This is a genomic window from Paenibacillus sp. yr247 (genome assembly GCF_900103825.1).
Taxonomy (GTDB): domain Bacteria; phylum Bacillota; class Bacilli; order Paenibacillales; family NBRC-103111; genus Paenibacillus_E.
Map to the genome: position 1 here is coordinate 173,014 of NZ_FNIF01000006.1, position 40,465 is coordinate 213,478.

Below are 40,465 nucleotides of genomic sequence, written 5' to 3' on the forward strand. Positions count from 1 at the left end.
AATTGTAATTGATGGGCAGTTATACCGGGGCGTTAGGGAAGCTAGCGGGGAAATCGGTTATATGATCATTGGGCCTATTCGAAATCGAGCCCAAGGGGAGTATGGGGCGTTTGAAAACAATTACTCTGTAACAGCAATCCGAGAGAAAGCGAAATTGCTCCTTAAGTCGATGGATGAAGGTACTAGTGTTATTAAACAGCTCGTAACTCAAGCAAGTCAAGGGGATGTCGATGCGCAGTCGCTTCTCGATGACATCTATAAACATTGGGCCTATGGAATAGCCAATATAGCAAGTGTGATGGATCCTGGATTATTCGTTCTTAGTGGAGAAATGATACATATCGGTGCTGACGGAGTCCTTACGATTCATCAAATGCTAACCGATTTGGTTCCTTTAGTTCCCCAGCTAAAGATGGCCAGTTTAGGAGATCAAGCAGGGATCATTGGGGCAATTCACAGTGTATTGGAAGCGCTGCCATCCACGCTAAATCCAGAAGTGAAATTAAAAAGGAGGAGTTAAGATATGAAGAAATTATCAAAAAAGAGTTCAGCATGGTTGACAGGTTTGGTTCTTAGTACCGTGGCTTTGACAGTAACAGCTTGTGGCGGCTCGGTCCCCAGTAGCACTCAGAATCCTGCTTCGGTAAAGCCGGCAGTGGAATCTCAGAAACCTTCTGAGAAACCTGCGGAGAAACAAAAGCTCGTCATTTACACGGCAAGGGATAAGAATGTGGTAGATGAAATTATGCCTAAGTTTAAGGCGAAACACCCGGAGGTCGAAGCTGAGGTACTTACTATGGGAGCCCAACAAATTTTAGAGCGGGTGCGTGGTGAAAAAGCGAACGCTCAAGCCGACTTTTGGTGGGGAGGTACGCAATCGGGACTTATGACGGCGGCCAATGAGGGTCTTTTAGAAAGTGTAAAACCTAGCTTTGCCGATAAAGTGCCTGCCCTTTATAAAGATGCCCAGGACCGCTGGTATGGCGAAATGCTTCTGCCAGAAGTCATCATGTACAATTCGAAAGCGATGAAGAAAGAAGACGCACCTAAGGATTGGGACGATCTATTGGATCCCAAATATAAAGGGAAAATTATTATCCGAGGTGTATTAGCTTCTGGTACGATGAGAACGATCTATTCCTCGATGATATTCCGTCAAGACCCTGCTGATCCCAAGAAGGGCTATGAATGGTTGAAAAAGCTAGATGCTAATACGAAGGAATATGCACAGGATCCAACTAACTTGTATCTGAAATTAGCACGTGAAGAAGGTACGCTGTCGCTTTGGAATTTACAGGACATCATGATTCAAAAGGAATTGCAGAAACAACCATTTGACTTTATTTATCCAACTAGTGGCGCTCCTATTCTGGTAGACGGCGTGGGTGTTGTCAAAGGCGCTAAAAACATGGATGCTGCTAAGAAATTCTATGAATTCCTCTTTGAGAGCAACCTGCGTACAGAATTGGCGGAGAAATTGTTCCAAATTCCTACCCGTACGGATATAACTACACTTCCCGCTTGGTTAAAGGGATTAGAGTTAAAGCCTATGCAAATTGATTGGAAGGTAATGGCGGATAAAGAGAAAGAATGGATGCAGTATTGGGATGAAAGCATCAAAGGGAAAGGCTCCAAATAATTAACATCCTGGCGGAGGGACCCCTCCGCCGGGTCATTCATGAAAGGGGGAAGCGTGCTTGATTGATGTAACATTGGATAATGTTAGTAAACAGTTTGGAAATGTTAAGGGAGTGTCAGACGTTCATATTCAGATTAAACCTGGCGAATTTTTTACGTTTTTGGGGCCCAGCGGCTGTGGAAAGACGACAACACTTCGTATGATAGCTGGATTTTATTTTCCTAGTGCTGGACGTATTCTTTTTGGCAATAAGGATGTAACAAATTTGCCCCCCAATAAGCGTAATACCGGAATGGTGTTTCAGAACTATGCATTATTTCCCCATCTGACTGTATTCGAAAACATTGCATTTGGTCTTCAGGTGAGAAAAGTTTCAAAGCCGGAAATGATTGAAAGGGTTGAGCGCGCGCAAAAACAAGTGCGCTTAGAAGGATTTGGTAATCGTAGGATCGATCAGTTATCAGGCGGCCAGCAGCAGCGAGTTGCATTGGCTAGGGCTCTTGTTATTGAGCCGCAAATTCTACTGCTAGATGAACCATTATCGAATTTAGATGCTAAGTTAAGAGAAGAAACGAGATTGGAAATTAAGAGACTTCAACTGGAACTTGGAATAACAACGATCTATGTAACCCACGATCAGTCTGAGGCGATGTCGATGTCTGACCGAATCATGGTTATGCAGGGCGGAGTTGTCCAACAAATAGGAAGTCCAGAACAAATATATAATAAACCGGTGAATAGTTTTGTCGCATCGTTTATTGGTGAATCCAATTTATGGGATGGAATAGTGGAACGAATCGAGGGTCACGAAGTACTTGTGCGTTTTGCGCCAGAATTGTTATTACGTGGTCGGATCGACCATGCATCACCTACATGTACAATAGAAGAAGGTGCGCGCATCACCACCTCTATTCGCCCGGAATCGGTCGTTGAAGTACATTCCGAAGAACTAAATCAGCAAAATGTAGTGAAGGGGAAAGTGGCGATTTCTGAATTTACAGGAGTAAGTGTAAATTACATAACTCAAATTGGACCTGTTCAACTGAAAGCCATGTTCGTTAATCAAGGGCATCAAGTTCGCCATGGCGGAGAAGAGATCTCCTTTTTTATTCCGAAAGAAAGCATCTATTTCATAGAATAGGTGGGAGGACGAGCGTGAAACCAATTGTGAAATCACCGTCAATCGAGCCTATTCATCGTTGGACTGCTATAACGAGATCACGACATTTCGTCTACGTTTTGGTAGCTCCTTTATTTCTGGTGCTTTTGGCTTATGTGGTTTATCCCTTATTCCAGACCTTTGTTCAAAGTATACAGGTGGAAGATCATTTCTCCTTGAAAAATTACGCTAGATTCTTTAGTTTGGAACACACATCCAACCTGGAAGCCCTGTGGACGAGTATTTATATATCTGTTCTAAGTGTAATTACATGTGCAATCGTAGGTGTCACGATGGCTTTCTTGCTGGAACGCTATGAGTTTCCGGGACGTAAGGTGCTTACCGTTCTAGCTATGGTGCCCATGGCGCTTCCGCCTTTGGTTGGCGTGCTATCCTTTACCTTTCTGTATGGGGAGAGTGGAATTATTCCCCGGTCCTTAAAGCTGTTGTTAGATCTGGAACATGTTCCTTTTTCCCTAAAGGGTATTTGGGGCGTTCTCATGGTCCATACCTTCACGATGTACACTTATTTCTATATGACAGCTTCGTCAGCCATCAAAGGACTTGACCCTTCGTTAGAGGAAGCCGCTGCAAGTCTTGGGGCTGGCCGGTTGTATGTCTGGCGGCGAGTTATTCTGCCGATGCTGACACCTGCTATGGTTGCTTCATCCTTGCTCGTATTTATGGTCTCAATGGCATCTTATACCGCCCCGCTTATTTTTGGAATTGAGCGTACGATGACGATGCAAATTTACTTATCTAGAACGAATGGAAATTTAGACATGGCTGCTTCGCAATCGACTATTTTGTCGGTGGTCTCCATCGTGTTTTTGATGGTTATGCGCTGGTATCAAGCGTTGCGCAATTATCAGAACTTGAGTAAAGGGATAAGTGTTCACCGAACTGAAGTGAAAAGCGCGTTAGGAAAATATGCTGCAATGGTTCTCTCTTTCCTTGGTGTTGTTATTCTGCTTCTGCCTATTCTAGTTCTGGTGCTAATATCGTTCTCGACGGACGGAACCTGGACAACGCAGATTCTTCCTCCGGAATATACATTTAAGCACTATGTGGAGTTGTTTACCGACAGTAAGACCTGGCGTCCAATTGCCAACAGCTTTAAAATGAGCTCAATCGCAACGGTTGGAAATATTATCTTTGGCGTGGCTGCCGCTTACGCCATGGTGAGGATGAAATTTAAAGGCAAATCACTGCTTGATGTGTTGATTATGCTCCCGTGGGCTTTGCCGGGAACGGTGGTAGGCGTGAACTTGATCACGGCATTCAGTGAGCCCACAGTATTCACCTTTAACCAAGTATTAATAGGAAGTTTCTGGATGCTGCCGCTTGCCTATTTCGTTCGTCATTTGCCCTTAGTGTTTCGTTCCACGTCAGCCACTTTGATGCAAATGGATAACTCAGTGGAAGAAGCGGCTCGTAACTTGGGTGCTTCCTGGTGGTATAGCTTCCGCCGGATCGTGTTTCCGATGGCCTTAAGCGGAATACTAGCTGGGGCGTTGTTGGCCTTCGTTCAAGGCATTGGCGAATTTGTCGCCTCTATTCTCTTATTCACTAGGAAAACTACACCCATTTCGGTTGAAATATTTCAACGAATGTATTCCTTTGAGTTTGGCACAGCCTGTGCATATGGCGTATTGCAAATTACCCTCATCATCATTGTTCTCTTCATCTCCAGAAAAATCACGGGTGATAAAGCTGGTACAGCATTGTAAAATGTTGGTCATATCGTGGGAACATCCTAAGAGTTTTCCTAGGCAGCTTGCTTTATAAGTAAAAGCTAAGGAGTTCACATCCACGTCATGATATAGAGCGGGAAATGGCCATTTCCTGCAGATGAATAACATTAGATTGACTAGAGGAGGAGTTAGATGGAAACAAGGATATCGACCCCAAAATGGTTTAAGGTTGCCCTGAGTGTGGCAATGACAGGAACTCTAGTATTTCCTTTGGTAGCAGCTCAGCCTGTCTATGCGGATCGAGGAATTGCTGATTTGTGGAAGTCGATCAAACCGCTAACAACTATTGCAAGCGCCATGAATACGGGGGCCCACCCGGATGACGAACACAGTGCAACGCTGGCCTATCTTTCCTTAGGAAAAGGTGTCAATACCTTCAGCGTTATTGCTAATCGTGGGGAAGGCGGGCAAAATGAAATAGGCAGCGAATTGGGGAACGCCTTAGGGATGATCAGAACTCGCGAATTGCAAGAAGCCTCGAAAGTTACCAATGTTACTTTAGGCATGCTGAGTGAAGAAATCAATGATGCAATTTTTGACTTCGGATTTTCCAAAAGTCCGGATGAAACATTGGCAAAGTGGGGTGATTCCGTAGTATACGAAAGATTAATTCGTAAAATACGTGAAATGCGTCCCGACGTCATCATTCCTGCATTCTTAAACGAGGAATCTACGCACGGGCATCATAGAGCCATCAACGTCATAACCGTTCGTGCGTTTAAGGACGCCGCCGATCCGACAATATTTCCGGAACATCTCAAAAAGGGTCTTCAGCCTTGGCAAGTAAAGAAGCTTTATCTGCCGGCTGACAACAAAGATTACAACGTACTCGTTCCTACCGGCGATTACGATGAAATCTATGGGGCTTCTTACTTGCAGCTTGGGGAAGAATCCCGGTTTATGCATAAGAGCCAAGGTATGGGAAGGCTTTATGATGAAGGTCCCTCGGGAAGCTACTACAAGCTAGGAGCAACAGCGACTACTGCAAAATCAGCGGATAAAGAAAAGGATTTCTTTGATGGCATAGCTTATTCTTTCGAAGATTTGGCCAAAGAGGTCGAAACGAAGGGCAAGGATAACAAAGTTACCAAAGATTTAAGATCCCTTCAAAAAGATGCGGATGAAGTGATTGCAGCCTATCCTAATTTTGCTAAAGTGACACGTGAAGTGCATGAAATGAAAGCAGATCTGCAAGCAGCTTTGACGGATGTAACTGCATCTGATTTGCAAGAAGTAACAAAAGAGGACCTCTTATATCGACTTCATGTCAAAGAGGAGCAGTTGAATAAAGCCAGTATGGAAGCTGCCTCTGTAGTTGCTAAAGTTAAGCCTGCTACTGGCGAATTAGTAGCGGGTCAGACTACGAAGGTGGTTGTTACTGCCTATAGCGGCGGTTCAGTTGAATTAAACAAAATAAACATGAATCTGAATGTTCCTGAGGGCTGGACAGCGAAACCGACAGGTTCAGCAAGCTTTGATCAATTGAAGTACAATCAGACGGTTTCTACGACTTATGAGGTGACCATACCTAAAAATGCTGCAGAGTTTAAGCCTTATGATGCTTCGATTCTAAGTGCAAATGTAACCTACGAAGCTTTTGGTACGTCAACCAAGCTTAAAGTAGTCCCACAAACTGCGGTTGCCATTCTTCCTGCGTATTCGATGTCTTTAAGTCCGAGCGCAACCGTATTGAATACACTGAAAAGCGATGAACCCGTTCCGGTGAAGGTTACGGTTCGCAATTATACGCCGGGTGCATCTAAAGCGTCGATTTCATTGAATGTACCCGAAGGATGGTCGGTTGAACCAGCAGTAGAAGAGCTAAGCTTCGCATCTAAGGGCGAGACAAAGTCTGTGTCGTTCTCGGTAAAAGCTTCTTCGGAAGTAGCAGTAGGTAAATACACAGTATCGGCGGTCGCTAAGAACGGGGACATCGTAAGTACAGAAGGAGCTCAAGTTATTGAATATCCGCACATCGGAAAAACATACCTGATTCAACCTGCGGAGCTAAAAATCCAGGCTTTCAATCTTTCTGTTCCTAAAAACCTGAAAGTGGGTTATGTATCCAGTGGATTTGACAACATTGATCAGTATTTACGTCAATTGGGCATAGATGTTGTTAAGCTGGAAGCGAAGGATATCCAGTTTGGAGATTTATCACAATACAATACTATTGTTCTCGGTATACGCGCCTATGCGTTCCGTCCGGAGTTAATCCCAAGCAACCAAAGATTGCTCAGCTATGTTGAAAATGGCGGGAACCTTGTTGTTCAATATCATAAGCCGGAAGACAAGTGGACTCCGAATCTGGCTCCATTCCCTATCAAGATTGGAGAACCGCTGATTAAATGGCGTGTAACGGATGAAAGCTCCAAAGTTACCATGTTGGCGCCTGACAGTCCTATGTTCAATACCCCTAACAAGATTACGGCTGAAGATTGGGATGGCTGGATTCAAGACCGTTCCGCGTACAATCCAGACCAATGGGGCAGCGAGTATACGGAGCTTATTTCTAACGGAGATCCAGGTGAAAAAGAATTTACAGGTACCTTCTTAACAGCACCTTATGGCAAAGGAATTTATACCTACAGTTCGCTGGTTTGGTATCGCGAAATTCCAAATCTTGTGCCTGGTTCCATCCGGTTGTTCGTCAATATGATTAGTCAAAAGCAGTAACCAAGTCATTGGAGGACCCTCTAAGGGTCCTCTAACTTTACCAAGATGGGGGATCAAGGGTCATGAATATAATAAACGTTCACGGGCGAGATATCGATAGGTTTGTTGATGAGATTCAATTTGCGGTGGTTCCTTTAGGTTCTGTGGAATACCACGGCCCACACTCCCCATTGGGAACGGACATTATATTAGCAAATGGTTTTGCAGAACGGATTGATCCCGTACTCCGGCCTTTAGTATATCCTACGATTGCATACACGGCTTGTCCCGGAAAAACCAAAGACTATTCAGGTACGTTATCTGTCCGTCCATCTGTCTTTATTGACTATTTGTCAGACATCGTAGAGGGGATTTGTCAGTTGGGTATACGGAATATCGTTTTGTTAAATGCCCATGATGCTAATATGGGTCCCTCCCGAACGGTTGCAGAGGCGGTTACTGGCAAATATAGAGATGCAAGCTTTCTTTTAATCAACTGGTGGCAGATGGCAACGATTCAATTTTCGGAGCAAGTGGGTATTTTTCAAGGAACAACGGGGAGAGGGCACGGTGGTCCCTACGAAATGTCTGCCGTAAAAGTCTTTTGTCCGGAATTGGTTTCCGTACAGGAATCAGATTCGGAGTTAGATTCATGCCCTCCTTTATCTTCCTTGCCTTATGTATTGGTGGAAGGGACGCCGCAAAACTGGGATGGCTATACAGGGAGAATCCAGCAGACTTCTCTGGAGGCGGGTCAATTCATTGTGGAAGAAGCTGTGAAAAATATGAATCTTTTAATAAAAAATTGGCTTGAAATGAGAAAAGGGAAAAACGGAGAGGATGATAGTCAGCATGGGATATCGTGAAAATTTGATGAATACGGAAGGAACCTCCTTTCCTGGCAAAACCTATACAGAAGTTGTATTGGAGCCCGCATTCAATGAAGCGAAGGAACATTTATTAGGCCCTATGATGGCAATCAATAAGGCTCATTTAATCATGCTGGTGGAACAAGGCTTAATCACGGAAGAGGATGCCAAGCAAATAGCTAAAGCGATCCTAGGGATAAATCTGGAGGAATTGCGCAGCTCCAGCTATACAGGACAATTTGAGGACCTATTTTTTCAAGTGGAGCACCAAATGCTGGAACTTGCAGGTGATGTTGCCGGCAATCTGCATCTGGCAAGAAGCCGAAATGACATGGGGATTTCTATCTATCGGATGGTACTGAGAGAGAAGCTTTTAACTACTCTTTCGTCTGCCCTTTATTTAAAGGAGCACCTGCTTTTGTTTGCAGAGGATCATGTGGAGACGTTGATGATTGGATATACCCATACGCAACAAGCACAGCCTACGACAATGGCTCATTATATAATGGCAGTAGTAGACTCCTTAAATAGGGATATTCGACGTATGGTGGCGGCCTACAATAATTGTAATCGAAGCAGCATGGGCGCTGCGGCGCTGACGACATCGGGTTTTGCCGTTAGCCGTGAAAAAATGATGGAATTGTTGGCATTTGATGAGCTCATTGAGAACTCGTATGATGCGATAGGCGGAGCCGATTATCTGGGTGAAGTGGCTACGACGATTCAACTGGCTGCCATTAATTTAGGACGGGTTGTACAGGATTTTTTATTATGGTGTACGCAAGAATTTGCTGTATTAAAGGTAGCAGCCCCTTACGTTCAAATCAGCTCCATTATGCCTCAAAAAAGAAACCCTGTTTCATTAGAGCATATGCGTGCGTTATTATCTAGCTGCGTAGGAAATACTAACACTGTTTTGACGATGATTCATAATACACCATTTGGGGATATTGTAGATACCGAAGACGATATGCAGCCATACGCATGGAAAAGCATGGAAATTATGGATAAAATGTATCGTCTGTTAGCTGCGGTCATCGGAACGATGGAAGTAAACAAAGAAGCTCTCCTCGAGCGCACAAAGAAAAGCTTTGCAACTATCACGGAGCTTGCGGATACATTAGTAAGAACGGATGATTTATCTTTTAGAAAGGCACATCATATTGTCAGCGGGGTTGTTAAAAAGGCGATATCCGAAGGACTGGCTGCCAATGAGATTACCTTGCCTTTAGTTAATGAAATTGCTCAGCAAGTTATTAACCGGGATGTAACTTTACAGGAGGATATGCTTCGTAAGGCACTGGATCCTGTTCATTTTGTTACCATTCGTTCTTTACCAGGGGGGCCGAGTTCTAAAGAAATGAAGCGAATGATTGAAGACCGGAATAATCAGCGAGCGTCTCATCTTCAATGGCTGCAAAAAGCTTGTGAGAAGAATCAACATGCTCTTGCACAGCTAGATAAAGTGATTCTTGAGTGGGGCGATGTCTGATGGAAACTCTTAAAATTCCTTTACTTGCAATTGACGGGGGAGGCACCAAATGCTTTGCTGTATTCGTAGATTTAGAGGGCAATATGCTAGGGCAAGGAAAAGGTGGTTCTTGTAACTATCAAGGAATCGGCAGGGACACAGCTGTAAGGGAATTAATTCATGGAATTCAAGAGGCGATTGTGGATTTAGGGCGAGGTTCTGAAGATTTCACGAAGTATTCGAACATTGAAATTGAGTGCGCCGTGTTTGGTCTTGCCGGATTGGATACAGCTTATGATCGGCAAATTATTATGGGTTTGGTGAACGAGGTTCTAGAGTACTTGCATATTCAAGTGCAGCATTTAGTTGTGGATAATGACGGATTTGCAGCATTATTAGGGGCAACTGCTGGAGAGCCCGGTATACTCGTCATTGCCGGAACTGGGTCTATCGTGTTCGGCATCAATGGGCAGGGGGAAACAGCGAGATCTGGTGGATGGGGACATCGGGTCGGTGATGAGGGAAGCGGCTATTGGATAGGCAAGCAAGCGGTGATGGCTATTCTTAAGGCATATGACGGGAGAAGTGAAACCACAAGAATGGGGAAGTGGATATTTCCCCACTTGGGTATCAACAATGAGGAAGAATTATTCAATTGGATATATAGTTCTGATTATTCAGTGGGGAAATTAAGTGAACTCTCTCGTTTAGTGAGCTTGGCCGCACTGGAGGGAGATAACGTAGCAGAAACTATCCTTACTGCTGCCAGTAATGAATTATTTCTCTGTGTCCGTGCAGTAATAAAACAATTGAAGTTTGAAGATAAACCTTTTAAAATGATCTTACAGGGTGGTGTTTTGCAAAACGAAGACCTTGTTGGTAATACATTAGTCCAAAAACTCATCGAATTCACCCCGTTGGTTCAATTGGAAACAGCAAAGAAAGAACCTATTTACGGTGTCATGGCAATGGGAATATCCTATCTCAAATCGACAGTTTAGGCCTTCGGTAGATATTGAAGGAAAGGTGTTGAAGGTGATTGAAGAAGAAAATATTATTCGTATTTGCCCATCCTGACGATGAATCATTTGCGGCGGGTGGAACCATAGCTAAGCTTCATCACCTTGGACATGAGGTCTCTCTGGTTTGCGCTACATCGGGATGTAAGGGAAGATCTGGAGAGTTTCAATTTAACTCCCGAGAACAACTGATCATGCATCGTGAAGAAGAATTACGAGAAGCTAGTTCAATTCTGAGAATTTCTAATTTAATTTTATACCGTTTTGCTGATGGGACTTTAATTGAACAGGACATTGATTTGTTAGCGAATCAAATCAAAACGACGATTTTAGACCTAATGCCTGATGTGATCCTGACGTTCCCTCCAGATGGGGTAACTGGGCATCCTGATCATATTGCCATTTCACGGGCTACAGAAAAGGCTGTCATTTCCGCGGAAGATGAGTATCCTTCATCTCAACTTCCAACGTTCTTTTATACGTCCATTCCTCAATATTACGACCATTGCCAGGACTCGGGGCCCAATAATAGGTGTCTCATCACAGGTAAAGTAGATATAAGCGGCTACCGAATCCAAAAGGGGCAGGCTTTACGAGCACATAAGAGTCAGGTGTACTCTTTAAATCGGGCTTACCCTGGCGTCATGCACGCAGATTACACAGTAATCGGTAACTATGAATACTACACATTGGTCCGTGCCAATGGGCAAGCTATACAGCCGACAACAGCTCTTAATGAACTACCGACAATAGATTTAGTATAAAGGTTCTAGCATCTATAATAATATAAGGATAATCCTCTTTTTGAACTTACCCCAGTCAATTAGAAAATATTAGAATAAACCCATTAAAGAAGCCTGAGTCAAGTGTTCGACTGGATTTAGGTTGTTAGTTTTGCATAATATCAAACGTGGGAGTAGAACTTGTAAACTGCCTATTTCATCCTCAGATTGAAATGAATTATGTTTTTTTGTATGGGCGGAACTCCTTTTTCCTTTTATTCGGTAGGAGAAGCATGTGTCCCTTTTCCCGAGATCAGCTTGCGGCATTTGTGGGATCCGCACTGGCAATGAAAACTTCTGAACAGTTTATCTTCTGTAGATTCGTAATCCATCGTAATAAAATCACCGGGCTTAATATCTTTAATTGCCCAAAATACTTGCTCTTCCATATCGACAGAGGTGTTGGGGTCACAGCAATGTAATATTTTACCCATAAAGTAGGGGTCTTCAATATATACTCCCTGTTTTTGTTGTAAAGTATAGAGGGTTTGATAATCCAGTAAGGTACCTTGAAAACGGAAAATGAGTTCTCCTTTGCGAAAAAACGTTTTTGCAATCACGCCTTCGCCATACTTTGGATTATAGTTGATAGCAAATATATCTTTGGTAGGTTCGTTCGGATGCTGGTCGAAATGGTCCGGGTAAAACCTGCCCTTATTCTCTGAAGATTGTTTGGCATTCAACGCGCTCAGGTAAGAAAAATTTATTAATGCTATCAGTGACTTGATCCTCTGAAAAATCTTTGCAGCTAAATACATCCAAATAACCCTCCCGATGCAGATCGTTAGTGTGTATAGTGATGCTGCTTGTATAAATTAACTGAACGCCCGATAATCCAATTTCGTCGCCTTCACCGAAGCGAAAGCATTGACATCCGCCAAAAGCTACCATTTTGATTTCTTGCACCAACGCAGTAATAAATGTTTGAACCGCTTCTATGCTTAAAATATGTTCATTGCAGTTTACAAGGTGGAACATAGCATGCTTGCCGTAACAAAGTTTCCCGTCATGAAGAATTCTTTTGTACATAGTGGATGCTCCTTTTCCTTTTTCAAGTTGATTTATTATATTGCGGAGTGCCCGTATTCGTTATCAAGATTTACTAAATATCTGCATAGCCGCACATTTCCGCGATGATGTGTGGAGGAAGCCAAGCAAGTGACTGTAGGCATTGATCGCACAGTACCCGTTGTCCGAATATCTGATCCATTTACAATCTGGCAAAACAGATCCGTTGAGCCTGCCTGTTCAGATCACGGATGCGTTAAGCGGCATAAGCAATAGCACCGTTCAACTGGATAAGACAATCACGGACAATCCAATCAAAGCCGCTCCTGCAGCTTTAGCCATTGGAAACCATGGGATCGAAATAACCGGGACGGATTTGGCCGGCAATGTAACGGCCAGTACGTATAAGGTGCAGATCGATACCAATCTCCGACATCGATTACTTCATTCAAAATGCCAGTAAATAACCGTAAGAAAAAGGGACTGTCCTCAAGTAGATTTATCTACTTTGGGGACAGCCCTTTGTTTTTAATCATGCTTATGAACTAATACCGTGCAGCGGGATACGAATTTGCGCTTTTGTCCCGATGCCGAACTTACTATAAAGCGTAACACCGTATTCGTCACCAAATGCTAATTTGATCCGCTGGTCAACGTTGGTAATCCCATACCCCGAGACGTTGTCGGTTTTATTCAGTGCACGTTCCAGTGTTTCAGCTCGCATGCCCATTCCGTCGTCGATCACTTCCAGATAAATATCGCGATCATCCTTGTACACCCTGATGATGATATTAATTCCCACTTCATCGTCCCAAACGGCATGATTGATGGCGTTTTCGACAAATGGCTGTAACGCCAGCTTGACCGTCTGATAAACAAGTACGGAATCGTCAATCGCATAATGGAGTCGAAGCAGTCCCTCGAACCTATGTTGCTGGATGGCGATGTAATATTTGGTGAGTTTGATTTCTTCAATGATGGGCAATATCATTTTTCCTTTATTTAAGGAGATCCTGTAAAACTTAGCCAGATGTGAGACCATTTCACTAATTGTGTTATCACTGTGCTTAACGGCTAATGCTGATATGGAAGCCAACGTATTGTATAAAAAATGCGGATTGATTTGGGCTTGCAGCATATTCATTTCCGCTTCTTTCTTCGAAATCTCCTTCTTGTAGACCTCATTGATAAGTTCTTTCAGGCGACCTGTCATTTTTTTAAATGCAAATGATAACTGGCCAATCTCGTCATGCCCCATAAACTTCATGTTGACATTAAAATCTTCCCGTTCAACCCGTCGAATGACTTGAAGCAGGGATTCGATGCGTTTGGTAAAGAACCGTGCGGTTATATAAATCAAAACAACGGAGATAGCTATGCTGCACAAAGCAATGAATAGAATTCGCTTGGAGGCGATTTGAGCGTTTGTAATAAAGCTCTTATATGGAATAACGGAAATCGTCCTCCAGCCATTCTTGATCGTATTGTAAACGACGAGCGATTTCTCGCCATTGTACATGCTGTCGAAGCTTCCTGACTTGTTCTCGCCGAAAGTACCGGGGATCAGTGTGCCGATATTTTGATTCAAAAGCGCTTTGTTGCGGTTAGATAAGATATTGCCGCTCTCATTAACGATATAAATATCTTTTTGCTTATCTTCCTTTTCCATGAGCCGATAAATGTCGGCTTCGGCAATGTCGAATGTAAGAATACCGTAAGGAAAGTTAAGGCTGTTGTTATTGAGCAAACGCACCAGCTTGAATACGGGTTCAGTTTCAGTTGCTCTTGCGGAAACGCTGTAAGTCACATTACCGTAAGAATGGGCAATGGACTCGTACCAATTGGTTTTTTTTGCTGCATCATCAATTCGCTTAATATATACGCTGTCCGCAGGAAATGTCGTATTGTTCGTATAGATGGATACCGCCCGAATGTCGGGATTCGTGGCCAGTATATTATTAATCACATTATTGAAATAAATGTACGAATCCAAGTACTCTGTACTGTTTTCGGTGTAATCTTTGGTCAGCAGCAGGCGCAGCGTATTATCCAAATAAATGGATGCAGATATTCTCGAATAGGAATCTAGCTTCGTTTCCAAGTTTGTGTTAATTTGATCTGTTGTTGCAATCATATTGGTATAGATTTGCGTCGTTAACTCCCGTGTGGTCGTGTCATAGGAATATTTTACGAAAAATAACAATGGTAAAATCGAAACGATGCAAAAGACAGCGAACAATTTGCGGTGCAAACTGAGATTAAGAAACGTTTTGGCTAAAAACCGGAGTGGCATTGGCAATCGTCTTTGTATCATAAAAGTTTTTTCCGGTATTCGTTGGGGGTCGTTCCTTTGAACTTCTGAAACACTGAGCAAAAATAAGAGACGTTTTCGTATCCAACGGATGCAGCAATCTCATGGATTTTTTTGGATTTGTCTTTTAGCAGTTCAGCGGCATGATGAATCCGTACACGTGTCAAATATTCCAATATTGTTTCTCCTGTTTTTTCCTTAAATAAGGTTCGTACGTAATTGGGTGACAGATACACTTGTTTAGCGATATCCTCGATGGTTAGCTGTCTGCTGAAGCTGCGGTCAATGAGACTTGCAATTTGTTGAGTGATACGAAGATTTTTGTCCTTATCCTTATCCTTCAAAAGAGCGAGGATTGCATGGCTTACATCTAGGATGTGATCTTCGATTTCATTTATGGTTGAATAATTGGTTATGCGCTTCCAATCGTCGACATACATGGAATTGACAGAGCCATCTCCGAGTAAATTGGCAAAATGCTGCTCAATGGCCGTAATAAGACGCAATGAGCTTGAGCATACCAGATCCCGCTCTACCTTTGAGGTGCGCATTGCGTCGAAGAAGTCTTGAATCACGGTGATAGCTGCAGATTCCTGCAAGTGGGAAATGGCATGACAAAGCGATGCAATTGCCGATTCAGGGTTCACGTCTTTGTACACCGGCACAACAGCTTCATCGGCCTTTGTACACGATCCCAAGCCGAAATAAAATTTGCTTTCATTCGCTCGTTTGGCAGCTGCACATAAATCGTATAGGCTTTCCAAGCCCATACCAACGTCGGATACACCGATTGAAAGGATGGCGTCGTTTCTGTCGTTTACATTCCGAATCAGTTGCTCCGCTGCAAGGCAAAGTTCTATGGACGGAGTATCAGGCTTGTGACAGAGAAGGACGAATGTTCCTTCCTTGATTTGACAGAGAAAGGAACGGGGTATTTCAGCCTGCGCGAAATTGCGGATAAGTGTCACGACCTCCAAACCATACTTGCTGATAGGGTCAATCGTTATGTATAAAATTTGAAAAAAACCGCTAGAAGGCATCATGGATGGCAGCAGCAATAGTTTCTCAATCCATTGGGATCTAGCCATTAGATTGCCTTCCAAGATTATTTCCCTTAGGTAGGATTCCTTTAGTACTTCCGAGGTTTGGGAGGCAATCCGAAATTCCTCGCACTTCTGTTTGACTTTCTCCATTAAATGCTGGAGCTCTCCCATATCAAAGGGCTTTAATAAATAGCCGATCGCTTCCACGGACAGTGCCGCTTTAATATAGTGAAACTCATCGTGACCACTAAGAAATGCGATCTGGACATTGCGATTGATCTGTTTGGCCCGTCTGCTGAATTCCAGTCCGTCCATAATGGGCATACGGACATCTGTTAATATGATATCAGGACGAAGCTCTTCCATGCGCTGAAGCGCCTCTCTGCCGTTCTTCGCCGTACCAGCGACACGAATACCCATGTCCCCCCAACGAACGTAATCGGCCAGCATCTCGAGCTCCATTTTTTCATCGTCTACAAGCAGTATGCTGTACATTGAAAGCGCTCCCACCTTTCTAAACGCTTGATATTACCTATTTTATTGTAAAACGTATAACTCAAATAAACAATGACCTCGCAAAAGGATCGTTCATTTGGAATATGATTCTGAAGATGCTTGTATGGAATTGTTTTCTGCTCATTCCTATAATGAGAATATAATACAAAATAATTATGGTTGTTACTGAGCGGCACAAGCCGCCGCAGCCTGGAAAAGGCGGGTTATACATATGGAAGCGCGACTCAGAAGGATGAAAGGACAAAAATATTTATACTTAATGATCCTGCCCGCCTTCATCTCTACCATCTTATTTTCCTATGGTCCGATGTTCGGTTTGTACATGGCGTTCATCAACTACTCGCCCGGCGGAGGTTCCTTTTTCCACCAGTTTTTTACAAGTAAGTTTGTCGGCTTCGAGTGGTTTCGGTACTTCTTTACAAGCGGTGATTTTTATATCATCATGCGCAATACGATTGCGCAAAGCTTCTTATCTCTGTTAGTTGGATTTCCGGCCCCGATTTTGCTGGCCTTAATGATCAATGAGGTGAAGACCGGCTTATTCAAAAAAGTGGTACAAACGGTATCGTATTTGCCGCACTTTATATCTTGGGTCATAGCGGCAAACATCATCATAACGCTGCTATCCTCGCAGGGGCTGATCAACAAGTTGTTGATGCTCTTCCACCTCACGGAGCAACCGGTGCAATTTTTCCAAAACGGTCATTATTTTTGGGGGATCATAGCCGTATCCAATATGTGGAAAGATATGGGGTTTAACGCAATCATGTATTTGGCTGCAATTTCCGCTATTAATCCCGAACTATATGAAGCAGCAAGAGTTGACGGCGCCAGCCGCATGCGTCAAATGTTTCACGTCACACTTCCGTCTTTACGCCCAACGATCGTTATTCTGGCTATATTGTCAGTAGGAGGTATCTTGAACGCGGGGTTCGATCAGCAGTATTTGTTGCAAAACAACACCATCTTGAAATATTCGGACGTTATCGATACTTATACGTACCGATACGGACTTCAGAACGGCATGTTCTCTTATGGCGCTGCGGTTGGGCTGTTCAAATCGGTCATAGCCTTCATCCTGGTCGTCAGCGTCAATACACTCTCCAAGCGAATGAATCAGCAATCTTTGTTCTAATAAGAAAGATAGGAAAGGGTGGGTCTGAATGAGAACAAGATCTAGTGGCGATATCGTCTTCGCCTGGTTCGTTTATGTGTTCCTCTTTCTGGTGTTTATTGCAACGTTCTACCCCTTCTGGAACATTCTTGTGCTGTCGCTCAACAGTGCAGAGGATACGATCCGGGGCGGCGTTTATTTCTGGCCGAGGGTGTTTTCCTTAACAAGCTATGTGCAGATTTTAGGCGATCAGGAAATTATTAATGGGGTCAAAGTAACTCTAGCACGCACACTGATCGGCACGCCTCTCGCTGTTCTGGTCATCTGTCTGCTTTCTTATCCGCTAAGCAAGCGTGATTTGGTCGGTGGGAAGTTCATCACACTTTTCTTCATATTCACGATGTACTTCGGCGGCGGCTTAATCCCCTACTATATGATCTTAAAGAGCCTGCACCTTATTGATACCTTCTGGGTGTACATTGCGCCAGGTCTTATGAATGTGTTTTTTATGATATTGGTACGCACATTTATTCAGCAGCTTCCTGGGGAATTAGACGAGTCAGCGAAGATGGACGGTGCGAACGATCTGCAAATTTTCGTCATGATCATATTGCCTTTAACAACGCCGGTGCTTGCAACGATAGGGTTGTTTACGGCGATCGGTCATTGGAATTCTTGGTTCGATTCCTATGTATTCACCTATAAGCCTGAACTGAAGACATTACAGGCGGTTCTCGTCAAAATTTTGAATCAGTATCAGACGTCTTCCATGGTGTCGGATGCGCAGCAAATGGCAGATTCAGCCAAACGCCTCGCCGTATCATCAGATTCGATCCGCATGGCGGCAACGATCGTCGCAACACTGCCCATTGTTATTGTCTATCCGTTCTTGCAAAAGTATTTTGTCAAAGGCATGACCGTTGGAGCAATTAAAGCCTAGTCAAGCTTTCTCATCTTGAAAGGCGGTGGTTGGGAGCGTAATCCCCAGAGTGGACGATAGCACATTAAGCAATATAATCAGCTGTTTCCAATACAATTAGTCAAGGGGGAATTTATTCCATGTTCAAGACCAGGAAAACATTCAACGTGCTGCTTTCAACGGTTCTTATGGGTTCCGTCATCGCCGGTTGCTCTACAAAAGAAAATACGGCTTCGTCAAGTGATAAGCCAGCAGCCACAACCGAAAACAAAGCAAACGATCTGACACCGATTAAAATGACTTTCTTTGATAAAAATACAGGCGACGCCTTCACGAACGAGGTTGCCAAAGAAGTTACGAAACGGACGGGCGTTACGATCGAAATTCAGCAGCCAACGGGCAATCCTTCCGAAAAGCTGAATCTGATGCTCGCCAGCAGCGATCTGCCGGATCTTGTGCTAATGGACCGCGGAGGAGATATCGTTAGTAAGTACATCGCTGCAGGGGCGATTATTCCGCTGAATGATCTGATTGCGAAATATGGTCCCAACGTGCAGAAAATGTATGGGGACACTTTGAAAAAGACACGGTTTACCGACGGGAAAAACTACTATCTTTCTAACTGGTACGGCCCGGAGAATGAGCCTGTATTCGGCATAAATATGCGCAAGGATTGGCTTAAACAGATTGCTCCGGACAAAGCTGAAGGTGGAAAGCCGTTCACGGCAGATGAATTCGAGGCGCTGCTGAAGGATTTTAAAACAAAGCTTGGCAAAGTGGACGGCAAAGACGTATTCCCGATGAGCTTCAATGGTGAAAATATGGGCGCTGTGCTTGGAACGTTTAAAGGCATGTGGGGGATGAAGACATACTACGAAGATAATGGAACACTGAAGTACGATGTGAAGGATCCGAAATATAAGGATATGCTGATGTACTTGAATAAGCTGTACCGAGAGGGCTTAATTGATCCGGAATGGCCTGTCAACAAGAAGCAAACGTGGGAGCAAAAAATTTCTAACGGACTCGTATTTGCATCGCCAGGCGCTTATTGGGATTTCGGTACGCCTAACGGTGTGCTTAAGAAAGAAGGCGGACCTGAAAAGCAGCTTTATCCGTATAAGCTTGTGGGACCTGGCGTTGACCCGTCAAAAACGACCTTAGGGCCAAAAAGCTCGCTCGGTTGGGATGCGATTGCGATCACAAAGACGAATAAAAATCCAGAAAGAACGATGAAACTCATTGATTTCCTAGCTAGCGAAGAAGGCCAATATCTTCTCATGTGGGGGATAGAGGGTGTGCACTGGGATATGAAGGACGGCAAGCATACGCCGCGTCCGGAAGTTCTTCAAGGCTTTAAAGACGATTGGGATAACTTCGCAAAGAAAACAGGTATTCGCAAATGGACTTGGTTCGTGAAGAACGGTAAAGGCTCCGACGGTACACCGTTTGATTTGCCGGGCCGTTACCAGCGTGGCGAGATCGACCAGATGGCATTGAAGAACTTGTCCGATACGGCTTGGGAAACGTCGGCTTATGATAATCTCGGCCCTGCCGGCGGCACCCCGGATGCGCTTGTCAGCCAGAAGATTTCAGATATTATGAGCCAAACGATTACGAAAGTCATCATTTCCAAAACAGATACGGATGCAGCCGCTCTGTTCGATAAAATGCTTGCCGATATGAAGGCAGCAGGCGATGAGAAAGTGGAGAAAATCATAAACGACAACTACAAGAAACGCTTGGATCTTTGGAAATAAGAGTGGATGCAGATCAGGAAGCCGAGGCACTGTTCCGGCTTCCTTCTTCATTTAAATGTCTATAAGCATGAAGGAGCGGGTAATCATGATATCCAGTACAGTGATTTTTCAAGAGTTGAACGGGCAAGTGGTTGGAGAGAATGGGTTATGCCGAATTATCATTGATCTGGCAAGCGGATTAACCGATTATGAATGGGGTTCCGTAAACCGACTGGGCGGCGCTTACAGCGCAGCGCGGATCGGTGGCAAATACGTTGCTTCGACCGAATATTCGGAGCACAAACTGGCAGCTAGCGGCACTCAAATGATCCGTGATGATTTCGGCACTGGCTGTAAGCTTTCTGTGATTCATACAGCTGAGTCTCTTCCGGCCATGACGCAGACGTTTTGGATATATGAAAAAGTACCCTGCTTTTTCGTGCAGGTCGAGCTGGAGGGTGAAACGGAAGCATGGGAAACAAACTATATTTCTCCATTGACAGTGGATGCAGCTAAGGGATCCTCAGCGATTTCTTTGGAAATGGCGGCAGAGGAGCTGCGCGCTCTGTTGGTGCCTTTCGATAACGACAAGTGGGTACGTTACGAATCTATCGCCATGCCCAACCAACTGGAAAGCTACGAGGTTACGGCTATTTTCGAACCTGCATCGAGAAAAGGGCTAGTTCTTGGTTCTGTTACACATGATACATGGAAAACGGGTCTGAAAGTAGTCGGACATGAAGGAGCGGCTATACACCATCTGGAGGTATACGGTGGAGCAGCAGGAGAGTATACGCGCGATACGATTCCTCATGGTACGTTGATCGGCAAAACGATTGCTTCGCCGCGTATCTTTGTGGGCATGTATCCGGATTACAGAACCGGACTGGAGGAATACGGAAAAGCGAACGCTGTGGTAATCCCTCCTCTTCAATGGGAACACGGAGTTCCGTTCGGATGGAATAGCTGGTCGGCCGCAGGAGGGGAACTCGACTACGAGCTTTACATCCATACGTCGGACTTCTTAAAGAGCTTGCACGATGGCGGGTTTCATCATCAGGGGACGGTTTATATAAACTTTGATTCCTTCTGGACGAACTTAACACAGCAGCAGCTCGAAGACGCAGTGCGCCACGTTTGTGACAATGGACAAAAGCCCGGCATTTATTGGACACCTTTTGCCTTCTGGGGGAACGATTTCGATCGGGTTGTGGAAGGTACGGACGGCAAGTTTACGTACCGAGATCTCCTGCTGTGTGATGAACAGGGACATATTTTACCCGATTTAGACGGCGGACATGCGATTGATCCTACGCACCCTGGCAATCTGATGCGGACGGAGTGGCATCTTGAACGTTTTGTCAGATGGGGTTTCGAGTACATCAAGCTCGACTTCCTTGGACATGGCGCTTTGGAAGGGATGCACTTCGATAAGGAAGTGCGTACAGGGCTTCAAGCGTACAATCTTGGCATGGCGTTGATCAAGACTAGGCTTGATCCCAGGGTTGTCGGACGTCCATTCTTCATCAACTTGTCCATCGCGCCGATGTTTCCACATCAATACGCTCATAGCAGGCGCATTTCATGTGATGCTTTCGGTACTCTGAAAGATACGGAGTATATGTTGAATTCACTGACATATGGTTGGTGGATGAATGGGACCATATTTCCTTTCAATGATCCTGACCATACCGTACTATATAAGAGCTTCAACCAAGAATCTACGATGGTACAGGAAGGCAGGAGTCGTCTAAACGCTTCCCTTATTGCCGGAACGGTTCTTCTCATGGGGGACGATTTCCGTAATGAGGAAGCAAGAACCAGGGCAGAGGACTGGTTGACCCGGCCTGAGCTGCTAAAAATTGCAAGGGCAGGAAAAAGTTTCATTCCGCTTGAGGGAAATACCGATGCTGCTTCTGATCATGTTTTTTTCAAAATGGCAGATGACGACTGTTTTATAGCCGTGTTTAACTTTAATAAAGATGAAACGGTTGAGAAACGTATATCCTTTGAGCGTTTGGGTCTGCCCAAAAATACGACGTATTGGCTGCATGATCTTTGGGAGGAAACCGCCCTTCAGTCAACAGGAGACATAAGCGTTCGCTTGGAACCGGCAGAGTCGAAGATTTTTAAGTTGATTCTGTAGAGGATGGAGCTGCATCGGCAGCTCTTTTTTTTATTTAATTCATCAAACTTGTTAATCAGGCATTTCACGAGATGTCTTATGATGCGTTTACATGAAAAAAGGGGTTGGCTGTGACAAACCCTTGAATTGTATATTGAACATCTGGCCCAATCGTCGTAAACTGAAGGATAGTGTGTCTTGAACGGGAAGGAAAGGAACCTCCAGATGAAAATGAAATCGTATTTGTTGCTCTCTGTGTGTATTTTGTTCTGGGGCAGCAACTTTGTATTCGGGGCTATTTTAGTGAAGCAGTTTTCGCCCATGCTCCTTTCGGCTATCCGGCTTTCCTTTACATCCTTATTTTTTATAGGATACGCACTGCTTACGAGAAATTCCGTTCGCCTGCAGCTGTCGGATTGGAAGCTCTTAATTCCGCTAGGCCTGATAGGAACGCTTGCAAATCAAACCGCTTTTTTTACCGGAATAAAATCTGTGGATGGAACGACGGCCTCCCTAATCTTATCACTTGCACCTATTACAACCGCCATTCTAGCTTGGTTATTTCTTAGGGAGCCGCTGACCAAGCGGGTAGCCGGGGGTGCCGTCATTGCGGTGCTAGGGGTTTATTGCGTGGTGGGAGTTGGTAAGCCGTTCCAGATTACACCTGGGATGTGGCTGATCTTTATCGCTATGTTGACCTTTTCCGCTTCAATTATTATGATGCGCAAGCTGATTGAGCGTATCGATCCGTTTAGCGCAACCATGTACTCGACTCTCATCGGTTGTGCTATGCAAATCATAGCTGCTACGTTGGTGGAGCCGGTAAATGCCATATGGCAGGCACCGCTATGGGCGTGGTTTCTTGCCATTGCGACCGCACTGCTGATGCAAGGGTTGTGCGGACTTCTTTGGAATCGGCAAATCAAAGAGGTCGGTGCAGCCAAAGCGGCTATCTTTTTGAATTTGCAGCCCTTCGTTGCGATGCTTGTCGGGTTTGCTTTGCTCGGGACACCTGTGACTTGGTCACAGATTGGGGGCTCGGTGCTTATTATTTTTGGGGTTATGGTAGCAACAGAATTGCTGCCGAGGCGGGGTGCGCATTTTTTTGCAAAGCCCTCTAAGGAGGAGAAGATCTCTTCCTGATTGGAGAAATAATGTTCCAAGTTGTAAAGGGTACGTGTGCTCCAGAGAAAGACCCAAATATTTGGTACTCAATTCGATTGGGACGAAAATAATTTTTGTTGAAGGGAAACGAGAGTTCAATAACCAAAAGGCTGCCGCAGTTCAGAACGGCAGCCTTACTACTTAACGGGGAGAATTGCTCAACTAGAGGCTAGGACTGTGCGTGCAATCAAGCTCTTTAGGTCGTTCGCACGTTTAGCAGTATTGAGCGTGGAATTATTCAGCATATCACATAGGGCCACTAAGTCTTCTAGTTTGGATAGGAACTTCCAAGAAAATGCATCTTCCCAGTCGAGAACAGCTGAGACTTGTGAAACCCTTTGCTTTTTGCTGAACCAATATGTTTAGGTTGAGATGGTCTCTGACTCTAAGGTTTTCCCCGAAAAATCCCGAATCTGTAAATGTAAACGCATGTATGTTCGCAAGTACTTCGCCAGCTGATATGGCTGCTGAAGCGATATCCTGAAGGTTCCAGTTGGCGATCGGTACACGGCCGCCTACTAAACGTGCGATGTCAATCTCCTTGTCTGCAACCCCCTTATTACCCCTATATAAGCGAAAAACGAAAGGTTCCGAGGAGCCATCAAGTTGTACTAACAGGTACTATAGTTCAGTAAGAAACAAGGCTGCCGATAGAATGGCTCAATATCTATGATTGGTTATGACAAATTGGAAAGGTACCCCTGTTCAAGGCTATTTAATGGTAAAATAATCGTGTCGCAGAGGATTCGTGTTCCTGTCAGTTTGTCTTTTCTCTTGAGACAGATCGTATCAAAAACGTGAAGGTGATGCTATGAGGGAAAATAGTGTACTGGGGTTGAGGTTTCAAACTAAAATAATGCTCGTCTTTGTCGTTATTGTATTCGTCCCACTTACCGCGATCTTGGTCACAATTGGCTTCAAAGCAGTAAATGAAATTCAAGACAGCCACATCAGTTATATGAGACAACTGAATGAGCAAATCAACCGCTCTATGGATATTATTATCAAGGATGCCGAGCGGGCCTCTTTACTCCATATAAGTGATGTGAAATTGGCAGAAGTTCTAATGAAAGAATATAAGCAGCCTCCATTGGAATACGCGGAAGATGCAAGAACGATAACGCAAGCTATCATCCATGCATCTCAATTAAATCCGTATATTTTAAGTGTTTCTTTTCATGGTAAAAACGGGAATATATACAGCAGTGCGGGAAGCACGGAGGATTACAACATCTATAACCAGCATCAGACTATTGATTGGATGGAACGTTTGAAAAAGGTTAAGAACGGCAGGTTTGTTACGAATGTTTACCAAGGCAGCTATAAGCCCTTGATTTCGGAAGCAAAAATGCTTCTCTCGATGCCTTCCATGGAACCAATAGGATATGTGTGGATCAATCTCGATTTTTATTCGATTAAAGATGCCTTGCACGAAAAATTAAAAGCTAATAAACCAAACGGTTTTTTAATCGTTCAGGAAGGAACCGTTTTATATAACACGAATTATGAAGACATCTGGTTTGATAAAGCCATGGGTAAGATTCTCCAAAATCTTGAAGAAAAAAGGACAGGGACGAATGAAAATATCTTCAAGGTGAAGACAGGAGGGAAGGAACTGCTTTTTGTCGCAAGCCGTAATGACACGATGAATTGGGATATGGTGCAGTTTTTACCTGTTTCCGAAATTCAAAGTTCCTTTAATCAATATATCAATTTTTATACTGTTTCTACTGTCTTTTTACTATTGGCCGCACTTTTGTCGGGAGGGATTATGTCCTTACGAATGTTGAAGCCGATTAACCGGTTGATTGAGGGGATGAAGCAAGTTGCCAATGGACACCTGAATGTCATCAAATTCGAGGATGATAGAAGAGATGAGATGGGGTTGCTGATCAAAACCTTTAACCGTATGACCATTCGTTTAAAAGAGAGCATCGAAAGGGAATACGTTTCCCAAATGAACGCACGTAAGGTCGAGCTTAAGATGCTGCAGGCCCAAATTAACCCTCATTTTCTTTATAATACTTTGAATCTGATTAGTTCGATCGCCGACCTGGAGGGAGTGGAGAAAATCAGTACGATCTCAAACTCTCTATCTGATATGTTCCGCTACAATATTAAGGGCAAGGAAATCGTGCCAATCAAAGATGAAATCGAACAAATTAAAAATTACCTCGCCATACAGGAGCTGCGATTCCCTAATAAATTTTCCGTAGACTACGACATGGATCCAACCCTTTACAAATGCTGTATCCTAAAATTTTTGATGCAGCCAATTGTTGAGAACGCCGTCTATCACGGCATCGAACAATTGAAGGGCGAGGGTTGGATTCGTATTTCAGTGAAACAGGAAGGTAATGATCTTCTTATCACAATTCAAGATAATGGTAAGGGTATTACCCCTGTGCAGTTGACGAAGATCAAAGATAAAATCAAAGAAAAACGGGAAGACTCTAAACCGGTTGATCATGAAGGAAGTGTGGGAATCTTGAACGTCCATTGGAGAATTCAAGCCTGTTACGGACAAGATTTCGGGTTATCTATAGAAAGCGAAGATCAGAAAGGAACGACTGTCCACCTGGTGCTGCCAAGAATCATGGATGAGGAGAGAACAGTATGAAAGTGTTGATTGTGGAAGATGAGTATTACGCAAGAAAAAGACTGGTGAAAATGGTTCTTGACTGGGACAGCAGCATCATTATCACCGGAGACGTGGAAACCGGAAATGAGGCGATTACCAGTATATCCCAGGAAGAACCGGATCTTGTCTTGACGGATATCCGGATGCCGGAAATGGATGGTTTGGAGCTGAGCCGTTATGTAATGGATAACCATCCGTCCGTTTTTGTCGTTATCCTAAGTGGCTATGCTGATTTTGAGTTTGCGCAAAAGGCGATATGCTTTAATGTCAAACGATATATTTTGAAGCCTATAAAAAGAGAAGATCTACATGCATGTTTAAACGAATTAAAGGAGAAATGGGAAGAAAGAATTCGGGAAAGACAACAGTACGCCAAAATGCTGAATAGAATGGTCTCCTTCAGGCTGACGAGCGCGATTTATGAACTAAATCGTTTGGATGAAAGTCTTGCGGAATTGTTGAAGATTCGCAAAAAAACGAATGGGTACTGGGTTATTGTTTTCAAAAGTTACGGTCCACTGTCAGAGCAGGATGTTGAATCGCTGGAATTCCATCTTCAAGGTCTGCTTGTTAGTGAGTCAAATCGGGAAGGTTATGGTTTCCTTAATCCTGTCATTCATAATGAGTGGATTGGAATTTGCTTTTCCACGAAGTACGGGGAGCGTTATGAAGTGCCATCGATGAATACTGCGAATGTAGTAAGGGATTTACTGTCGAATCTGACGGAACGTTTTTCTTTAGGAGTTAGCCGGTTACATTCAGATGCCTCCTCCTTATCCATGGGTTATAGGGAAGCGAAGTATGCGTTGGCACAACATCTTTGTCACGGGACCAACCGCCTATATGAGCATGAAGATCTAGAAGAGTCAAAAGACTATGAGTGGAAGGAAGAACTAGAAAACAAACTTCATCAGGAACTAAAGGCAGGAAGAGCGGTAGTTGTGAAGAGGCTTATCCATTCCCTTTTTACTAATTTCTATGAAGAAAATCAAGTCTCAGTAAAGCAATTGGTTCAGCTTCATTCTAGAATTGATGCTATTCTTCGGAGCGAAATAAATATTCAAATGATTTCCGATATGCCGAAAAAGGAAATCGATGAGTTTGCTTCACTGGATCAATTGGTAGATGGGCTGACAAGTCTGGTGGATCGGTTATGTGAACGTTTGCCTGCCACGGAACATAAGGGAGGTGAAAACCAAGATTTGATTAATGATCTTATCGCTTATGTAAAAGAGAATTATGCATGCGAAATTTCATTGGATCTTCTTGCCAAGCATAGGTACTATCTCAATGCCTCCTATTTGAGCAGATTGTTCAAATCCAAAACAGGACAAGGATTTTCGGATTTTCTAACCAGCTGCAGAATGAAAAAAGCCAAGGAACTGATTGAGTCCAATTGGTTCAGTATATCAGAAATTGCGGGACTCGTTGGATATACCCAATCATCCCACTTTATTCAAATATTTAAGAAACATTATGGAGAAACTCCAGGAGAATACAAATCTACTTGTAAAGATGTCAAAAAAACGATATAAGCAAATGTCATAATCCCGCCATAGCAAAGGCGGTCATTTTGTTACAATCATTTTGTAAGCGCTTTAAGTGAGAGGGAACGAAAAAATAGTAGTGAGGGGGTGAATCGGTTGGAATTGCAACCATCCGTATTTATTGAAACAACAGTGGTGAAACACAAGAGAAACAGAATCATCAAAAATCTGACTCGGGATCGTTATCTGTATATCATGATTACGCCCGGCATTCTTTTCTTCCTCATTTTCTCCTACTTCCCACTGTATGGTTTGATTTTGGCTTTTAAGGATTTCAAATTTAATCTTGGCATATGGGGAAGTCCTTGGACGGGATTGGACCACTTTCAAATGTTGTTCGATGATGCGGATTTCTGGGTAGCTTTTAAGAATACGATTGTCATCAGCCTTGGGAAAATTATTTTCGGATTTCCAGTACCGATCATATTGGCATTGATGCTGAATGAACTGCGAGTAAAGTTTTTCAAAAATACGGTGCAAACTTTTTTGTACCTGCCGTATTTTCTATCATGGGTCATTATGGCAGGCATCATTTTTAACTTGCTTTCCGTGACCAGCGGCACTTTACCGAAGCTTCTTGAAACTTTGTTTGGCATTCATCTGCCAAAGATACTTGGAAGTCCCGAGTATTTTAAGTCATTGATCTTTATTTCTCATATATGGAAGACGATGGGGTGGGAGACGATTATCTATCTTGCCGCTATTGCGGGCATATCTCCACATCTGTATGAGGCGGCGATCATTGACGGAGCAAACCGGTTCCAGCGTGTGATTCACATTACTCTGCCATCGCTCACCTTCGTCATCGCGATTCTACTTGTTCTCAGCATAGGGGGAGTAATGAACGCGGGTTTTGATCAAATTTTCAACTTGTATGATCCGGGTGTCTATAAAGTAGGCGATATTCTGGATACCTTTGTCTACCGAGTCGGAATTGCCTCTGGGACCTCTCATATGGAGGATGGCGTCGTCATCGGTTTAGTCAAAGGTGTTCTCAACTTGGTTTTATTGGTAGGTGCAAACCAGGTAGTCAAGTTGCTTCGACAAGAAAGTATTTTTTGATGAGGGGAGGGTACGCAATGCGCTGGAAATTCAGGGCGGGGTCCATCTTTGATGTATGCAATATCCTGTTCTTCATCTTGTTGTCCATCATTATGATCTACCCGTTATGGAGCGTTCTCATGACCTCTTTGGTCAGCAATGCCGAATTTTTCTCCCGGCCAGTCATTCTATGGCCACGGCATTTTGTCTTCGAATCATATAAAGCGATTTTTCAAGATCAACTTCTTATACACTCCTTGTTTGTCACTATCATAATTACCATAGTCGGGACGCTTTACAGCATGCTGATGACGGTTATGTTGGCATACGGTTTATCCAAGGATAATCTGATGGGCGGGAAGTTTTTCAGAACGCTGGTGATCGTCACTATGTATTTTAATGGGGGGATCGTTCCTTACTACCTGCTAATCAAAAATTTGCATTTACGCGATACGATTTGGGTGATGATTCTTCCAATGGCGATTAATGCTTGGAATTATCTCGTGGTCCGTACTTTCTTCCGGCAGCTTCCCGAAAGCCTGGATGAAGCGGCGAAAATAGACGGGGCCAACGATTTGCATATCTTGTTCCGGATTATCCTGCCGCTGTCTGCGCCAGTCCTTGCTACGTTCTCCCTGTTTTACGGAATTGAATACTGGAATTCATGGTGGTTTGCCCTTCTGTTCATCAGCGATAACAGCTTGCACCCGCTGCAGTACGTATTGAGGGAGATGGTGATTTCTAATTCCAGCGTGCAAAGCACGACCATCATGATGGGAAGGAACTTGTTTGAAGAGGGGGTCAAAATGGCAACCGTCATCGTGGCCACTGTACCGATCATCTGCGTCTATCCGTTTCTGCAAAAGTATTTCACCAAAGGCGTCATTCTTGGAGCTATTAAAGAATGAACCTCATTATTGGAGGATGATTGTTATGAAACTAAAGCTATCCATCGTATTACCGGCTGCCGTATTAATCCTCTCTGCCTCATTAGCAGGGTGTTCAAGTAAGTCTGCCCAATCAACCACAGACTCGACCGGCGCATTAAAGGATGAGAAAAAAGCAGTTGAAACGTCTATTGCCTTTTGGGATCTCGCGGACCTAAACGGAGACGAGTATGGCAAGTTCATACAGGATAAGTTCAAGTTGAAGGTAAAGCCGGTGACGCTTAGCTGGGATAATTGGAAAAATCAGTTGAACACGTTCGCCGCCGCCGGTGATTTGCCGCACTTTTTTGCGAACTACGGCTTTGGATTTGAGTGGCAAGAGCAAGGATTGCTAAGAGATATTCCGGACAGTATCTTGAATAAATATCCCAAAATCAAAGGCGTAATCGATAATTCGCCTTTTGCCCAAGCGGTCAAACAAATGACTGGAAAAAATTACTTCATTCCGAGACCGGAAAGCCTTAAGAATTTATATAAGGCTCAACAAAATTACATTTATTACCGGAGTGACTGGATGCAAAATGTCGGCATTACCAAACCCCCGGAAACCATGGATGAATATTACCAAATGTTGAAGGCGTTCAAAGAAAAAGATCCGGATAAGAATGGGGCAAATGATACCATCGGTTTGGTGCTCAACGGGAAAAATTACAATTTGTTCCCGATGTTTGGAATCGATCCATCCAAATGGGTACAAGAAGAAGGAAAGTGGATTCCTGCTTACTTATCCCCCAAAAATATTGAAGCCTTGAAGTTTTATCAAAAGCTATATAAAGAAGGGATCCTGGACCCTGAATATTTGAAGCTCAGCCATAATGAAGCGATCGGCAAGCTTGCCCAAAATAAAGCAGGATCTTTGGTCCGAAATGCGGATACAATGTGGTACCACACTACGCTTAAAGCGTTCGGTGATGCGAATCCGGGTAAGGATCCGTTGAACTCAATCGCGATTCTGCCACCGCTAAAAAAGGATAGCAGCAGCAAACCTTCCGCTCAGATGACCATGTCAGACGGTGGAACGATGATCAGTGCACAGACGAGCGATCAGGAGTTAGACCGTGTTCTAGAAATGATGAATTGGATGATGACTCCGGAAGGTCTAGACTTTAGACATTATGGCATTGAAGGTAAAGACTACAAAAAAGAAGGCGATAAATTCGTTCCGATTACAACGGATCTCACCAAAAAATACAAATCATACATCGGATTGGTTTGGTTAGCGGATTGGGACTTCGATTCCTATGCGGATGTCAACTTGCATCAGGAGATTCCTGCGAAATATAAAGAACAAAACATGGCCGACAAAGACAAATATAATGCGGCAGTACTGAAGGAGAACGTAGCGATTACGATCCTGCCTACACCTGCGAAATTGAAACTTGCCATCAACTGGCAGGATTCATTCGCCCAGATCATCACAAGCAAAGAGGATGTTGAAGCATCTTTTGACAAGTTTATTGACGATAGCAAAAAGAAAGGAGTCGATAAAGCGATCGAGGAAGTTAACCAGAAGGCAGCACAAATGGGGCTCAAGTAAATGAATTCAACCATACTAGCAGTGATGAACGCTGCTAGTATGAGTATTCTGTGAGGTGGTTGACCTGCTCCAAATAACCGAATTTGAGGAAACCTTTCTCGAACATTCACTTCAGCCGTGCGGTCCCATACCGACAATCGGGGATCCGGAAGGCGTTTATCCTTATGTCAGTTATTGCGAGACTGCCAAACGGCCTTCGCTGCGTCGCTTTAAGATGGTTTCGATGGAGAATCGTCATTTGAAAGTGACGGTATGTCCCGATTTGGGGGGCAGGGTCCATTCGATCGTTGAGAAAGCAAGCGGCAAAGAGATCTTGTTTCAGGCAGAAACCGTTAGGCCGGCCCGAATATTGCCGCGAATGGCTTTCATTAGCGGGGGAATCGAAGTTAGTTTCCCTATCTCCCATACGCCGGTGCAGATAGAAACCGTACGGTACTTTGCCGAGCAAATTGATGATCGTGCCTACCTATGGTGCGGGGAGCGGGAAGTGCGTTGCGGCATGCAGTGGACGGTTGAATTTTCATTAGGGATAGATGACTGCTTCCTGACCCAGCGTACGTTGTTTCACAATCCAACGCAATTAGAGCATCCATGGATGTCGTGGTCAAATGCGGCTGTTGCGGCGCTGCCCGATACGGAAATACATTTTCCTAACGGAAGGGTGCTGCAGCATGGGGACGGACTCCGTGAAATCGACTGGGAAACACAGGAATACCACACAATAAGCGATTTCAATCGTATGCTCGGTTTCTTCTGGATGACTACAGATTGCAATGCATTCGGCGCCTATACGCCTAGTCTGGGTTGTGGCTTATACCACATCGCAAACGAAGTGGAGGTTCCGGGAATCAAATTATGGGTATACGGGATCGGACGGCATGAGCCATGGTCGCATGTATCAGGTCTTCGCAAGCAATCCTATTTGGAAATTCAGGCTGGGCCGATCAAAGAGCAGGCAATCAAGTATATTTTGGCCCCTGGTGAAACGCGGATGCATACAGAATTCTGGTTTCCAACGAAGGTGCCTATGAAGATCCGCGAATTGAATTTGCCGAAGCCGCGGTTGTTGCTGCAGAAAGACATTCCTCTATTCGAGTGGGTGGAGAGACCGGAAACCGAGCCTTGGATACGTTTGATGGACATTTATCGTAAACTTGACATCGATGAAATCGGAGCTCCTCCAGACCCGATCGGCCATGTTTGGCCTCCTTCAGGTATGGAAAACCTTGACGAAACGTTGAATTGGGTCATATCGAATTCCAACGGGGCGACTAGGGAAGTTTGGCAATATTACTTGGCCATGTGGCAGGCAGCTAAAGGGCAAATCGTTGAGGCAATCGAAGCCCTTACTGGGATGGATGCAGACTTTGCACATGCGCTGCGTGGTCGATTGTTAAGAGCATGTGTCGGCGATGTCCAGGGAGCTTGTGAAGCATTTCGTGATATAAAGACGCATGCGTGGAGCCTTCATCCGCAAATCGTCGTTGAGCGTGATCTTGCGTTATCCGCGCTTGGAAAGGAAACGTTAGTTGAACGAGCTATGTGGCTTGGACGGGTTGATTCTTTGGATGATGACTATTTACTTGAACGAAAGGCTTGCCTTTTGTTAGATTCGGGTCAACCTTCGGCAGCGCGTCAATTACTGCTTTCCACCTCATTTGAGCGGGTGCATCAAAGATATGACCGCTCGAAGTTATGGGGCATGATCGAATCTGCGCTGGGAAACAGTTCTATTGAACTTCCAGAAACGCTAGGTGAGGATGATCTGGCCGAATACGGTTTGTATCGGTCCAATGAGAATCCACGAAACGATTGATTAGAGAAAAGCTAAAGGAGATGGATATAAAATGACAACCATTTCATTTGAAACCAGATGTTTAAGCTCATTAGCGAAAGTGTTCGCTGATGGAGAGTTCACAGATTCAGCATTTATCCGAGGATCATCATTAAGAAATGAAGTTTATTCCTTTCAGGTGGCCTATCGGTCCGATCATCTGATGCATAATATCCGCCTTCACGTCCATTCTCCTCTGCGCGAATGGATTACAATCTCGACTGTGGGGTTGGCGCCGTCAGAGCTTCCAGCTTATGCTGATCATGATGAAGACATTTTGCGGTCGACGCCGGGTCTTTACCCCGACCCGCTATACCCCATCAACGAAGAGGAAGGGATCAGAACACTTCCGCGTCAATGGAGATCGTTATGGGTAATGATAGAGACAAACGGTCAAGCTGTGCCGGGTTTATATCCCGTCGAAGTGGCATTTGAAACAACGGATGGACATCGGTTGGGGGAAGCGCGTTTCGAACTGGAGATTATTGAGGGTATGTTGCCGGAGCAGCGCCTGATTCACACGGAATGGTTTTATGTAGACTGTTTGGCTACGCAATATCGGGTTGAAATGTTCGGTGAGGAGCACTGGCGAATCATCGAAAATTATGTGGAACTCGCGGTTCGCCGTGGCATCAATATGATTCTGACCCCCCTATTTACGCCGCCGCTGGAAACTTCTGTTGGCAAGGAGCGCCCTACCAATCAACTCGTAGACGTGGACAAATCAGGGGATCAATACCGGTTTGGATTTGATAAGCTGAAGAAATGGGTGGAGCTTTGCCAAGGAAAAGGTGTCCGCTATTTTGAGTTTAGCCACCTTTTCACCCAATGGGGGGCTAAGCACGCTCCGAAAATCATTGCGACGGAAAACGAGGAAACGAAACCTATATTCGGATGGGAAACGGACGCCGTAGGTGAGGAATATAAGAATTTTTTATCGCAGTTTTTACCTGAATTAGTCACTTTCATCAAGGAGCATGGACTCGAATCCAAGAGCTACTTTCATATTTCAGATGAACCGAATTCGAAACAATTAGAGGATTACCGGCAGGCTAAGGAGATCGTCATTACCTATTTGCAAGAGTTCCCAATCATTGATGCGCTGTCTGATTATGATTTTTACCGGCAGGGTGTCATAACGAATCCAGTCCCTTCGAACGATCACATCGCTCCTTTTTTGGAAAACGGGGTACCGGATTTATGGACCTATTACTGCTGTGGACAATACAAACGGGTCTCCAATAGGTTTTTCAATATGCCGTCCAGCCGCAATCGAATTACCGGCATTCAGCTCTATAAATTCGATATCGCCGGATTTCTGCACTGGGGTTACAACCACTGGTATTCCCGTCGATCCCTAAAACAGCTTAACCCCTATCAGGTAACAGATGCCGACTGTGGTTTTCCTTCCGGCGACGCCTTTCTTGTTTACCCGGGTGAAGACGGCCGTCCAATTAGCTCGATCCGATTTGAGGTGCTTCATGATGCCCTACAGGATATGCGGGCTTTCCAACTACTCGAAAGCTTCATCGGCAAAGCAAAGGTTATGGAGATGCTTGAGGAAGGACTTAAAGATCCAATTTCGTTCGATACGTATCCGAAAGAGCAAGCATGGCTTCTTGAAAAAAGGGAGCAGATAAACCAAAAGATTAAAGAGCTTTCCAAATGAAATATGAAATCATAAGCACCAACGAATGGATGTACCCCGACTGCCTTGTGAAGGGGAACGGCCAACAACGTATCGATTTGTCGGCTGCCAGAGGCAGTTATGCTTCTTGTCAGATTTTGATCAATTCCGTCCCCACACAGGTGACCATGTCAAGGGAATGTACAGTTGCTTACAATGGACGGGATGCCGGTTGGCAGATACCCGAGATGTATCAGTTAATCGATGTGTTTGTCGAGGAAAACACGGGACCCGTCGGCTTTGTCGTAAAAGACGGAGAATCAGCAGCTGGGTATACTTCACGACTGGCGCCATTTCGGGTATATGACGCCATGAAGCCATTAACGGAGAATTCCCTGACCCGGTCAGGTACGGAAGCATTATATTGCTGTTGGAAAATCCCGGCGGATTCCGTCCCCGGAATGTATACCGGTGAATTGACCATTAGCATAAATGAAGAGAAGATATTCATTCCCGTAAGTATTGAAGTTTTTGCAGCAACCGTTCCTGAGAAGGAGACACTCTCGGTCATAAACTGGTTTATTCTATCTCATATGGCGGGCAGGCACAATTTGGAACTGTGGTCTGAATCGCACTGGGCCATGATACGCCGTTATGGCGAACTCATGAGAAGATCGCGTCAAACCCACTTCTGGGTGACAATGGAAACGATAGATTTCGAGCAAACGGATGATGGGAAATACCATTTTTGTTTTGATAAAGCCGAGCGTCTGATTCGTCTGTTTTTGGAACTTGGCTTTACCCATATTGAAGGCGGTATGGTTGCTGTAAGGAAGCAATTTAACGATTCGGAATTTATCATTCGGAATCACGGGCGAACTATAAAGGCGATTTCTTCGGAAGGATTTGCATACATTTCGCAGTATCTAACAGCCTGGAGAAAATTTCTGGTGGAAAATGGGTGGCTGACTATTACCGTCCAGCATGTTGCCGACGAACCTACTGAAAAATGTGCACAGGAGTATCGGATCTTATCGGGAATCGTCAGAAAGTTTATGCCTGGCGTGCCACTGATTGAGGCTGTGGAAATTTTTGATTTGGAAGGTTCCGTTGATATTTGGATACCGAAAAGCCATTATTATGAGAAGCATCGGCACGAATTTGAAAAAGTAAGGGCTCTAGGTGACAAACTATGGTTTTATACGTGCTGTTTCCCGGGAGGCTATTACATGAACCGGTTATTAGATATGCCTTTACTCAGGACACGGTACTTGCACTGGGGAAACTATAAGTACAATCTGGAAGGTTATCTGCACTGGGGATTCAATTACTATTTGCGAGATCAAGATCCCTTTGAACAATCCTCCCCCGTATTGACCGATCTAAGCGCTTCGAGGCTTCCACCAGGGGATACTCATATCGCATACCCGGGAGAGGATGGACCATGGGGAAGCGTACGCTTGGAAGCCATGAGGGCAGGAATAGAAGATTATGAACTACTGATGCTTTTAGCTGAACAAGAAAAGTCTTTGGCAGACGATATTGTGGCTTCCTGCATGACTTCTTTTCATGAGTGTGATGAGAACCCAGTACATTTTGAAGATGCGCATCGCCGGCTGCTGCAAGCGGTATCCGAATATTACTTTGGTGACGGCATAAGGAAAAAGGCTTGATTTTTTGGAGTATCGCTGATTATTTGTTTTGAATAAGAAAGAAAACAAACAAAGGACCGTTTAAAGCCATTTCACAGGCAATAAACGGTCTTTTGCATCGGCCTTTACTGTATTATTTGCTCGGCATCATTGATATATATTTTTTAACTACTTCATAAACATATTCCTGACATGCTGTTGCTGTATCTGGGTTGTATTTTCCACCATTCACTTTATTATTAGATAATACTCTAATACCCAAAAATGCTACATCATAAGCTTTGGCAATTTGTGCTGCTGAGGCACCTTCCATTTCTTCTACAGATGTACCATACTTAGTATGGAACCATTTAATCCGATCAACTTCATTATTCCAAACGTCTGCAGAACCTATAGTACCCTCTACAATCTTACCCTTAGTGTATTTATCTTTAACTGCATTAGCAGCTGCGAGTAAATCCTTATTTCCCTCGAAGTAACGCGGTTTTTCAGCATTAGGATCTTCTCCTGCACTTCCTTCAGAAGCCATTAAGTCCATAGGTTTCCATATAGTTGGATCAATTCCTTGGTTTTCATCCTTATTTACTGTTTTTAATGAACCTAAGTTTGTTGTTCTTTGTCCTAACACAATATCAAAAACGTTTAAATTTGGATCATGTCCCCCTGATGTTCCTTGATTGATTATTGCTATAGGGTTATATCTTTCAATAACCACTGCTGTAGCGGCTGCTGTATTTTCCATTCCCTTACCTGTTTTTTCAACGATTACAGGATAATTGTCTAAAGTTCCTTTGTAAAATGTAAAATTTCCTGATTTTTCTTCTTTAACATCTTTTAACTTTTGTGCAAATTTTTCAGCTTCTATTGGCATTGGACCTTGAATTATAATAGGTTTTTGAGCATTTTTTTGTACAGTTGCATTTTTTGAAGTAGAATTACAACCTACTAATACCGATAATAACAGTACAGTAATAATTCCTAATAAAGCATATTTTTTTAACATTTTGTTTTTCATAAATAATCTCTCCTATATAAAATATTTTTCTGAAGGTGCGGTGACGGGAATAGAGCTTGAATGTATCCGTCTACCTCTCAAGTGTGTTACGACGCTTCTTGCTAATAAACTGAATCATTGCCCTTTTGGATTCATATCTCTGGCTGCTATTTCCTCCTTGTTGTTTGATATACTCGAAGATATGGTCCAAAGAAAAAGGTCTAGAAAAGGGTAGAATGAGTTCTACCTTCTAGACCTACGAAAGTCAAAGTATAGATAATTAAGCAAAAAATGAAGCTAATGCTAAATCATAAAATGGCAGCGGCTAAAAAAGCCGAACAGCCGAATACTTTAACTCGAAGTCCAGTTCTTTCATTGGGAACCAGGTAGAGACGCTCAGACCCTATTACCGAGCATATACGAGTGATGATATTTAAGATTAATATGTTGATAATATAGCAAATTTATAATATTTATTCAACAAAAAAGCGAATTTTAATTTAAAATAGCGATTTAATGTTCGTGTTTTGAAAGAAGAATAAAGGTTTCACAGTAGTATCATTCTTTTATCACCCTTTTTTCCGTTTCAAAAATTTCATTGAAGGTCGCGTAATTCGCGGCCTTTTTGTAGGCTGCAAGTAATAATCATCTTAATCGCCTTTTGTCCTCGGACTGTCAGACAAAGGATTACATTAATGTATATTTTATTGTAAAATGTGCACATTCACACTCACCTTTGTCCGTATCATAGAAACTTTCGGTTGAATCATATATGAATAGATTCTTAACTAAATCTGAGAGAAGGATGATATCTGTGAGCAAAGAACGATTACTCAAATGGTACGATTTTCATGAATCACCTAGCCCAATGGTCCCAAGCGGTATAGCTATAGCAACTCCCAGTCTTTTTGGTCAGGAAGTCCGTATTCCTGGATCTATAACTTTAAAACATATTAATTCTAATGATCGCATCGAACTCAAAGCGACAATCGTTTGGAATTTTTCCCTTACCTCCCTAGCAGGTCCACTAGTAATAGTAGCATCTCAAAAAATGCAATTTAGCATCTGGCGCGATGCACCTTTTACGGGCAAACGTCTTTGTACTGTATTGGATTCTGGAAGCCTTACTGAAATAATCTCAACTGTGAGTCTCCCCACCTTCTTTAGCAATACAATTACAACATCATTTGCATGCGCAGATATACATGTAAAAGGAGAAACTCATAAGTATTATTTGACTGCTGTATCAGGGGGCGCTTCTGGTTTTCAAGTATTTATTGGAGATGGAGGTGGCGCACCAGTACCGATTAACTCTTTCAATGCTCCAACCATTACCGAGGTTCATTTTAGCGGCTCCGTTATTGACGAGAACGAGACTTAATTCGTCTTTGTGCATTTCCAATAATATTCAAAAGGAGAATGAGCATGGGCAAAGAACGATTACTCAAGTGGTATGATTTTCATCAATCGTCTAACCCGATGGTTCCCGTTGGTTCAGTTATTGCTACTCTTGTTCTCCCGGTTCCGCCTAATTCAGTTGGTACGGAAGTCCAAGTAGGAAAATCTATAAAATTAAATAAAATCAATCAAGATGATCGTGAAGAGCTTAACGCGACAATCGTTTGGAATTATGGGCTTCAATCACCGACATTAGGTTTGCAAATCGTGGTAGCGACACAAAGAATGCAATTCAGTATTTGGCGTGATGCTCCTTTCACTGGCAAACGTCTCTGTACTGTTTTGGATTCCGGAACTCTTACAGAATTCACAACAATCACCTCGCTCCCATCTTTTAGCAATACCATTACGACAACTTTTAAATGTACGGATGATAATGTGAAAAAAGACAGCTCACACAAATACTATCTAACTGCTGCAGCAAGGAACGCTTCAGGAATAATGGTAACTGAAGCCAGTCAAGGTCAACCTGTACCTATCACCACATTCAGAAACCCCACCATAACAGAATTCCATTTTAACGGTTATGTCATTGACGAAAACGAGACTTAACTACTTGTTATGATAAAAATTACGATGAATGGTTTTTCTCCTTGAACTCCCATGAAAATTAATTCAGCGAAAAACCTTAAAAAGACAATAATAAATATCCGAATGATTACTGCGACTTATGCCCCAGAACATTTGGATTTTTGTAAGAATGGTGGATTTATTCCAGTTGTCAATTAATGAAATCGTACCTGGTAATTCCTCACCTCTTGTTATTCAAGTTAGTATGTTTTGAACCCACTTGTAGAAGTATTACGGATAATTGCATGAGGTCAATCATGCTGGTACCATCTCCGCTATGCTGAAAGTGCTGAAATAATTATACAAACCATTAAAACCGGGCAGAAAAGCGAAGTAATAAATCCCATTTGCAGAAAAGCATCCACATTTTATTACCTATTTCTTTACAAGCACAAATTTATGTACTTTTCCTGTCCATCCTCTATAATTATGGTAATACAATTTTCATTATGGAGGTAAACTTAATGGCGGCATTAAACGGTATTAAAGTCGTGAAATTAGAGATGAACGCAGGCGGGAATCCGTTCGTCGTTCATGCATCATTGCTGTTTGACGAGCACGAGGCGATCCTTGTGGATACGGGTATCCCGGGTCAGTTGGAGCTCATTCGCAATACGCTCGCGGAGGAATCCTTCCCTTTTGAAAAGCTGACGAAAATCATCATTACTCATCAGGATCAGGACCATATCGGCAGCTTGCCCGAGCTTGTCGCTGCATCGGAGGGACGGTTGGTGGTAATGGCGCACGAGCTGACGAAGCCTTACATCTTGGGAGAAGTGCCACTAGTCAAAAGCAAAGTCCTCGCCACGCCTTCCAAAGTCGATGTGACGCTTCAAGACGGCGACGTACTGCCTTATTGCGGCGGGATCCAGGTGATCTTTTCGCCGGGTCACACCGAGGATCATATTTGCCTGTATCACAAGCCTAGCAAAACGCTGATTTCCGGGGATGCTCTTATGTCACAAGACGGCGTACTCATGCCGCCGAACTCGAGCTTTACGCTGGACATGAATACTGCCCTTAAATCGGTTGCCAAGCTGCTCGAATTGGACATTGAGACGATCATCACTTATCATGGCGGTGTATGCACAGATCGGATCAAGGAACGACTCGCAGAAATAGTAGACGGGAAAAATACGATGAAATAATCCTCGTCGGCAACTGTAGTTTTGCTGCACTAAAGGAAAACGATAGCTCAATACTATAACAGGCTTCCGGCGTATTGAACTGCACCCCGTCAAGTAGACAATACAAATAATAAAAATCAGTTAAGCGGCCTTGGTCCTGAATTCTATCGGACTAAGGCCGTTTAGTTTTGCCTGCAAACGCT

The 40,465-nt window shown here is 43.7% G+C and carries 31 protein-coding genes and 1 riboswitch (1 of these 32 cut by a window edge); of the genes, 26 read left to right on the forward strand and 5 right to left on the reverse strand.

Going from position 1 to position 40,465, the window contains the following annotated elements; translation table 11 throughout:
- From BLT91_RS14510 to BLT91_RS14550, 9 genes are all read left to right on the forward strand, one after another.
- Nucleotides 1–520: the end of an ROK family transcriptional regulator gene (locus tag BLT91_RS14510; protein WP_090822049.1), read on the forward strand. The gene continues 677 nt to the left of window position 1, outside the view; the window shows 520 of its 1,197 coding nt (coding positions 678–1,197); its start codon lies off the left edge, out of view; it ends in the stop codon at nt 518–520.
- A 3-nt stretch (nt 521–523) separates the two neighbouring features.
- Nucleotides 524–1,639 (forward strand): extracellular solute-binding protein, encoded by a 1,116-nt coding sequence (locus BLT91_RS14515; protein ID WP_090822051.1) that lies wholly within the window; start codon nt 524–526, stop codon nt 1,637–1,639.
- Between the two features lie 58 nt (nt 1,640–1,697).
- Nucleotides 1,698–2,780 carry an ABC transporter ATP-binding protein gene (locus tag BLT91_RS14520; RefSeq protein ID WP_090822053.1) on the forward strand — a complete coding sequence of 361 codons (1,083 nt, stop codon included), beginning with the start codon at nt 1,698–1,700 and terminating at the stop codon, nt 2,778–2,780.
- Nucleotides 2,781–2,806: 26 nt separating this feature from the next.
- Entirely contained in the window at nt 2,807–4,528 is a 1,722-nt protein-coding gene (locus tag BLT91_RS14525) for an ABC transporter permease (RefSeq protein ID WP_090822134.1), read from the forward strand.
- Between the two features lie 210 nt (nt 4,529–4,738).
- A complete protein-coding gene (locus BLT91_RS14530) occupies nt 4,739–7,228 on the forward strand; it encodes an NEW3 domain-containing protein (RefSeq protein WP_254776958.1) in 2,490 nt (829 codons plus the stop codon).
- A 62-nt stretch (nt 7,229–7,290) separates the two neighbouring features.
- Nucleotides 7,291–8,073 (forward strand): creatininase family protein, encoded by a 783-nt coding sequence (locus tag BLT91_RS14535; protein ID WP_090822058.1) that lies wholly within the window; start codon nt 7,291–7,293, stop codon nt 8,071–8,073.
- Nucleotides 8,060–9,568, forward strand: coding sequence for an argininosuccinate lyase (argH, locus tag BLT91_RS14540; RefSeq protein ID WP_090822060.1), 1,509 nt, complete (start codon nt 8,060–8,062; stop codon nt 9,566–9,568). Before BLT91_RS14535 ends, argH begins: the two co-directional genes overlap by 14 nt.
- Nucleotides 9,568–10,548, forward strand: a complete 981-nt coding sequence (locus tag BLT91_RS14545; RefSeq protein ID WP_090822062.1) for an N-acetylglucosamine kinase — start codon at nt 9,568–9,570, stop codon at nt 10,546–10,548. Before argH ends, BLT91_RS14545 begins: the two co-directional genes overlap by 1 nt.
- Before the next feature lie 38 nt (nt 10,549–10,586).
- Complete coding sequence (locus BLT91_RS14550; RefSeq protein WP_090822064.1) at nt 10,587–11,330, forward strand: PIG-L deacetylase family protein; 744 nt, start codon at nt 10,587–10,589, stop codon at nt 11,328–11,330.
- Nucleotides 11,331–11,563: 233 nt separating this feature from the next.
- Here BLT91_RS14550 and BLT91_RS14555 read toward each other — a convergent pair whose 3' ends face one another.
- Both BLT91_RS14555 and BLT91_RS14560 read right to left on the reverse strand, forming a co-directional pair.
- The gene (locus BLT91_RS14555; protein ID WP_090822066.1) at nt 11,564–12,031 is read right to left on the reverse strand and encodes an SET domain-containing protein-lysine N-methyltransferase; all 468 of its coding nucleotides are present in this window, start codon (nt 12,029–12,031) and stop codon (nt 11,564–11,566) included.
- Nucleotides 12,003–12,377, reverse strand: coding sequence for an S-adenosylmethionine decarboxylase (locus BLT91_RS14560; RefSeq protein WP_090822068.1), 375 nt, complete (start codon nt 12,375–12,377; stop codon nt 12,003–12,005). The genes BLT91_RS14555 and BLT91_RS14560 overlap by 29 nt, the downstream gene beginning before the upstream one ends.
- A gap of 160 nt (nt 12,378–12,537) precedes the next feature.
- Between BLT91_RS14560 and BLT91_RS14565 the strand changes: the two genes are divergently transcribed.
- Nucleotides 12,538–12,819: an Ig-like domain-containing protein gene (locus tag BLT91_RS14565; RefSeq protein WP_217635227.1), complete on the forward strand. Its 282-nt coding sequence runs from the start codon at nt 12,538–12,540 to the stop codon at nt 12,817–12,819.
- 75 nt (nt 12,820–12,894) lie between these two features.
- Here the strand turns inward: BLT91_RS14565 and BLT91_RS14570 are convergent, their stop codons facing one another.
- On the reverse strand, nt 12,895–14,670 hold the full coding sequence (locus BLT91_RS14570) for a sensor histidine kinase (RefSeq protein ID WP_090822072.1): 1,776 nt from the start codon (nt 14,668–14,670) through the stop codon (nt 12,895–12,897).
- Complete coding sequence (locus BLT91_RS14575) at nt 14,667–16,205, reverse strand: response regulator transcription factor (RefSeq protein WP_090822074.1); 1,539 nt, start codon at nt 16,203–16,205, stop codon at nt 14,667–14,669. Before BLT91_RS14575 ends, BLT91_RS14570 begins: the two co-directional genes overlap by 4 nt.
- 253 nt (nt 16,206–16,458) lie before the next feature.
- Between BLT91_RS14575 and BLT91_RS14580 the strand changes: the two genes are divergently transcribed.
- The 13 genes from BLT91_RS14580 to BLT91_RS14640 all read left to right on the forward strand — a co-directional run bounded on the left by BLT91_RS14580 (nt 16,459) and on the right by BLT91_RS14640 (nt 36,134).
- Nucleotides 16,459–17,361 carry an ABC transporter permease gene (locus BLT91_RS14580; RefSeq protein WP_368086805.1) on the forward strand — a complete coding sequence of 301 codons (903 nt, stop codon included), beginning with the start codon at nt 16,459–16,461 and terminating at the stop codon, nt 17,359–17,361.
- Nucleotides 17,362–17,389: 28 nt separating this feature from the next.
- A complete protein-coding gene (locus BLT91_RS14585) occupies nt 17,390–18,280 on the forward strand; it encodes a carbohydrate ABC transporter permease (protein WP_090822078.1) in 891 nt (296 codons plus the stop codon).
- Between the two features lie 119 nt (nt 18,281–18,399).
- Nucleotides 18,400–20,019 (forward strand): extracellular solute-binding protein, encoded by a 1,620-nt coding sequence (locus BLT91_RS14590; protein WP_090822080.1) that lies wholly within the window; start codon nt 18,400–18,402, stop codon nt 20,017–20,019.
- 85 nt (nt 20,020–20,104) lie between these two features.
- Nucleotides 20,105–22,144: an alpha-galactosidase gene (locus tag BLT91_RS14595; RefSeq protein ID WP_254776954.1), complete on the forward strand. Its 2,040-nt coding sequence runs from the start codon at nt 20,105–20,107 to the stop codon at nt 22,142–22,144.
- Between the two features lie 204 nt (nt 22,145–22,348).
- On the forward strand, nt 22,349–23,266 hold the full coding sequence (locus BLT91_RS14600) for a DMT family transporter (protein WP_254776955.1): 918 nt from the start codon (nt 22,349–22,351) through the stop codon (nt 23,264–23,266).
- A gap of 832 nt (nt 23,267–24,098) precedes the next feature.
- Complete coding sequence (locus BLT91_RS14605) at nt 24,099–25,907, forward strand: sensor histidine kinase (RefSeq protein WP_090822084.1); 1,809 nt, start codon at nt 24,099–24,101, stop codon at nt 25,905–25,907.
- Nucleotides 25,904–27,463, forward strand: coding sequence for a response regulator (locus BLT91_RS14610; protein ID WP_090822086.1), 1,560 nt, complete (start codon nt 25,904–25,906; stop codon nt 27,461–27,463). Before BLT91_RS14605 ends, BLT91_RS14610 begins: the two co-directional genes overlap by 4 nt.
- 108 nt (nt 27,464–27,571) lie before the next feature.
- A complete protein-coding gene (locus tag BLT91_RS14615; protein WP_254776956.1) occupies nt 27,572–28,537 on the forward strand; it encodes an ABC transporter permease in 966 nt (321 codons plus the stop codon).
- Between the two features lie 17 nt (nt 28,538–28,554).
- The gene (locus BLT91_RS14620; RefSeq protein WP_175532307.1) at nt 28,555–29,424 is read left to right on the forward strand and encodes a carbohydrate ABC transporter permease; all 870 of its coding nucleotides are present in this window, start codon (nt 28,555–28,557) and stop codon (nt 29,422–29,424) included.
- A 25-nt stretch (nt 29,425–29,449) separates the two neighbouring features.
- Nucleotides 29,450–31,000, forward strand: a complete 1,551-nt coding sequence (locus tag BLT91_RS14625; RefSeq protein WP_090822090.1) for a type 2 periplasmic-binding domain-containing protein — start codon at nt 29,450–29,452, stop codon at nt 30,998–31,000.
- A 55-nt stretch (nt 31,001–31,055) separates the two neighbouring features.
- A complete protein-coding gene (locus BLT91_RS14630) occupies nt 31,056–32,816 on the forward strand; it encodes a DUF5107 domain-containing protein (protein ID WP_090822092.1) in 1,761 nt (586 codons plus the stop codon).
- A gap of 31 nt (nt 32,817–32,847) precedes the next feature.
- Nucleotides 32,848–34,503, forward strand: a complete 1,656-nt coding sequence (locus BLT91_RS14635) for a DUF4091 domain-containing protein (RefSeq protein WP_090822094.1) — start codon at nt 32,848–32,850, stop codon at nt 34,501–34,503.
- Nucleotides 34,500–36,134 carry a DUF4091 domain-containing protein gene (locus tag BLT91_RS14640; protein ID WP_090822096.1) on the forward strand — a complete coding sequence of 545 codons (1,635 nt, stop codon included), beginning with the start codon at nt 34,500–34,502 and terminating at the stop codon, nt 36,132–36,134. Before BLT91_RS14635 ends, BLT91_RS14640 begins: the two co-directional genes overlap by 4 nt.
- Nucleotides 36,135–36,246: 112 nt before the next feature.
- Here BLT91_RS14640 and BLT91_RS14645 read toward each other — a convergent pair whose 3' ends face one another.
- Nucleotides 36,247–37,128, reverse strand: coding sequence for a 5'-methylthioadenosine/S-adenosylhomocysteine nucleosidase (locus BLT91_RS14645; protein WP_090822098.1), 882 nt, complete (start codon nt 37,126–37,128; stop codon nt 36,247–36,249).
- Between the two features lie 318 nt (nt 37,129–37,446).
- A riboswitch (purine riboswitch) is annotated at nt 37,447–37,550 on the reverse strand.
- 371 nt (nt 37,551–37,921) lie between these two features.
- Here BLT91_RS14645 and BLT91_RS14650 point away from each other — a divergent pair.
- From BLT91_RS14650 to BLT91_RS14660, 3 genes are all read left to right on the forward strand, one after another.
- The gene (locus BLT91_RS14650; RefSeq protein WP_090822100.1) at nt 37,922–38,488 is read left to right on the forward strand and encodes a hypothetical protein; all 567 of its coding nucleotides are present in this window, start codon (nt 37,922–37,924) and stop codon (nt 38,486–38,488) included.
- Between the two features lie 44 nt (nt 38,489–38,532).
- Complete coding sequence (locus BLT91_RS14655) at nt 38,533–39,117, forward strand: hypothetical protein (protein ID WP_090822102.1); 585 nt, start codon at nt 38,533–38,535, stop codon at nt 39,115–39,117.
- Nucleotides 39,118–39,599: 482 nt separating this feature from the next.
- Nucleotides 39,600–40,283 (forward strand): MBL fold metallo-hydrolase, encoded by a 684-nt coding sequence (locus BLT91_RS14660; RefSeq protein WP_090822104.1) that lies wholly within the window; start codon nt 39,600–39,602, stop codon nt 40,281–40,283.
- Nucleotides 40,284–40,465 lie beyond the last annotated feature (182 nt).

What these genes read in the sequence shown, in the direction of transcription:
- BLT91_RS14515 (WP_090822051.1), top strand. Translation starts at nt 524, where the DNA reads ATGAAGAAATTATCAAAAAAGAGTTCAGCATGGTTGACAGGTTTGGTT.
- BLT91_RS14530 (WP_254776958.1), top strand. Translation starts at nt 4,739, where the DNA reads ATGACAGGAACTCTAGTATTTCCTTTGGTAGCAGCTCAGCCTGTCTAT.
- BLT91_RS14535 (WP_090822058.1), top strand. Translation starts at nt 7,291, where the DNA reads ATGAATATAATAAACGTTCACGGGCGAGATATCGATAGGTTTGTTGAT.
- argH (WP_090822060.1), top strand. Translation starts at nt 8,060, where the DNA reads ATGGGATATCGTGAAAATTTGATGAATACGGAAGGAACCTCCTTTCCT.
- BLT91_RS14545 (WP_090822062.1), top strand. Translation starts at nt 9,568, where the DNA reads ATGGAAACTCTTAAAATTCCTTTACTTGCAATTGACGGGGGAGGCACC.
- BLT91_RS14560 (WP_090822068.1), bottom strand. Translation starts at nt 12,377, where the DNA reads ATGTACAAAAGAATTCTTCATGACGGGAAACTTTGTTACGGCAAGCAT.
- BLT91_RS14570 (WP_090822072.1), bottom strand. Translation starts at nt 14,670, where the DNA reads ATGATACAAAGACGATTGCCAATGCCACTCCGGTTTTTAGCCAAAACG.
- BLT91_RS14575 (WP_090822074.1), bottom strand. Translation starts at nt 16,205, where the DNA reads ATGTACAGCATACTGCTTGTAGACGATGAAAAAATGGAGCTCGAGATG.
- BLT91_RS14580 (WP_368086805.1), top strand. Translation starts at nt 16,459, where the DNA reads ATGAAAGGACAAAAATATTTATACTTAATGATCCTGCCCGCCTTCATC.
- BLT91_RS14585 (WP_090822078.1), top strand. Translation starts at nt 17,390, where the DNA reads ATGAGAACAAGATCTAGTGGCGATATCGTCTTCGCCTGGTTCGTTTAT.
- BLT91_RS14590 (WP_090822080.1), top strand. Translation starts at nt 18,400, where the DNA reads ATGTTCAAGACCAGGAAAACATTCAACGTGCTGCTTTCAACGGTTCTT.
- BLT91_RS14595 (WP_254776954.1), top strand. Translation starts at nt 20,105, where the DNA reads ATGATATCCAGTACAGTGATTTTTCAAGAGTTGAACGGGCAAGTGGTT.
- BLT91_RS14600 (WP_254776955.1), top strand. Translation starts at nt 22,349, where the DNA reads ATGAAAATGAAATCGTATTTGTTGCTCTCTGTGTGTATTTTGTTCTGG.
- BLT91_RS14605 (WP_090822084.1), top strand. Translation starts at nt 24,099, where the DNA reads ATGAGGGAAAATAGTGTACTGGGGTTGAGGTTTCAAACTAAAATAATG.
- BLT91_RS14610 (WP_090822086.1), top strand. Translation starts at nt 25,904, where the DNA reads ATGAAAGTGTTGATTGTGGAAGATGAGTATTACGCAAGAAAAAGACTG.
- BLT91_RS14620 (WP_175532307.1), top strand. Translation starts at nt 28,555, where the DNA reads ATGCGCTGGAAATTCAGGGCGGGGTCCATCTTTGATGTATGCAATATC.
- BLT91_RS14625 (WP_090822090.1), top strand. Translation starts at nt 29,450, where the DNA reads ATGAAACTAAAGCTATCCATCGTATTACCGGCTGCCGTATTAATCCTC.
- BLT91_RS14635 (WP_090822094.1), top strand. Translation starts at nt 32,848, where the DNA reads ATGACAACCATTTCATTTGAAACCAGATGTTTAAGCTCATTAGCGAAA.
- BLT91_RS14640 (WP_090822096.1), top strand. Translation starts at nt 34,500, where the DNA reads ATGAAATATGAAATCATAAGCACCAACGAATGGATGTACCCCGACTGC.
- BLT91_RS14645 (WP_090822098.1), bottom strand. Translation starts at nt 37,128, where the DNA reads ATGAAAAACAAAATGTTAAAAAAATATGCTTTATTAGGAATTATTACT.
- BLT91_RS14655 (WP_090822102.1), top strand. Translation starts at nt 38,533, where the DNA reads ATGGGCAAAGAACGATTACTCAAGTGGTATGATTTTCATCAATCGTCT.
- BLT91_RS14660 (WP_090822104.1), top strand. Translation starts at nt 39,600, where the DNA reads ATGGCGGCATTAAACGGTATTAAAGTCGTGAAATTAGAGATGAACGCA.